This window comes from Myxococcus sp. CA040A (genome assembly GCF_013336725.1).
In the GTDB taxonomy this organism is placed as follows: domain Bacteria; phylum Myxococcota; class Myxococcia; order Myxococcales; family Myxococcaceae; genus Myxococcus; species Myxococcus llanfairpwllgwyngyllgogerychwyrndrobwllllantysiliogogogochensis.
Map to the genome: position 1 here is coordinate 748543 of NZ_JABUMR010000006.1, position 55956 is coordinate 804498.

The window sequence follows — 55956 nt, forward strand, 5'->3', positions numbered from 1 at the left end:
TGTCGCGTCGGGCCCCGCGTACCGGGCCCCGGTGATTTCATAGAGGAGCTGCGCGAGCACCGTGTCCACCGTCACCGCGCCGCCCGTGCCCGCGTGCTTGGAGATGACGGACGAGCCATCCGCGAACAGCTCCGCCAGGGGGAAGCCGGGCCGGCGGACATCCAGTTCCTTGAAGAAGGAGTAGTTGCCACCCGTCGCCTGCGTGCCGCACTCCAGGACGTGGCCGGCCACCATCGCCCCGGCGAGCTTGTCCCAGTCGTCCCGCTTCCAACCAAAGTGCGCGGCGGCCGGGCCCACCACCAGCGAGGCATCCGTCACTCGACCGGTGACGACGACGTCCGCGCCCGCGCGCAGGCTCTCGGCGATGCCCCAGCCGCCCAGGTACGCGTTCGCGGTGATGGGAGAGCCGAGGCCCAGCTCGTCCGCGCTGCCGGAGAGGTCATCCCCCTCCACGTGCGCGATGCGCGCCTTGAGGCCCAGCTTGTCGTTCAGCTCGCGCAGCGCCGTCGCGAGGCCCGACGGGTTCAACCCGCCCGCGTTCACGACGACCTTTACCTTCTTGTCCAGCGCGAGCCCCAGGCACTGCTCCATCTGCCGGAGGAACGTCTTGGCGTAGCCGGTGGACGGGTCCTTCATCCGGTCCCGGCCAAGAATCAACATCGTCAGCTCCGCCAGGTAGTCGCCCGTGAGGACGTCCAACTGGCCGCCTTCGAGCATCTCCCGGACGGCCGAGAACCGGTCTCCATAGAAGCCCGAGGCATTGCCGATACGGAGGGGGGACTCGCTCATGCGCTCTCCACGTCCAGCCTGAATGCGGGCAGTCTGGGAGCCCATGCCTAAAAAAGCAAGCACGCTTGCTTTTTTCGAGGGTGCCTTTCAAGCTGACTTCGTGAGCGACGCACCGCCGCCGGGCAGACAGGAACAGGAGCGCAGCCGCGTGACACGGCAGCGCTTGATGGAGGCCGCCATTGGCGCCCTGTCGGAGCTGGGGTGGGCGGGCTCCACGATGACGGTCATCGCCGAGCGAGCAGGCGTGTCTCGCGGCGCGTGCCAGCACCACTTCCCCACGCGAGGCGACCTGGTCGCGGCGGCGGTGGAGTACGTCGGGCACCAGCAGGTGGAGGAGCTCAGCCGGAGAGCGGCCCGCCTGCCAGCGGACGTGCGTCGGACCGAGAGCATCCTGCACATGCTGGCGGGCTTCTACACGCAGCCGCTCTTCGCCGCGGCGGCACAGCTCTGGGTGGCGGCGAGCGCGGACGCGGAGCTGCGCGCGCAGTTGTTGCCGGTGGAGGCGAAGGTGGGGCGGGAGGTACACCGGCTCACGGTGGCGCTGCTCGGCGTGGATGACCGCGAGCCGGAGACGCGCGAGCTGGTGCAGGCGACGCTGGACCTCATCCGGGGCCTGGGGCTCGCCAACCTGCTGCGGGACGACAGCGCGCGCAGGAAGAAGATTCTCCACCGCTGGGCGCTCACGCTGGAGGACGCGCTGCGTTCCCGGCGCGGGCGGAAAGCGGGAGACTGACGCCGCGAGGCGACCACGGACACCACGGGCCCTCTCGCCACGCACGGGGCCACTTCGGGAGACGACATGGGTTACCGCTCTGTATTCGCACCGGGTTGTTTCAAGGGACAGAACATCGTCGTGACGGGAGGCGGCAGCGGAATCGGTCGCTGCACCGCGCACGAGCTGGCGGCGCTCGGCGCGCACGTCGTCCTGGTGGGCCGCAAGCTGGACAAGCTGGAGAAGGTCGCCGCGGAGCTGCGCGAGGACGGCGGCGAGTGCTCGCTGGAGACGGTGGACATCCGTGACGAGGAGGGCGTGAAGGCCACGGTGGCGCGCATCGTCGCGGCGCGCGGGCGCATCCACGGCCTGGTGAACAACGCGGGCGGGCAGTTCCCGTCACCGCTCGCGGCCATCTCCAAGAAGGGCTTCGAGGCGGTGGTCGCCACCAACCTCACGGGCGGCTTTCTGATGGCGCGCGAGGTGTATCTCCAGTCGATGAGCAACCACGGCGGGTCCATCGTCAACATGCTCGCGGACGCGTGGGGCGGGATGCCGGGGATGGGGCACTCGGGCGCGGCGCGCATGGGCATGCTCAACCTGACGCAGACGGCGGCGGTGGAGTGGGCGGCGACGGGCGTGCGCGTCAACGCGGTGGCGCCGGGCTGGGTCGCGTCCAGTGGCATGGACAGCTACCAGGACGAGGGCGTCAAGGCGCTCATCCCGCTGTTGAAGAAGGAAGTGCCGTTGCAGCGACTGGCCACGGAGGCGGAGGTGAGCGGCGCCATCGTGTTCCTGCTCACGGACGTGGCGGCGTTCATCACCGGCGAGGTCATCAAGATTGACGGTGGCGCGTCGTGCAACACCAAGATTTTCCCGCTGGAGGAGACCTCCGCGTCCAAGCCGTATGAGGGCTTCCACCGCGCGGCGGCACCTCGCATCCTGGCGGGTGACGAGAAGAAGTAGCGGCGGAGACCTCGGGACTTCCCGCGGGGATGCCGAACTTCACGGGGAGGACTCACGCGTCCCCTCTCGGCGCGTCTCTTCTCCTTCTCTTGGCGTTCATGCCAGAACCCCGCGCATGAAATTCCACGTTGTCTTGATGAGTCTGGTCCTGGCGCTCTCCACCGGCTGCGCGGGCTCCCGCGCGCTGTGTCCTCGTGAAGGCGGGCGGACCTGGTCCGAAGTCCAGAGCGAGCACTTCCGCATCCAGACGAACCTGACGCCCCAGTCGGCCACCACGACGGCGCTCGAGCTGGAGAAGCTCCGCCGCGCCCTGCTGCTGGCGTGGGGAACGGACTTCAATCCCCCCGGCTCCGTGGACGTCATCCTCCTGCGCAACACCAACGAGCTGAAGGAGTTCATCCAGGGCGACTACGTGGGCTTCGTGGCGCCGACGCAGCAGGGCACGCTGCTCGTCATGTCGGGCGAGGGCTACGTGCTGGACGACGGGCCCGAGCAGGAGCTGCAGACACACGAGCTGGCGCATGAGCTGAGCCGGCACGTGCTGCTGCGCCAGTCCCGGTGGCTGGCGGAGGGGCTCGCCCAGTACCTGCAGACCACCCACGTCAAGGTCAGCACCCAGGAGGCCGTGCTCGGCCGCGCGAACAAGAACAGCCTCGCCTATGTGCGGCAGCACGGCTGGCTCGACGTCGACGACCTCTGGGCCTGGGACCAGAAGGAGTCGATGAGCGCGGCGGAGACGCAGCAGCACTACGCCTCCGCCTGGGTCTGGGTGCACTACCTCATCAACATGCACACCGAGCGCTTCGACGAGTTGCAGACGCGGCTGGCCCGCGCCGAGGACCCGCGCAGCGCCTGGGACATCGCCTTCAAGGACGCGGGGGACCTGCGCGGGGACCTGCGCACGTTTGTCTGGAGCGGGCGCTCCGCCATCCTCACCCTGCCCCTGCCCCCCGTGCCCCGAGACGTCACCGTGCGCGAGCTGGACTCCGCGGACGTCCACGCCCTGCGCGGGCGCATGCACCTGCATGGCATTGGCGCGCGGCCCCAGGAAGAGCGAATCCAGAAGGCACGCGCCGAGGTGGAGCAGGGCCTGAAGGAGGACCCTGTCAGCGTGAGCGTCGCCGTGCTCGCCGCGCAGCTCCAGCAGAACCCCCAGGAGCACCTGGCTCGCGCCCGCACCCTGGTGCAGGCACACCCCGACGATGGTCGCGCCTGGGATTTGCTGGCGGAGCACCTGGACATGAACAGCGAACGCCAGGCGCTGGAGCAGGCCCGACAGCGCGCCGCCGAGCTGCTGCCCAACGACTCACGCATCCTCGCCAGCCTCGCGGCGCACTACCAGCAGACCCAGCAGCCGGAGAAGGGCCTCCCCGTGGCCCGTCGCGCGGTGGAGCTCGCACCGGGAGACCCCTACGCGCTGACGCTCCAGGCGGCGATGTCCTTCCAACTGGACCGCTGCAAGGAGGCGCTCGGACTCCAGCGTCGCGCGCTGGACATGCTGCACGAGTCCACCCCGGACTCCTACCGCAAGCAGCTGCGCGACAGGCTCCAGCTCTTCGAAGCGAACTGCGGGACCAACACCCGCGGCGCTGCGCCCTGAGCACGACAAGCGCGGCCGTCCTTCGTATTTCACTTCCACCGCGCGGCGGCGCCTCGCATCCAAGAAGTAGCGTCTCGGACAGCGAGGAGAGAAGCGGGCCCTCTGATCAATGGCCCGCCAGGTCCTCCTGTGAGGTGGCCAGCAGAGAGTCGAGGAGTGCTGCAGACAAAACGCTCCCGACCTAGAGTAGGGCCATGGATATGCGGGACCTGCTCCGGCAGTCTTTTCCCAGCTATGGCCCTCACTGGGACGCCGCCATCGATGCGGGCGTGGACGTGTCCCTTCTGCTACAGAACCTCGAGCTCACTCCGACGGAGCGCATCGAGCAGTTACAGCGCATGACGGAGCTGTACGAAGCACTCCGCCCCAAGGATGCGAGCAGCGATGCAGCGGACTCCTGAGATTCTGACGCTGTTGCTCGATGCACAGGTTCAGTTCGTCATCATCGGAGGCGTCGCGGCGGTTGCCCACGGGTCGGCCACCTTTACCCTGGACCTCGACATCGTCGCGCCATTCACCGAGCACAACTTCACGAAGCTGTTCGATGCGTTGGCTCCGTACCATCCTCGCTATGCCCTGGCCGTTCCCAAGCGCCCTGTGACGGAGCCACCCACGGAGCTTGCGACCTACCAGAACCTCTACCTGCTGACGGACCTGGGGAGGCTCGACATCCTCTCCACGGCGCAGCCTGTTGGCACGTATGACGACGTGGCATCCAAAGCCGTGTCCATGGAGCTGTACGGGCATCCGTGCCGAATCATCGGTCTGGATGATCTCATCGCCATCAAGCAGCACGTGGGTCGCGACAAGGACCGCATGGTTGCACGTGAGTTACTAGCGCTCCGTGACCGTCAGGCAACGAAGCCGCGCTGACTCCACCACTTCACGAGAGCGTCCTGGCATTCCTCGCGATGGTGAGCGTGATGGAGAGCCACGCACTCGCACGGATTGGCTCGGTCTCGATGCCGTGGCGCTCCCCTTCCAACACCATGAAGTAGAGCACGTCCTCCGACAACTCACGTCCATGGACACCGCTGTACAGGACCGTCGTGCTCCTGGATGACCCTGGCGGATAGCGCGGGTCATCCAGCCTCCACGGCAGCAGGCAGCTCGTGCCGTGCCCCTCCGGGCCCACCCACCCACATGTGTAAACCCCTCTCGGACATGCCCACATCCAGGGTGGGCTGTTTCGACACCTCCCCCCCGTGAGTCCGTTTGCCTTCCATCCGACTCCACTTGAACTTGACCACTCGTCCAACAATCATTATTTGAACGAGCGTCCAAGAACGCGCGGGCCCCTCGGGTCTCGCGAGGAGCAGGCATGGGGCGACCCAAGACTTTCGACGAGGACGCGGTGCTGGACCGCGCCATCGAGCAATTCTGGACGACCGGCTACCACGCCGTGTCGGTCCGAGACCTCGAGACGGGAACAGGTGTCCTGAAGGGCAGCCTCTACGCGGCCTTCGGTGACAAGCGCGCGCTGTTCCTCGCCTCGCTGCGCCGCTACGCGGACCAGAGCGCCGTGCAGATTCGAGAGCTGCTGTCCCACGGCGCCGACCCTCGCGCCGGCCTGGAGCACTACCTGCGCGTGCGCGGCAAGGGCTGCACGGGGCCAGGACGGACGCGTGGCTGCCTGCTCGCCAACACCGCGGCGGAGGTCGCGCCGCATGACCCCGAGGTTCGTGCCGTGGTCGGACAATCCTTCGCCAAGCTCGCCGCCGCGCTGGTGCCCGCCATCCTGGAAGCCCAGGAGAAGGGACTCCTCAGTCGACGGCATGACGCGCGGGAGCTGGCCGCGCACCTCGTCGTGCTCGTGCAGGGGATGAGCGTGGTGGGCAAGACGGAGCCCGACTCCGCGCTCGTCCGCTCCTCCCTGCGCTTCGCCCTGTCGCTGCTGGAAAACGATTCCCCGGAGAAGTCCAGATGACCCACACCCTGTCTCGCATCCTCGTCGACCCGCGCACCGCGGACCGCTCTCTCTCCACCGGCCTGCTCGTGCTGCGGGTCCTCACCGGTGGACTCATGGCCCTGCATGGCGCGGGGAAGATGGTGACGCCCTTCACGTGGATGGGCGAAGGCGCGCCCGTGCCCGGCGTGCTCCAGTTCCTCGGCGCCGCCGCCGAGTTCTTCGGAGGCCTGGCGTGGATGGTGGGAGTCGCGACACCGCTGGCCACGCTCGGCGTCGCCGTGACGATGCTCGTGGGCATCGTCATCGCGCACATTCCCTTTGGCGACCCGTTCATCCGGCTCAGCGTGATGGGACTCACCACGGGCCCCGGTGAGCCGTTCGGCGGACTGCCCACCTGGCTCGTCCGCGCGGGAGGACGCAGCGCGGGTGGCTCCGGCTCCTCGGAGCTGGCGACGCTGTACATCGCCGTCTCCGTGCTGCTGCTCACCGCCGGGCCCGGGCGCTTCTCGCTCGATGCGCTGCTGTCCCGAAAGCTCGCGGCCCGCGCCACCGCGTGAAACACCCTGCGGGGTACGCTGCGGGCTCCGCGCGTTGGACGAATGTACAAGCGCGATGACTCACAACCGATAGGGCCCCCAAGCCCCGTGCGACCGCCGTGCGATGCACCGTTACGGTGTCTCCACCTCCAACTCCAAGGCGGACATGCGCGCACGACAATCCTGGCTGTGGCTCACGACGTTCTTCCTGGTCTCCAGCACCCTCTCTGCTTGTGGCACCGACGCCCCACCGACGCCTCCGCTTGAATCCACGCTGGAGTCCAGCGAGGCGCCGCTCCTCGGCACCGTGACATGTCTGCTTGGGACGACGACCATCTCCTTCTCACCGCCCCTCACCAACACCCCACAGGACACGTCTGTCTCAGGCGTCGGCAGCCTCACCAACTGCATCTCCCTGCTGACCAGCCCCGTGACGTCCGGCACCACGAACTTCCCCGCCGCGCTCCGACCGGGCCTCGCCTGCGATGACCTGCTCGGCATCCGAGGCGGCACGGTGAACATCGTCTGGAACACCGGAGAGACGTCTCAGCTCTCGCTCACCCAGGTCGTCATCAGCGGAGGTTCCTCCGTGAAGGAGACAGCCCAGATTGGCACGGTCGTCTCCGGCAAGTACGCGGGAGCCACCGCCGTGCGCACCCTGACCTTCGTCACCGCCGACCTGGAGAATGCCTGCGCCTCCCCTGAGGGGCTTCCTCAGTACACGGCCCTCCAGACGCTGGCGCTGACCCTCATCCCCTGACTCGCGGCAGCACACCGGCTCCGGGGGCCACACGCCTCCCCGGGGCCGTCACGCCCGATTCAGCGGAGCGCCGCTCCCGCATCCGTGCCGCCATCCGTCCACCAGGAAGGCACCGGCTGAAGCGGCTTGCCCCACGTCGTATCGCCCACGGGGATACCGGCGTCCGGGGACGCGCCCGAATCAGGCTCCGTTCCCGCATCCGGCGACAACGGCTCCTGCGCTCCGTCGAAGCGGCGTCGGAGGATGCGCCCATCCATTCCAATGGCGTACGCGGCGCCGCCATCCAACATCCGGGGCTCCGCTCCGCACGCGGAGGGGTTCGCGGAGATGCTCACGAAGAACACGTCCCCCTGTCGGAGCACGCGATAGAGGTACGACTCCTGCCGGTTCCAGCACGAGCGCCCGCGCGACTCCAACGGCAGGAGGTCCTCGGCGGCAATCGAGAGCGCGCCCAGCATCGCGCCATCCAGGACATAGGCCTGTCCCTCCGCACCCAGGGAGATGGCGTCCTGTCCCAGCGCCTCCGGGAACTGGATGGACGGGTCCTCCGGCGGATTCGCGGTGCGCGCGCCCGCATGCCGGACGCAGCTCGACAGGAGCACCAGCAGCGGAAGGAGCAGATGTTTCATGGTGTATTGCTCCTTTCGCACGGCGCGCTTCGTTTCTGGACCGAGAACGTTCGTGTATCAGCGTCCGACCAGCGCACCGAGCCCGTCTGTTCGCACTGCCAGTTCGCCCCACTGCGAGACCACTTCAACAACTGCCCGGTCAGCGGGATGTACTGGTGGAAGCCGTCGCACGAAGGCTCCGCTGCGTTCCGGGAGAAGAAGGCGACGACGGAGAGCCGCAAGCGCCCATCCTTCGTCTCGCTCTCGAAGCCATGCGCGAGCCCCTCCGAGACAATGAACCGGATGTCGTTCTCCGTCAGGCTGCTGCCATAGGGATGGTTGTGCAGGGCGTAGATGTATCGGATGGCGTCGGGCGGATAGCGGGGGTCATCCACCCAGGAGGGGAGCAGACAGCTCTTGCTCCGCTGCAACGGATCGACTCGCGACTGGTCCGTCAGCTTGCTCACGACGTATTGCTGGTCCGGCGTGTAATACATCCAGGCGCAGTACTCACTGGAGACACGCCACCGGATATCGAAGTCCTGGTGGTCCCGAGCCCCCGCGCTCGAGTGGGGCTTCGTGAGAATCTTCCGGCAGGCCGCGAGCAGGGCGCTGGAGGGCGAGCTGAACGGCCCCAGCATCGGCCCGGGCAGCTTGTCCAGGAACGGCGCCCCCGGCGCGGGACGCACGATGTCGGGGTCAGCCACTTGCGGCGACGAGCACCCGCACACCCCCAGGGCGGCGATGGCCAGCGCGACCCCTGGCCCTTGCGCGTTCACCCACATCTTCCACGGCCTCCCCAGGTGCCCACCGACGGTGCTCGGGCAATCTAGGAAGGACTACATCTATCTTCAAGACAAAGCCGACAAACCGCGAATAGACGGAAAGCACGGGAGCGTTCGCGGGTGGCCTTTTCCGGCCGGAGCGGTCTCGGGCTCCAGGGACACCTTCGCCCCCGGAGCCCGAGTCACATCACCCGACGCTCAGTCGCACTCGTGCGTGTGCGTGTGCGCGGTGGCCTTGGGGCTCCAGCCCTCGTTGCCGTCCTTCTCGAAGTAGAACTTCGCGCGCTGCCGCTGCCGCGTCCCCACCTCGTTGAGCGTGGCCGCGTCGAACAGGCGGCCGTTCACCATGGTGAAGCGCACCGAGCGGCTGTTCATCAGGTCCTCCAGCGGGTTCTTGTCCAGCACGATGAGGTCCGCGAGCTTGCCCTCCTCCAGCGAGCCCAATTCCCCATCCATGCCCAGGTAGCGCGCTCCGCCCAGGCTCCCCGCGCGCAGCGCCTGCAAGGGCTTCATCCCGCCCTGGCCGAACATCGACAGCTCCCAGTGCGCCGCCAGGCCCTCGCGCTGACCATGCGCGCCCAACTGCACGTTGACGCCCGCGTCGTTCAGCTCACGCGCCGTCCTCGCCGCGTCCACGTGGTTGAGTTCGTCATCCGGCACCATCGTCCGCCGACGGCTGCGCGAGTCCACCACCCGGCGCGGCACGAAGGACAACAGTCGCTCGTCCTGCCAGACGTTCGTCTTCTGGTACCAGTAGTTCTCGCCCCAGTTGCCGCCGTACGCCACGCCGAGCGTCGGCGTGTAGCCCGTGCCGCTCTTGCCCCAGAGCTGCTTCACGTCCGCGTAGATGCGCGCCACCGGAATCGCGTGCTCCACGCCCGTGTGCCCATCCACCACCATCGTCAGGTTGTGCTGGAGCAGCGAGCCGCCCTCCGGCACCACCAGCATGTTCAGCTCCCGCGCCGCCTGGAGCACCTTCTGCCGCTGGTCTCTCCGAGGCTGGTTGTAGCTCTTCACGCTGAAGGCCCCCATCGCCTTCATCCGCCGCAGGTGCGAGCGCGCGTCGTCCAGCGTTTCAATCGGCGTGCGGTACCCCACCCCCGCCGCGCCATACAGAATCGTGCCCGTGGAGAAGATGCGCGGAGAGATGAGCGCTCCGGCCCGGCCCAGCTCACTGGCCGCGAAGACCTCCTCCGAGGAGTTCGACGGGTCATGCAGCGTCGTCACCCCGAAGGCCAGCGACGCCGCCTGCACCCAGCTCTGCTCGGGCATCAGGCCTTCCACGCCCATGGCCCCGTGCCAGTGCACATCCACCAGCCCCGGCATCAGCGTCTTGCCCTTCACGTCCACGACCTTCGCGCCCGAGGGCACCTGCACCTTGCCCACCGGCCCCACCGCGATGATGCGGTTGCCGCGCACCACCACCACGCCCTGCTCGATGACCTCGTCACCCTTCATGGTGATGACCCGGCCACCCACCAGCGCCAGCGTGCCCTCCGGCGCGTCCGCCTTCACCTGGAAGGACAGGTCCACGCCCTTCTCCGGCACCGCGGGCAGCTTCTCCGGCGCGCCATCCACGAAGGAGAAGGACTGCTTCAGCTCCCGGGTGAAGAGCTCCGGCCCCAGCGCCCAGTGCAGGCTCTTGCTGTCGCCGGACCAGTGCAGGTACTCACCCGCGTCGCGGCTCACCTTCGCCACCGGCAGCGCCTTCGCCTCGGGCCCCACCGTCGCCGCCTTGGCGCCCTTCGGGAAGGGCGTGACGAAGGCGTTGAAGTTCTCCCGGAACGCCACCCACCGCTCATCCGGCGACACGCGCAACTCCGTCGCCTCCGCGCTCGTCACGTGCGTGCGCTCCTCGCCGCCATCCAGGCCCACGCTCTTCAGCGAGCGCACGTCCTCCTTCTCCTTGTGCTCCACATGCAGGAAGTACACGCGGTCCGAGCGCGCCCCGAAGTGCGGCTGCTCGCCATCGCGCGCCAGCCTGCGCGGCGTGCCACCCGACGCGGGCTGCACGAAGAGGCCCGTCTCCCGGCTCCACTGCCCCGGCATCAGGTAGCCATCTCCCGTGGCGCGGTACACCAGGGATTTGCCATCCGGGCTCAGTGCCGGCTCCACGTAGTAGCCCGGCTTCGACGTCACCACCTTGCCCTCGCCGCCCGTCGCGGACACCACGCGGATGGCGCCCAGCTTCTCGTCATCCCACGTCGTGTAGACGATGGAGCGCCCATCGCGAGAGAACGACGGATAGAACTCCAGGTGGTCCTCCTGCTTCGTCAGCCGCTTCGGCGCGCCGCCCGGCAGCTCCTTCACGTAGAGCTTGCCCAGCGTCTGGTACACCACGCGGTCTCCCTTCGGAGACACCTGCACCCAGCGCAGCATCTTCGTGGCGAAGCGCTCCGGCGCGACGGCCTGCGGCGAGCGCACCGCCTCGAAAATCGTCCGCGTGCCCTTCACGTGGAAGGGGATGGGCGTCAGCTTCTTCGTCGCCACCTCCAGGCGCTGCAGCTTGCCGCCCGCCCAGAAGACAATCGCCTTGTCGTCTCGCGTCCACGCCAGCGTCGGGTACACGCCGTGGATGGCCCACGTCTCCTGCATGTCCCTGTCCAGCCCGTCGTACAGCGGGCGCTCCGCTCCGGAGGCCACGTCCGTGACGTAGAGCACCGACTTCGTGCGCACGCGGCGGATGAACGCCAGCTGCTTGCCATCCCGCGACGGCGTCGGACGGATGGAGCCACCCGGCCCGGAGACGAACGGGTCAATCTCCTTCGTCTCCACATCCAACCGCTGGATGGCGTAGATCTCGCCGTTGGGGTCCTTGTTGTATTCGAACGTCTTGCCCGGCGTGACGTCCTGGCTGAAGTAGACGTAGCGGCCGTCGGGAGAGAACACCGGCTCGCCCAGGTCCTTCTGCTCGTTGGCGCGCTCGGTGAGCTGCACGCCCTCGCCGCCGGAGCGGTGATACATCCACACCTCACCCGCGCCCAGCGAGCGCCGCGAGGTGAAGTGCTTGCGAGCGATGAGGAACTGTCCGTCCGGGCTCCACGCGGGGCTGTTGAGCAGGCGGAACTTCTCCTGCGTCACCGGCTTCGCGTCCGAGCCATCCCGCTTCATCACCCAGATATTGTCGCCGCCACCCCGGTCGCTGGTGAAGGCGATGGACTTGCCGTCCGGGCTGAAGCGCGGCTGCATGTCCCACGCGACGCCGGAGGTGAGCGCGCGCGCCTCGCCGCCCGCCAGCGGCAACACGTAGATGTCACCCAGGAGGTCGAAGACGAGCTCGTCCCCGCTCGGGCTCACATCCACGTTCATCCACGTTCCCTCGGTGACGTCGATGTCCACCTGCCTCGCGGGGAAGCCGGGAGCGTCCACCTTCCAGGCGTCCTTCTCCTTGTCCTCCTTCGGGCCTGCTTCGGCGGACGGCGCGTTGGGGTCCACCTCCACGGCGCGGCCGGCTTCGCGCGCGGCATCGTCCTTCTTCTGGGGAGCAGGCAGCGGGTCCTGCCGAGCGGAGGGAGGGCTCGCCGCGGGCTGCGCGGCGAAGAGCGTGCCCGGTACCAGCAGGGCGACGCAGAGGGCGGAGGTCAGTCGTTTCACCGGAGGTCCTCGTGATGGGGGACTGCGCGAGACACGGCCGTGCGGGGCGGGGAGACTACCTGGCCCGGGGCAGACAGGCTCGACGAGCGTGAACAGGGGACCGGGCAGCCCTCTTCCTGAGCGGCCGACAAAGGCTCGACGCGAAACGTCACGCGCCATCCGGACCTGATTCTGTTATCCGCTCCCCATGTCGGACTTCACCCTTCCCGAAGACAAGGCCGAGCGGATGGAACGCGCCGCCCTGTTCTACTCGGACATCGTCCCCCACAACCACGCGCTGGGCCTGAAGCTCCTGGACATCGGCCCCGCCGAGGCCACCGTCGAGCTGCCCTACGCGGACTTCCTCGTCGGCAACCCGGAGACGGGCGTCATCGCGGGTGGCGCCGTCACGACGCTCATCGACGCGGCCTGCGGCTCCGCCGTCATCCTCAAGCTGGGTCGCATCCAGCCGCTCGTCACGTTGGATTTGCGCATCGACTACCTGCGCCCCGCACGCCCCCACGTCTCCCTCATCGCCGTGGCCGAGTGCTATCGCAGCACGCGACAGATTGCCTTCGTCCGCGCACTCGTACACCAGGGTGACAAGAGCAACCCGGTGGCCTCCGCGCAGGGCACCTTCATGCGGCTGGAGGAATGACGTGAGTGACGCCAAGTCCCCCTCCGCCCTCGCCGAGCTGGTGCACCACGTGCGCAAGACGCGCGAATACGGCCAGCTCACCGACGCCATCCCCTACACGCGCTTCATGGGCATCGGCGTGGAGAACCTGGCCGGGGAGATGCTCTGCCGGATGCGCTACACGCCCAAGCTCATCGGCAACAGCTTCATCCCCGCGCTGCACGGCGGCACGCTGGGCGCGCTCCTGGAGTCCTCCGCCATCTTCGAGCTGCTGCTCCAGACGGAGACGCCGCGCGTGCCCAAGGTCATCTCCATCACCGTGGACTTCCTGCGCTCGGGCAAGGCGCAGGACACCTTCGCGCGCGCCTTCATCACCCGCCAGGGCCGCCGCGTGGCCAACGTCCGCGTCGAGGCCTGGCAGGACGACCGCACCCGCCCCATCGCCAGCGCGCACGCCCTGTTCCTGCTCGCGGAGCCCTGAGGCTCGGGGCCCTCCCGGGGACGGAGCCCCTGTCCGCTCCCCTGGTGTTCCCTGGCCACCGGCGCTTCCCCGTCGCCACCTTGCCTCCTGGAGTTCCACTCTCGGGAGGCTGGCGATGATGCGATGGCACGGTTGGATGCTCGTGGGTTCGCTGGTGCTGGGTGGCACCGCGGGGGCGCAGGACAACCAGGACGCGAAGGCGTCGGACACACCGACGACGCAGAACAATGGCACCGGTGACAGCCAGGGCATGATTCGCATGGGCGAGGCGGACGCCATCGACCATGGAGAAGACATCCAGAAGGACCCGAGCGCCTGGCCCGGCACGGGCGGCTCCGGGCAGCCCGACGCGCAGGCCGCGAAGTGGATGCGCGAGGGCCTGCTGCCCATCCCCACCGAGGAGAAGGCCTTCCTGGAGGAGCTGCACCACGCGAACCAGATGGAAGTCCAGATGGGGAAGCTCGCGCAGAAGAACGGGAGCTCCCAGGCGGTGAAGGACTTCGGCGCCCGAATGGAGCGCGAGCACGGACAGGCCGATGAGAACCTGCTCGCGTTCGCGAAGACGAAGAAGCTCCAGTTGGGAGAGCCGAAGGCGGACTCGTCGCTCGCCAAGGCGATGCAGGGCGCGGAACACGCGACGATGGAGAAGCTCCAGGCGCTCCAGGGCCCCGCGTTCGACCGCGCGTTCCTGGCGGCCATGGTGAGCGACCATGACGTGGTCATCGCCAAGGTGATGGCCGGACAGCAGCAGTTCGTCGACAACACCGCGCTGAAGGGGATGCTCGACAACCTGCTGCCCCAGCTCCAGCAACACCGCCAGAGCGCATACCGCCTGCTGGGCCAGGAGACGCCGCGTCAGGCGCGACAGGCTCCGCGCGGCGGACGCTGACCGCACCACGGGCTCGAAGACCGCGAACGGACGACGTGTCACCGGGCCGCGCTTCCGTTCGCGGGCCACCGCCGCACCGAGGCTTCGACGGCGTGAGTCCCCTCCTCTCCCGCGCGCCGCGTCCGAGGCGAACGCAGCCGCGTTCCTTCGCTACGCCGCGCGTCGGGTGAGGGCCCTGGGCCCAGGACAGCAAGCCTCTTCCGCGCGCACGGGCACGGTGGGTGCAACTCCCGGCGCCAGCCTTGCTCCCTCCTGGCGTCCCGGAGAACCCATGACCCAAGCCTCGCGCCCCAACATCCTCCTGCTGACGGTGGACCAGCTGATGTTCCCCCGGTTCGCCTATGGCCCGGAGGGAGGCTTCCTTCCCGGCATCAAGGACATCCTCGGCTTCATCGACGAGGGCGGTGAGGACAATCCCTACCGGAAGTACTTCCCCGGCTTCACCGCGCTGCGGAAGAACGCCGCCGTCTTCCGCAACCACACCATCGCGACCTCCGCCTGCATCCCCAGCCGCGCCGCCATCTACACGGGCCAGTACGGCACGCGCACCGGCGTCACGCAGACGGATGGCCTGTTCAAGAGCGGCGACGCCTCGGCGTTCCCCTGGCTGGAGCCCGATGGGATTCCCACCATCGGCCACTGGTTCCAGAAGGCCGGCTACCACACGCACTACTTCGGCAAGTGGCACGTCAGCAATCCACCGGACCACTCGCTGAAGCAGTACGGCTTCGATGACTGGGAGCTGTCGTATCCGGAGCCGCACGGCTCCTCCGTCAACAACCTGGGCACCTTCCGTGACATCGGCTTCGCGGACCTGGCCTGCACCTTCCTGCGCAGGATGGCGCTGGGTCAGCCCTACAACCGCGCGCTCGCCCAGCAGTCCTATACGGCCCCGCTTGGCGAAGCGCCCTCCACCGAGCCGCAGCCGTGGCTCGCCGTCGCGTCCTTCACCAACCCCCACGACATCGCGACGTATCCCATCCTGCCCCGGCAGCTGGACTCCGAATCGCGCCCGCTGGGCCCGCTGCACGTGCCGACACAGACGGCGCGCTCCGTGACTCCCGTCTCGGGGAGCCTCTCCTTCTTCCTCAATCCCCAGGACTTTCCGCAGGAGAACGCGCACCTGCCTCCCAACGTGCACGACTCGCTCGTCAACAAGCCGAGCTGTCAGCGCGACTACGCGTACAAGATGGGCCTGGCGCTCGCGGCCAAGACGGGGCTCACCCTGTATCAGGCGAACGAGAACATCGACCCCGTCACCGTCACCCTCAACTCGGGCATCCCGTTCCAGCTCACGGCCGCTCCGGACGTGTCCACGCTGCGCTTCAACCAGTACTACACGTGGCTCATCCACGTGGTGGACGCGCACATCGCCCAGGTGCTGCGGACGCTGGATGAAAGCGGCCTGCGCGAGAACACCCTCGTGATGTTCCTCTCCGACCACGGCGAGTACGCCGGCTCGCACGGCTACATGATGGAGAAGTGGCACACCGCCTATCAGGAGGCGCTGCACGTGCCCCTCGTCGTCCAGTTCCCCGTGGAGAAGGACGTCGCTCCGGAGACGCGACAGATTGAAGCGCTCAGCAGCCACGTGGACGTGCTGCCCACGCTCCTGGGGCTCGCGGGCATCGAAGGCGCCGCGCTCGACGCGATTCGCACCGACCTGCGCCTCCACCGCCCGGTGCCTCCCTTCGTCGGCGCGGACCTGAGCCCGCTGGCGCGCGGAGAGACCGACACCGTGACGGAGCCCGACGGCACGCCTCGCGCCGGAGTGCTCTTCATCACCGACGACGAGATTACGGAGACGCTGCCGCACACCGGCGACCCGCACCAGGCGCATGACGATGCGCTGTTCGCCGTGTTCACGCGCTCCGTCGACGCCCTGCGCGAAGGCACCACGAAGGCGGGCAAGGTGCCGGACCTCAAGCCCGGCGCGGTGTGCCAGCCCAACCACGTCCGGTGCGTGCGCACGCCGCGCTGGAAGCTCGCTCGGACGTGGGACCCGTCGGGCGAGCACGCCGACCAGTGGGAGCTCTACGACCTCCAGAGCGACCCGCTGGAGCTGGAGAACCTGCTCGTGTTCGACGGGGCGTTCCCCACGGTCATCTCGACGCTGCCCAAGGGACTCGGCCACGCCGAGGTCGAAGCCGCGGCGCGCGCGACGCACGCCCTGCTTGGGAAGTACGAGACGCAGATGCTGTCACCGTGGCCCGCGTAGCTTCCGCGAAGGCTGTGACGATGCGGCCCGACGGTGTTCCCGTCGGGCCCGTGTCCACCGCGTCGTGGTCTTGAAGGCGTGGGTCAGGGGCTCGTGACGGACACGGTGTAAAGGCCCCGCTTCCCATCGCGGGTCCAGACCAGCAGGTGGGTGGCGCCGGAGGAGAGCGGCGTGAGCAACAACCCGTTCTCCACGGACTGGATTTCGACGAGGTCCGAGCGCCCGATGGCGACGCGACTGAGTCCGGGCAGCTCCAGCTTGCGCGCTTCCCCAAGCAGCATCGGGAAGAAGACGTTGCCGCTGGCCTTCCGCGCGGACTCCACCTCCGACAGGAAGGCCTCGCTCTCTTTCGGAGCGAACTCCGGCTGGAGCCACGCCCGCGCCCACGTGCCCGCTCCGAGGAGCACCACCAGCACGAGCGCCATGACTCCCAGCCACTTCTTGCTCACGGGCGAGGGGCCGGAGAGCGCCTGGAGCAAGGCCTCCATCGAGGGGTGGCGTGCCTCCGGTTCACTCGCGAGCCCTCGCGCCAGCGCGGCCCGCACGTGCGCCGGCAACCTGGGGCCCTTCTTGCCGCGAGCCTCGACGGAAGTCCGCTTCGACGACCTGTCGGGACGCTCGCCGTGGAGGGCTTCGTAGAGCGCGACACAGAAGCTGTACTGGTCACTTCGCGCGTCCACGGCCCTGCCCTGGCGCTGCTCGGGTGACATGTACGCGGGCGTGCCCGGCGTGGTGCCCTCTCGCGTGAGCGCGGTCTCCTCCTGGTCCGTCGCGAGCGGCAGCGTCGTCGTGGAGACCTCGGCGGCGGCGCGTGCATCGCTCTCTTCGCGCCGCCATCGACGGGCGAGACCGAAGTCCGTCACACGAGGACGTCCATCCCTGCCCACCAGCACGTTGGCCGGCTTGAAGTCGCGGTGGACCAGTCCCTGTTGATGCGCGGCAACCAGCCCCGCTCCGGCCGCGAGGAACAACTTCAGCACGTCACGCCAGGGACGTTCCCGCTCGCGCAGCCAGCCCGCGAGCGTCGTTCCTTCCACCCACTCCATCGCCAGGTAGTCCCGTCCATCCACCGAGCCCAGCTCGAAGACAGGCAGCACATTGGGATGGGACAGGCGCGCCATCGCCTGCGCCTCTCGCGACAGGCGCACCCGATTCTCACCCTCGATGCCCTCGCGGAGGGGACGCAGCAGCTTCACCGCGACCCTTCGCTCCAACCTCGGGTCCTCCGCCGCGTACACCACGCCCATGCCTCCCACGCCCAGCAGCTCGCGCAGGACATAGGGCCCCAGTCGCGTCCCTTCGAGCAGGAGTTCTCCCGCGACGCCCGGCTTCTCCCCTTCCGGGGATGGCACCCTCGAGTCCAGCCGCGTGGGCCCCTGAGACAGCCCGCCTGGATTCGGCGCGGAGGCTTCGGCCGCCACCGCGGCGACCAGCGCTCGACAGTCCTCGCAGACGTCCAGGTGCGCGGCCATCCCCGGGACATCCGCCGGAGGCAACACGCCACTCGCGAAGCCGGCGAGCGCGTTCTCATCCGGACACGCCGGGGACGCGGAAGTGGGCAGCGGGCTCATGTGCGTGCGTCGCAACTTCACCACCTCGCCCCCCGAGAAGGAAGGAGAGAGGGGCCCGGCAAGGACTCGGGCCCTCCTCCCCATGCGCCACGACACACCCTCCTCGCGGCCTACTTCTCCTTCGCGGCGCCGTCCGTCACCACGATGGAGTACTCCAGCCGCTCGCCGCTCTTCTTCCACACCAGCAGCTTCGTGGTGCCCGCCTCCCTGCCGGTGACTTCAAGCTGCCCCTTGCCCAGCGTCTTCACTTCCGCCGTATTGACGTTTCCCAGCGCCACCCGCGTCAGGTCCTTCAGGTCGAGCACTCGCTGCTCGCCCGGCTTGAGCTCGATGCGCTCTTCCGCCGCCGCGCTCGTGCCCACCAGCGCCAGCGCCATCAACGTGAATCCCACCAGTCCGTTCCGCATGAGGTGTGTCCTTCCTTGAGTGAACCGAGGCGCGTTTGCCCCGCCTTCATTCCGGTGACACCGCTCCCCGTGACGTGTTGCACGCGGACCGCGAAAAAAGTGGAGAGGGCCTCTGGACCTATCCGGGCCCGGGCTCGCCGCGCAGCAATCCCGACAGGCTCATGTCGAGCTGGCTGCGCACCGCGTGCATCAGGCTGTGCAGCTCGCCCGACGACAACTGGAGGCGCTCCGCGAGCCGCTCCCGCACGCCCACCAGCACCGTCTGCCTCGCTTGCGACATCCAGCGCGACACCGTGGACTTGTGCGCCCGGTACATGACGCCAATGGACTCCAGGCTCACCCCGTCCACGACGTGCAGCCGCAGCACGGTGCGCTCCCGGGCGGACAGGGTCGCCAGCGCTCCCGACAGGGCGTCACGGAAGTCCTGCTGATGACGTCGGCGGAGGTAGTCCAGCTCGATGTCCCGGCCGGCCTCGCCCACCCGCTCGAACATCGTCCCGTCCCCGTCCTCCTCCGCGCGCGCACGCCGGCCCTCCGCGCGCTGGAGGTTGAGCGCCATCCGCACCGCCGCCGCGCGCAGCCAGGCCGCCAGCGGACCTCCTCCCTGGTACTCGGCGATTCTCGGTTCGGCGCCGTCCTGGGCGGGGACCAGGAGTCGCTGACGCAGTTGCTGGAGCACTTCCTTCGCGTCCACGCCGCCACCCCGCACCCGGGAGATGGCACTGGCCACCTTGGGGAAGAAGTGCCGCTCCAGGGCCGCGTGGGCCGCGGGCAGTCCTCGCGCGCAGGCACAGGCCAGATAGAGGTCCGACACGGGCACGGCGGCGAGTGTGTCCGCGGGCGCCTGGCCCGGCACGAGCCGCTGGGCGACATGGCGGAGGAAGTCCTCTTCGGGAAGCACCACGTCCGGCCACGCGTGTCGTCCGGTGGACACCCACGACTCCAGCAGGGCCTCCAATCCGGGCACCTCCGCGCAGCGACGGGCGGCGGGTGGCAGGTGCTGGACGAAGAGGTGCGAGCGGCTGTGCTGCTTCGACATGCACACCTCGGAATGGGCCACCGCCGGTACACACCGGGCTTTCATTGTTACAGCGCGGGCCGCCTTTTCTACAGGCTCTCCCTTAGGTCGCGAGGCTCGATGCGCGTCTCGCCTCACCCCGGAGTCCCCGGTGGATGCTCGCTCGAAGACGGGCTTTCGCGCCATGAGCCAGTGTCTCCGGTGGACAGTGGACCGTTCGAGCGTTCACGGGCGCCGCGGCATGCCGCCTGCTTTCCCCCGCAGGGCATCCGTTCCGGAGGACAGGACGATGAGCGAGCGCGCACAGGCCCAGTTGAGAGCGTTGAAGGAAGCCGCGCAGTTGTTGTTCGTCCAGGAGCGGTACGCCGAATGCGCGGAGGTCCATTCGCGCATCCTTCGGATGGTGCCCAAGGACCCGAACGCGCGGGTGCGTCACGCGGAAATCTGTCGCCGCACGGGGGACCGGCAGGCCGCCATCGCGTCGTATCGCACGGCGGCGGAGCTGTTGCTCGCGCAGGGTTGTGAGGCGCGGGCCCGCGCGTCGCTTCGCGCGGCGCTGGAGCTGGACCCGAGGGACCCGGTGCTCCTGTCGGACTTTACTCGCATGGGACAGGCATCGCTGCCGCCCTCGACGGCGCTGGAGGATGAGCGGCTCTACAGTCACGCGGCGGGGCTCGTCACGGTGAGCGACGCCCCGGTGACGGTGGCTCCGCGCACCCCGGACGCGCGTGTGAAGACACCGCCTCCTCCGCCGCCTCCGTTCGTGCTGCGAGCGGCGGAAGAGACTCGAGTGTCGGGGCCGCTGCCCTCGGCTCCGGCCATTGCGCCGGTGAAGGTGAAGCCACCTGGGCCCGCGACTCGGGCACCCGTGCCCTCCGCACCGACGATGCCGAGTTCGTTTCCGCCGCGCGGTGCGGTCGCGCCACGACAGGTGGAGGCGCCGCGTGAAATCGCCGTGCCCGTGGTGCGCGGGACGCTCGTCGCGGCACGGGACACCACGGTTCCACTGACAGGCGTGCTCCCGACTCCCGCTCAGGCACCTCGCGCCACTACGATTGCGCCCCTGTCTCCCGCGCAGGCATCAACGACCACTATGCGCGCGGCCGTGTCTCCCACGCAGGCACCTCACGCCACCGCAAGCACGTCTCTGTCTCCCGCTCAGGCACCACGCGCCACTACGATCGCGCCCCTGTCTCCCGCGCAGACACTGCCTGCCACCGCGAGCGCACCTCGGCCTCCTGCCCAGGCACCACGCACCACTACAATCGCGCCCCTGTCTCCCGCCCAGGCACCACGCACCACTACAATCGCGCCCCTGTCTCCCGCGCAGGCACCTCACGCCACCGCGAGCGCACTCCGGTCTCCCGCCCAGGCACTGCACGCCACCGCGAGCCCGCCCTTGTCTCGCGCGACAGTGCTGCACACCACCGCGAGCGCGTCCATGTCTCCCGCCCAGGCGCTGCACACCACCGTGAGCGCGTCGGCTCCCGTGCCTCGCGAGACACCCAAGGTCGAGGTGAGCGCGAGTCTCTGGACCACCGGTGGCCCCGTGACGGTGACGCCCGTGGCAACCTATCGGCCCGAGCTTCGGTGGCTGAGCCCCAACAGCGTGGCGATGAGAGTCTCGCCTCAGTCCCACTGGGTCATCATCCGCGCCGAGGGACCGCTGTCGTTGAGTCGCGCGGAGGCCCTCCCGTTGCCCCCTCGAGACGTGGCCTCACACCCCCGCGACGAACCCCTCTCGGACAGCACTCCGCTCATCGCGCACTGACGCGGACACCGCCAACCCGCGGTCAACACTGGCGGGTTCGGCGACCTCTCCTGGCAACCGACCTGCCCTCGCGCTCGCGACTCCACGGTGCGCCGGTCCCAGCAGTGAATCCTGGCGCTGAAGCTTGCCCCTCGCGGTCCCCGCCGACCACGATGCACGTCACCGCCATGACGCCCCTCACCCTTCGCGAGACGCTCGCCTTCGTCGCTCCCGCCCTCTCCACGCGGCGCCGTGTCCTGGAAGTCGGCTGCGGTGACGGCTCCCTCGCGGGCCAGCTCGCCGCCCAGGCCCATGACGTCGTCGCCATCGACACTCGCCTGCGCGACACGCCACGCTCACCGCGCGTCCGCTTCGAGGAAACAGACCTGCTGCGCTTCACCTCCGAGCAGCCCTTCGACGCCGTCGTCGAGGTGACCGTCCTCCACCACCTCACTCCGCTCGACGCGAGTGTGGCGCGGCTGCGCGAGCTGCTCGTCCCCGGAGGTGTGCTCGTCGTGGATGACTTCGACCTGGCCGCGCCGGACGAGGCCACCGCGCGCTGGTACTACGACACCCAGGACCTGTTGGCCGTCGCCGGACGCTTTCCCGCCGAGGCCGTCCACGGCGCCCCCTCCGAACCACCCCTGGAGCGCTGGCACCACGAGCATGAGCACCACGACGAGCCACTCCACACCGGAGCCGCGATGCTCACCGCGCTCCGCGACGGAGGCTTCGAGGTCTCCCAGGTGGCTCGCGGACCCTATCTGTTCCGTTATCTGGCGAGAGGCGCCATCGAGGCCCACGACAACACCGTCTCCGGTGAGCGCGTGGCCGAGCACCTGCTCACCGTCGAGCAACGTCGTCTGGACGAGCACTCGCTCCAGCCCGTGGGCCTGCGCATCCTCGCCCATCGTCGCTGACACGCGTCTGGCGGAGCGCCTCCACGACACGGAGGCGCATCCAGCCTTCACACCAGGACTTGCGCGGCGCTCGCGGGCTACATCGGCACGGACTTCTTCGGGTCGAAGCGCTTCTTCTCGTGCGTCGCCGGAGGCTGCACGGCCTTCTCCTGCTCCGTCGTCTTCGCCGGCTCCGACTCGCGGCTCTCCAGCACCGGAGCCTCCGCCTTCTCCTCCGACACCTGCGCCTTCACCGGCGCCTCGCAGTGCTCACCCTTCCGGTTGGGATGGCAGTGCCGAATCCCATACACGTGGTGACAACCGCACGCATCGACGCGCTTCTTCGCGCAGATGGACGGATTGAACACCGGCCCCGCCAACGTATCCGCCGGCACCGCCTGCAACGCCACCGCCAGGAACATCCCACCGAGGAAACCCATCGCCCACCCCCTGCCTGGATGGATGATGGATGGGCCTGGGGCCGGAATGCGGCAAGTCCTCCGCCGATCCAATTCCCGCGCTTCGCACGCGAGCCGACTTTCGGTCGACTGTCCGCGTGTGCGATGCGGGCCTCGGGGCCACCACGAGGATGCGTTGCCGACGTCGAGACGGCAACAGCACCCGCCCTTCTTCATCGTCCCAAGGTCCGGGGCAGCCGCCACCCACGCACCGCGTCGAGCCCTGGCGCCCTCCCCCGTTCTCCGAGGGAAAACCCCGGAAATTCGCTCGCTTTCCCGCCCGCTCTCCCAGCATCCTCGGAGGCTCGGACAAACCCGGGCGCCCGGGTCAGCTTCTTTCGGACGCTCCCGTCCCTCGCGCGTGTTCACCCCTGTCCAGGGGCGTCAGGGGAGTCAAAGCCATGAGTTGGAAGCAGCGTTTGGAAAAGGCCGCCGAAGGCCATTACGTCCTGCCGAAGACCAAGACCATGAAGGTCGACGCGGACCTGTTCCTCTCCGACAAGCTCCTGTGGGGAGAAGGCCCCGACTTTCCCGGCATGGAGGACGCCGTCTTCGACCAGGTGGTCAACGCCGCGTCCTTCCCCGGCGTCACCCGCGTCGCCGTCACCCCTGACTGTCACGTGGGCTACGGCGTCCCCATCGGCACCGTGGTGGAGACCGACGGCATCCTCCTGCCCACCGCCGCCGGCTACGACATCGGCTGCGGCATGGTGCAGCTCCAGACCTCCCTCAACGCGGAGGACGTCGCGGACCCGGCGAAGCGCCGCCAGTGGATTGAGCAGGTCACCCGCCGCATCGCCGTGGGCGTGGGCGCCAGTCGCGTGCAAGCGCAGCGCAAGGTGTCCGACCGAGCCTTCGCGGAAGTCGTCCGCCACGGCGCCAAGGCCCTGGGCCGAGGCTCCGCCATCACCGAGCGCGACTTCATCCCCGTGGAAGACGACCGGGTGGACATCCCCGACCGGGCCTACGAGAAGCGCGGCCAGTTGGGCAGCCTGGGCGGTGGCAACCACTTCACCGAGATGCAGGTGGATGAAGAGGGCCGCGTCTGGGTGATGCTCCATACCGGCAGCCGGGGCTTCGGGTGGAACATCGCCAAGACATTCTTCGTCAAGGGCGCCGCCCAGTTGGGCCTGAAGAGCCGCAGCGAGGACTTCGTCTGGCTCGACGCCGACAGCCCGATGGGCCGCGAGTATTGGAACCTGCACAACATGGCGGCCAACTTCGCCGTGGCCAACCGGCTCATCATCGGTGAGGCCGTGTGCGCCGCGCTGGAGGACGTCTTCGGCGGCACCGCGAGCGTCTATTACGAAATCTCCCACAACCTCATCCAGAAGGAGGCCGGGAAGTTCGTCGCCCGCAAGGGCGCCACGCGCGCGTTCCCCGCGGGCCACCCCGCGCTCAAGCGCACCACGTGGGAGGACACCGGCCACCCCATCCTGATTCCAGGCTCCATGGAGACCGGCAGCGCCATCCTCTTCGCCGAAGAGGGCGCGTCCAAGTCCATCTACTCGGTGAACCACGGCTCCGGCCGGCGACTGTCCCGAGGCGAGGCCCGGCGCGTGCTGGACCAGGGCGCCACCGACGCGCGCATGGCGGAGTCCGGCATCATCCTCAACACCCGCCAGACGCCGCTCGACGAGTCCGGCCCCTGCTACAAGAACCTGGACGACGTGCTGGAGACGGTGGAGATGGCGGGGCTCGCCCGAGTCGCCCGGCGCCTCAAGCCCGTCGCCTGCATCAAGGGCGCGGATTGACCCACACGCGAGGGGCGCGTGGACTTCCCAGGGAGCCTGCTACAGTGCCGGCCCTCTGGAGTCCCAAGAATGACCTCGCCGTCCCCTGCCGCCCGCGTCCCCCCGTCGGGCCCCCGTGAGGCCGAGCTGGCTCGCGCCGAGAGCGAGCTGTCCGCCCAGGAGTCCCGCCTCGCGGAGCAGGTGACGCGCGCCCTCGCCGACGCCGCCGCCCTCACCTCCCGACTCGACGGCGTGCGCGCCGCGCTGGCCCGTGCCCACCAGGAACCCGACGCCGACCCGCAGGTGGGCGAGCAGGCGGCCAGGCTCCAGGCCGCTCGCGTGCCGTCCCTGGACGTGGAGGCCGCGCGCGCGAAGGCGCTGGAGGCGCGCGAGAAGGCCCTGGAGGCGCGCAAGCGGATGGGGACGGAGGTGCAGGCCGCGCTGCGCATCCAGCAGGAGCAGACCGCGCAGGTGTCACGCGCCGTGGCGGACGCGGAGGCCGCGCTGAAGCAGCAGGTGGAGGCCAGCGCCGCGCGGACCCGGGCCCGACAGGAGGCCGCCACGCGCGCGCAGCAGGAGGCCGCTCGCGTGCGTCAGGCGGAGCTGGCGCAGGCCGCCGCCACGGTGAAGTCCCAGGGACTGGCGCTGCCCTCCCCCCCGGCGCGGGGAGCGGCGAGCGCGGACGGCCAGGAGGCCCGGCGCAACGGGCGCGTGCGGATGCACACGTCCATCGACATGCGCAGCGACTCCAACTTCTTCACCGGCTTCTCGATGGACATCAGCGAGGGCGGCGTCTTCATCGCCACGGTGGACGCGGTGCCTCGCGGCACGCAGGTGGAGCTGGACTTCACGCTGCCGGGTGGCCGGCCCATGAAGGTGACGGGCGTGGTGCGCTGGGTGCGCGAGTCCAATCCCCGCATGCCGGAGCTGATGCCCGGGGTGGGCGTGCAGTTCACCGGACTGCCGCACGAGGTGGCCTCCGTCATCTCCTCGTTCGTCATCACGCGGGACCCGATGTTCTATCCAGACTGAGTCAGGCCTCACCCTTCGTCGGGTAGTCGACCCAACCTCGCGCGAGGTGTCCATGAGCGGCGGTGTCTGGATGGAAAGACAGACATCCGTCCCGGGCCTCGTGCATGGTGGCTTCAAGACTCCGCGTCCTGATAGGAGAGACCCCGGAATGAGCGCACCCCCCCGAAGCCCCAGCTCCAGTTGCGCGCGCCCGCCCCGCTGGGACTCCCGCCGCCGCGTCGAGACCGACACCGCGGAGGCGGAAACGAATGAAGTGAGCACACACATGGCATCGCCGAGCGTGGACAAGGTCAACCTTGCCCAGAAGCTGACCCTGTTCTCCGAGCACTGGTCCCCCAAAGTGGTGGGTGAGCTGAACGGACAACACGTCCGGCTGGCGAAGCTGATGGGCCCCTTCACCTGGCACCACCACGAGCACGAGGACGAGCTGTTCCTGGTCATCCACGGCCGGCTGCGCATGGAGCTGCGCGAGCGCACCGTCGAGGTGGAGCCCGGCGAGTTCATCATCATCCCCCGGGGCGTGGAGCACCGGCCCGTCGCGGAGGAGGAGGTCCATGTCCTCCTCTTCGAGCCGGCCACCACCCTCAACACCGGCAACGTCCGCGAGGAGCGCACCGCGGATACGATGGAGAAGCTCTAGCCTAGGTCGCCCCGGGCGGCGCCGGCTCCATGGCGTCGTCCTCCAGCTCCGCGCCCAGCTCCATCAATGGCAGCTCCACCGTGAAGGTGGAGCCCTCGCCCGGCGTGCTGTCCACGTGGACGGAGCCCGCGTGCGCGTCCACCAGTTGCCGGACGATGTAGAGCCCCAGTCCGAAGCCCGCGTGGCGGCCCGCGGAGGGCACCCGCTCGAAGCGGTCGAAGATGCGCCGCTGCGACTCCAGGGCGATGCCCTCGCCGAAGTCGCGCACCACCAGCCGCGCCCGCGCCAGCCCCGCGCGCTCCACCCGCACCACCACCGGATGTCCCGCGCCGAACTTCAGCGCGTTGGACACCAGGTTCGTCACCACGCGGTCCAATCGCAGCCGGTCCCACTGGCCCACCAGCCCCAGCTCCGCGTCGAAGACAAACTTGCTGCCCACCTCCGCGGCGTGCGCGGCGAAGCGCTCCACCACCTCGTGCGCCAGGTCCGCCAGGTCCACCGGCGCCACGTCCAGCACCAGCCGCCCCGAGGACAGCCGCGACAAGTCCAGCAGGTTGAGCAGCAATTGCCCCAGCCGCTGCGTCTGCTTCAGCGCCGTGCCCAGGCCGTCACGCACCTTCTCCCGCTCCACCGACTGGTCCGTGCGCAGCAGCCTGCGCAAGAGCAACTGGAGCGTATTGAGTGGATTGCCCAGGTCATGCGCCGCCACGCCGATGAGCTCCACCGCCTCGCGCGCCTCGCGCAAGAGCCGCGCGTTGTCCAGCGCCAGCGCCGCGCGCCCGGCCAGCTCCTCCATGAAGACCTGGTCCGACAGCGTCAGCCGCCGCTCCGGCAGGGACATCAGCAGCACCAGCACCCCCTGCGTCCGCTCTCCGGCGCGCAGCGGCACCGCCAGGTACGAGCGCACGCCCACCTGCTCCATCAGCCTCAAGTGCTCCGCGTCCTGCGCTCCCTGCGTCAGCATCTCCGGCGACACGTCCGGCACCCACTGGGAGCGCCCCGTGCGCACCACCTGCCAGAGGCCCTGGGGGACATCCGGCGGAGGTTGGTAGCGCCGCACCGCCTCCCACAGCGAGGGCTCCTTCTGCGCCACCACGTGCTTCACCGCCCGGGGCCGCAGCTGGCCGGACGGGGTCAGCATGTACAGCAGACAGACATCCGCCACCTCCGGCACCATCATCCGCGCCAGCTCCGCCACCATCAGGTCCGGGTCCAGGTACTGCTGGAAGACGCGGCCGGCCTCCGCGAACAGCCGCTGCGTGCGCTCGGCGCGCTGCCGCTCGGTGATGTCGCGCGTCACCGCCGCGTAGCCCCGCACCTCGCCGTCGTCGTCGAGCAGCGTGTTGATGAGGGCCTCCGCGAAGAAGTGCGTGCCGTCCTTGCGCGTGCGCCACCCCTCCGTGCGCAACCGCCCGTCCCTCCGCGCGCGCGCCAAATCTTTCTCCGGCAGCCCCAGCGCCACCTCGTCCGGGGGGTAGAAGCGGTCCACCGACTCGCCCACGACCTCCGCCGCCTGATAGCCGGTGATGCGCGTGGCGCCCGGGTTCCAGCTCGCCACCCGGCCCCGCTCGTCCAGCAGCAGCAGCGCGTAGTCCTGCACCCCCTCGACGAGCAGTTGGAAGCGCTTCGTGCTGGCCTCGGCCTCCGCCCGCAAGGGACGCAGCCGCCGCAACAACACCCACGCCAGCACCCCGGCCAGGGCCAGGCCCAGGCTCGCCGCCACCAGGGTGAGCACCAGCACCCGCTCGTCCACCCCCACCGCAGCCTGGATGCCCAGCGCGAGCCGCTCCTCCACGCTCGCGGAGAGCTGCTGGAGCGATTCATAGGCGCGCAGGCGCGTGTCCCCCACCCGCTCCTCGAAGAGGGCCTCCAGCCGAGCGCGGGGCACCTGGCTGGCATGCGCCACCACCAGCTCCCGCACGGCCTGCTCATGCTCCTGCTCCGCGCGCATCACGGACTCCAGGAGCGACGCCGAGGGCTCCGTGCCCAGCCGGGGCTTCAGCCGCTCATAGGTGGCGATGAAGCGCTCGCGCGACGCCACCATCTCCTCGGCGAAGAGCGCGTCACCCGACAGCGCATAACCCCGCTCGCTGGACACCTTGTCGCTGAAGGCCCGGCGCAGGCGCTCCACCTCGAGCAGGTCCATGGACAACTCGAGCAGGCTCGCCTTGTGGCCGGAGCGCACCGACAGCAGCGCCACCGCCGACGTCACCGCCAACGCCAGCGCCACGAGCAGGGACGCGATGAAGCCAGCGCCGACGCGCTGTGAGAACGTCCACGGCCGCCCCACGCCGCCCCCCTCCGGACATCAGCCTCCAGCCCGAACCTCACCCAGCCCACAAGGTGGCGCTGCCGGCCATGAGCCCACACCCCCGCCCATGGGACGGCTTGGCGTCGGGTGGCGGGCAGTCGGGCCCGCCGCGAGTCAGGGGAGTGCCTGGAGCGGAGGGACTACCGCGAGCCCGCGGTGGACGACGGGGCCGCCGCTTCCGGGGCGCCAGTGGGCGCGGGCTCCACGTCGCCGGACGGGGCCTTGAAGCTGCCCGTCTCCGGCTCCACGGACCACGCGGAGAACTTCTGCTGCTTCACGTCCCGCAGCTTCCCGTCCTCGTAACAGACCGAATAGACGAGGAAGAACTCCTTCTCCACCGACGGCGCGCCGTGGCGGTAGCAGTCCGCGCCCGTCGCGTCGCGCTCGCGCGTCATGGGGCGGCCCAAAAGCGCCATCACCTGGTCCGTCGTCATGCCGCCGTGCATGGACTTGAAGCCATGGGGCGTGACGACCTGGAACGTCGGGCGCTGCTCGCGCACCATCGTCCAGAACACCACCGCGAGCACCACCGGCACCAGGGCGGCCAGGAGCGCCAGCGCCCAGCGGCCTCGGGACGCCTTGCGGTCCTCCTTGTCATAGGCCGTGAAGAGGTTGCCAGCGTCCGTCGGCGCGGAGGCCAGGGAGGCATTCAAGGGGTTCTCTGTCGGGCTCACGTCGACTGACATGCCGTTCCAACAGCGCGGATGCAAGAAACTCCACGCGGGGCTTCCGGTAACGCCCGCCCGGCAACTTCCCGGGCGTGTACCGTGCGCTGGAGGGCTTCCTTTCGTGACATCGAAGTTCACAATCGGTGGGAGGCCGGCCTGCTACATCCCCCGCCGAGGTAGGAACCAGGAGTCGTGAAAGATGGCGAAGCGAGGCGCCGCCGGACGCAGCGTCACCCCCCAGAAGCCCTTGGAGCGGGATGCCCTGCCAGCGGGGGCGGAGATGGATGAGGGGCTCTTCTTCAATCGCGAGCTGTCCTGGCTGGCCTTCAACGACAGGGTGCTCCAGCTGGCGGAGTCCGCGGACGAGCCGCTGCTGGAGCGGCTCAAGTTCGTGGCCATCTACGCGCGCAACCTGGACGAATTCTTCATGATTCGCGTCGCGCGCCTGCACGAACAGGTGCGCGCCAACGTGGCGCGGCTGGTGCCGGACGGCGCGGCCCCGGGCAACACGCTCGACAAGCTGCACGAGGGCATCTTCGAGCAGAGCAAGCGCCACAGCGCCATCTTCGAGAAGCTCCTGCGGCCCGCGCTCGCGGAGAAGGGCCTGCGCATCCTCAACGCGAAGGAGCTGGACGCCGATCAGCGCGCCCAGGTGGATCAGCGCTTCCGCGAGCAAATCTTCCCCGTGCTCACCCCGCTGGCCATCGGCCTGGGCCGGCACTTCCCCTACATCTCCAACCTGTCGCTCAGCCTGGCGGTGCTGCTGAGAGACCCGGAGGCCGGCGAGGAGAGCGTGGCCCGGGTGAAGGTGCCCAAGGAGCTGCTCCCCCGCTTCCTGCCCCTGAAGAACAACGTCTTCGTGCCGCTGGAGGAGGTCATCGCCCAGCACCTGGGAGACCTGTTCCCCGGCATGGAGGTGCTCAGTTGGAGCCTGTTCCGAGTCACCCGCGACGCGGACTTCACCGTGTCCGAGGACGCGGAGGACCTGCTCAAGGCGGTGGAGACGGAGCTGCGGCAGCGGCGGTTCGGCGACGTCATCCGCCTGGAGGTGCAGGCGGGCATGAGCCCCAAGCTGCTGGAGCCGCTGGTGGAGGCGCTGGGGCTGGAGTCGCGGCAGGTGTACGAGGAGCAGGGCCTCTTGGGCCTGGGGGACGTGCAGGCCATCGCCTTCGCGCCCGGCTTCCCGGAGCTGAAGGACCCGCCGTGGGTGCCCGTCACCCAGCCCCGGCTGCGTCCAGACACGGACTCGCCCGAGGGCGTCACGGTGATGGCGGCGATGCGGCGGGGAGACCTGCTCGTCCACCACCCCTACGACTCGTTCGCCTCGTCGGTGGAGCGCTTCGTCACGGAGGCGGTGGCGGACCCGGATGTCCTGGCCATCAAGCAGACCGTCTACCGCACGTCCGACAGCTCACCGCTGGTGCCCGCGCTGATTACCGCCACGGAGAACGGCAAGCAGGCGGTGTGCATGGTGGAGCTGAAGGCCCGCTTCGACGAGCGCACCAACATCAAGTGGGCCAACGCGCTGGAAGAGGCGGGCGTGCACGTCGTGTACGGCATCCCCTCGCTGAAGACCCACGCGAAGGCCATCCTCATCGTCCGGCGCGAGGGCGAGCGGGTGCGGCACTACGTGCACATCGGCACCGGCAACTACAATCCGAAGACGGCGCGCCTCTACACGGACATGGGCCTGTTCACCACGGACCCGGACATCGGCGCGGACGTGGCGGACCTGTTCAACTACCTCACCGGTTTCGGGCGGCCCAAGAGCTTCCGCAAGCTGCTGGTGGCGCCCCTCACCATGCGCGAGGGCCTGCTGGAGCACATCAAACGCACCGTCGTCGCCCACACGCTGGAGCGCCCCTCGCGCATCCAGATGAAGATGAACGCGCTGGTGGACCCGGGCATCATCCGCGCCCTCTACGACGCGTCGCGCGCCGGCGTGAAGGTCGAGCTCAACGTGCGCGGCATCTGCTGCCTGCGCCCCGGCGTCCCCGGCATGTCGGAGAACATCCGCGTGGTCTCCACGCTGGGCCGCTTCCTGGAGCACGCGCGCGTCTACATCTTCGAGCGCGGCACGGAGCTGCGCTGCTACATCGGCTCCGCGGACCTGATGCCTCGCAACCTGGACCACCGCGTGGAAATCCTCGCGCCGGTGGAGGACACCACGCTGGCCGCGCAGGTGCGTGACTCGCTGGAGCGCAGCCTCGCGGACAACACCCACGCGTGGGAGCTGCAGGCCGACGGCGCCTGGCGCCGGCTGACGCCTCCCGCGGGCGCGGACAAGCACTGGGCCCAGGGAGAAGTCATGGAGCGCGCCACCCGCCTGGCCCAGTTCCAGGGCGGCCGTCCCCTGCCTTGAACCACGGGGCCCCGACACCCGGAGCCCCACCGACAGCCCGCTTCAGCGCGCCGACGAGGGCCGCCGCGTCGTCCACCACGAGCACTTCGCCTTGCGGCGCGGGGTGCGCAGGGGCGGACGCTGACGCGCCCTCGGCGCACACACCTGCTTGGGCGTCCTCGAACACCGCCAGACCCCACGCGCCTGGGACCAGCGCGGGGAGTGACTAGCAAAACGGATGCACCAGGTGGCCACGCGAGAACTCGCTTCCCTCAGGGATGTGGAAACAACGGACAGACCGGATAATCAGGTGCGCCTGTGCCACAACTGAAGGTCGGAATTCAAGCATTACTCACAAAATGATGCCGACGCTGTAATTTCGTAAGTCAGCCTCCGAGGTCCCTGGAGACCTCCTCACGACGATGGGCCTCCACCTCGAGGACCTCCTTCCACTGAATCCATCCGGAGCGGGCCGCGTGGCGGGCGGCCGTCGTGGTGTCGTCCACGACGAGCAGCTGGCTGCCGGCGTCGCGGATGTCGGCGGCGATGCGCTCCAGCTCGCGTGCGCGGTCGGGGTGGCCGGGCACGTTGCGGATGTAGACGCAGAGGACGCGGCCGGGGAACTCGCGGACGATGGTGCGGTAGTGCTCCGCGTCCTCCTGGCCGCTGTCGCCGATGAGGATGAAGGGCAGGTGCTCCAAGTCGCCCAGCAGGCCGCGCATCTTTTCCAGCTTGTGGCCGTGGCCGCCGCCGGGCGCGAAGCCCTGGCTGGACAGGCCCCAGTCGCGCAGCAGCAGCGGGCCGGTGGGGATGTGGTGCAGCGCGAGGAACTCGTCCAGGTGCTCGTACAGATTCCACGGGCTGCTGGAGACGTAGAAGATGGGGTTGTCACCTGTCCCCTCCGCGCCCGCCTGGAGCGCGGCATAGAAGGCGTCCACGCCCGGGAAGGGCAGGCGCACGCGGTGCTCGGTGAGGAACAGGGCCCAGGCGCGCTTGAGCGGGTCCGTCACGCCGGTGACGATGACGGTGTCGTCGATGTCGCTGATGACGCCGTAGCTCGCGCTCGCGCCGGCCACTCGCACGGGGGCCGCCACGCGGGGCACGCCCTCCGGCTCCGGCGACAGCAGCTCCAGCTCCACCATGTGCCAGCCGGAGCGCACGCCCTCCGGAGGGGTCACCCACAGCTCCAGGAAGCCCTCCTCGTCGGTGGTGCCCTCCCAGCGCTTGTCGCCCCAGCGCACCGCCACGTGGGCGCCCGCGATTTCGCGCGTCATGTAGCGCTTGTAGGAGGCCACCGCGCTGCTCCACAGCGTGTGGCGCTGCTTCTGCGGGCGGATGTGGCGGTCCTCCAGGACGCGGGCCTTGATGACGGCGCGCTCGGAGGTGCCATGGCCCCGGTAGGGGAGGATGCGCAGCGGCGGGGCGATGCCCAGCGAGCGGCGCAAGCTCCGGCTCATCGCGTCATAGTGGGCGTCGACGCGGACGGCGAGTCGGTAGAAGGCGAGTCTTGGGTCGGCCATGGCGCGGAGCGTAAGGAGTGGGGGAGCCCGACTGTAGAAGACTCCGGGGCGGCTCGCGGGGCAAAGCCGCGAGGAAGTCGCCGTGGCCGGTGGAGCCGTCGGCCCGCGTATCCCTGGTGCCGTGCCTCTTTCGACAAGGAGTCCTGCCTTGCTGCGTCGTCACTTCCGGTGGTTGCTGGCCGCTGTCTCCGTGCTCGTCGCCTCGGTGGCCGTGTCTCAAACGGCGCCGAGCATCACCTTCCAGTCCCCGTCCCAGGGCTGGAATGTCTTCGCCTCCTCCAACCCGCTGCCCTTCAGCGGCGCCGCGAGCATCATCTACGACGCCTCGCGATTGACGCAGTGCCGGGGCAACATCAACGCCAACACGCCGGGGTGGACGATTACCGGCCACTACCAGTTCAACAACGGCCCGGTGCAGAGCTTCTGGGTTGCGGGCTTCTCCTCCACGCCCAACCCGCCCGCGCCGTCGATTCCGCTCAACACGCGCGGCGACCTGGCCATCTGGTTCGAGAACACCAGCCGCTGGGGCTGCCAGGCGTGGGACTCCAACTTCGGCAACAACTACCACTTCAACGTGCAGTGACGTGAGTCGAGCGCGCGAGGCTTCACGGGCCTCGCGCGCTCCAAAGTCATGAGGGCCGGGTGACGAGCTCCGCGCGGCCGATGGGGCTCTCTCCCTTGGCGAGCAACGCGCGGGCGGCGAGCACGGACACGCAATCCTCCGTGCTGTGGATGTCGCCGTAGAAGGTGAGCAGCGTGGCCGGGTCCACCACGCGCACGCCGCGCGCCTCCACCGACGGGACGCTCCGGACGAAGACGTCGAGGATGACCTTGCCGCCCGCGTCATGCCGCGCGTAGCGGTAGAAGTGCGTGCTCGTCGCGTCGAAGCGCGTCCAGATGCGGTGGTAGCCCCGGGCGGTGAGCACCGGGACGACCTCCGGGAAGCGCGCGGGCTCCACGAAGAGGTCCACGTCCTTGTGGTCGTGGAAGAGCTTCAGCTCCTCATGCGGGGGCGCCATGAAGTGCCACGCCCAGCCGCCGGACACCGTCACCCACGGCGCCAGCGCGAGCACTTCCTCCTCGCTGACGCGCAGTCGCTCGGGGTTCCAGGGCTCGTTCGCCCGCTTCGGATTGCGTGGGTCTCCCATGGCCGTGTCCTTTCGTGCGCCGGCCGGACGCGGGCGGACAAGGGCGGCTGACACGGGTGGAGACGCGCCGGGCGCCGGGCCTCACATGCCGGCGATGCCGCCGATGCCGGGCTTGAAGCGCCAGATGAAGTAGGGGCCGTTCGCCGCGATGTGCGCCTTGGACTGGAGCATGTGGTGGGGAATGGCGCTGTCGGCCACGTAGAGCCAGCCGTCCGGCCCGTGGTTGAGCGCGTCCGCCCAGCGGATGCGCGGGGACTTCACCAGCGTCTCCAGCCGTCCATCCGGACTCATGCGCAGCACGGCCCCGTGCTCCACGTCGGTCATCAGCACGTTGCCTTGCGCGTCCGCGCTGAGCCCGTCGTTGAGCGGCTTGCGGCCCACGGCCTGGAGCCGCTGGGCGAGCGCCTCGTCATCCAGGCTGGCGTCGCGCAGGTCCTGGGTGCGCACGCGGTACATGGTGTCGTGGTTCATCGCGGCGAACCACAGCCACTCGTCGCTCGGGTCCAGGGCGATGCCGTCCACGCCGCACTTCAGCGCGGCGAGCCCGCCGAAGAACACCATCTCCTTGATGGGATTGCGGATGACGAAGTCGCGCGGGAAGACGGACTCGTGTTTCTCCAACACGCGGCGCGCCTGCTTCGCGGCCACGTCGTAGACGATGAGCGCGGGCGAGCGGCGCCAGAAGCCCACGTCCGCGATGAACACCGTGCCACCCTGGGCATCGACCCGCAGGTCCTGGAGGAAGGAGCCCGGCGGCGCGACTTGCGGCGGGAAGTCGAACTCGTGCGCGAGGTGCCCGTTGGCCAGGTCGAAGGCGAGCAGTCTCGGTACGCCGAGGCCGTGGTTGCCATGGTCGATGGTCCACAGCCAGTCGCGCCGGTCGATGGTGATGCCGAGCACCGTGTCGAAGAGCCGCTTCTGGAGCGCCTCCGCGGGGAACGGCACGGCCTTGCCGTCCACCCACTCCCACAGCTTCGCGCCCTCCGGCCGGCTCTCCGGGTGGAGCGTGTAGAACAGGCGCCCCGTCGAGGACACCGCCACGTTGCCGATGGGCTCCGCGCTGCGCACCACCTCTTCGAGCGCGCTGTCCGGCAACAGGGGCATGCCCGTCACGTCCGGGTACGGTTCGCCTCCCCCATAGCGAAGGCGCACGCCGAGGGTCGCGAGCACCAGCAACCCCACGACGGCGACGACGCCCTTGAGGACGCGGAGGACACGAGCGCCGGGTGCGGGGGAGGACACGGGGACGGACGGAAGCGGAGCGGCCATGAAGGGAACCGGAGAGGTGAGCCCACCAGACGCGGTGGAGCCTCACTCTCCCTCAATACGGAGGCCGACGACGAGTGGTTCTGCGCCCCGTCAGTCCTTGCGCCCCAACGTCCGGTCCAGGTTGTACGCGGCGCTGATGAGCGACAGGTGGGTGAGCGCCTGCGGGAAGTTGCCAAGCGACTCGCCCGACATGCCCGTCTGCTCCGCGTACAGCCCCACGTGGTTGGCATAACCCAGCATCCGCTCGAAGGTGAGCCGCGCCTCCTCCAGCAAATCCGGCCGCACCGGGTTCGCCCGCGTCATCGCCTCCACCAACCAGAAGCTGCACAGGTTGAAGGTGCCCTCGCTGCCGGCGATGCCGTCCAGCGTGGCCTCCACGTCGTAGCGGAACACCAGCCCGTCCGACGTCAGCCCGCCCTTCGATGGCGGCTGGCGCATGTGGTCCAGCGTGGAGATCATCCGCGGGTCCACCGGCGACAGGAAGAACACCAGCGGCATCAGCAGATTCGCCGCGTCCAGCGTGTCCTTCCCATACGCCTGGATGAAGGAGCCGCGCTCCTCGCTCCAACCCCGCGCCATGATGTCCTCGAAGATGGCGTCGCGCGTCGCGAGCCACCGGGGCCGGTCCGCCGGAAAACTGCGCTTGTCCGCCAGCCGGATGGCCCGGTCCACCGCCACCCAGCACATCAGCTTCGAATACACGAAGTGCCGCCGCCCTCCGCGCACCTCCCAGATGCCCTCGTCCGGCTGGTTCCAGTGCTCGCAGACCCAGTCCACCAGCCGGCGCAGGTGACGCCAGAAGTCGTAGGAGATGGGCGCCGCGTACTTGTTGAACAGGTACACCGAGTCCATCAGCTCGCCATAGATGTCGAGCTGGAGCTGGTCCGCGGCCCCGTTGCCGATGCGCACCGGCTTCGCGCCGCCATAGCCCGCCAGGTGCGGCAGCTCCACCTCGTCCGGCACCCGGCTGCCATCCAACGAGAACATCAGCGGCAGCGGCCCATCCCCCTGCTCCGCGCACCGCGCCTCCACCCACCGCATGAAGGCCGCCGCCTCCTTCTTGAAGCCGATGCGCAGGAACGCATAGACGGTGAAGGCCGCGTCCCGCAGCCAGCAGTAACGGTAGTCCCAGTTGCGGGTGCCACCGGGTGACTCGGGCAGGCTGCACGTGGGCGCCGCGACAATCGCGCCCGTCGGGGCGAACGTCATCAGCTTCAGCGCCAGCGCCGAGCGCTGCACCGTCTCCCTCCAGCGCCCCGTGTACTGACAGCCCGACAGCCAGTGGCGCCAGTACTCCACCGTGGCGCGAAAGACCTTCTCCGCCGAGTCGTGGCTGTGCACCAGCTCCTCGCACGACACCCGCATCCCCTCGCGCAGCGTGAAGACGGCGGACTCGTTCTCCCGCAGCACGAAGCTCGCCGTGACACCCCGCCCCGCGCGCCGCATGGGCACGGAGGACGCCAGGGTGAGCTGGAGCTTTTCCGACTCGAAGGCGGCCCCTCCCGCGATGAGGTGCGTCGTGTGCGTGTCCCGGGCGTAGTTGAAGGCCGGGAAGCACTCCATCTCGAACGCCATCTCTCCGCGCACCACGCGCACGCGCCGGAGCACCTCGCGCACGTCCTTCTCGTCATCCCGCCCCATGGGCATGAAGTCGATGAGCTCCCCCACGCCGTCCGGCGTGTAGAAGCGCGTCACCAGCACGTTGGTGTCCGGCCAGTAGAACTGCTTGCACATCACCCCGTCCGGCTGGGGATGGAGGCGCCAGTGGCCACCCTTCTCCGGGTCCAGCAGCGCGGCGAAGACACTGGGGCTGTCGAAGTGCGGGTAACACATCCAGTCGATGGTGCCCTCGTTGCCTATCAGCGCCACCGTGCGAAGGTCGCCAATGACGCCGTGGTCCTCGATGGGCACCGAGCCCCCCGCCACCGAATGTCTGCCTCCCTGCATACGCACCTCGCCCTCAGCTGAAGGTGATGACCTGCTTGATTCCCCTGCCCGCCTTGCCCGTCACCACGTCGAGGAAGGCCTCCGGCGGATGGCGCGAGCTGATGAGCCGCTCCAGTCCCCCCGGCCAGCGCGCACGGAAGCGAGCCAGGTCCTCCAGCGCCGCGTCGAAGTCCGTGGCCGCCGCGTTCACCGTGCCCAGCAGCACCTGGTTGCGCAGCACCACCTGCTTGAGGAACTCCGCGCCCTCGAGCGTCAGCGGCTGTTTGTCCGACGGCACCCCCGTGAAGATGAGGACGCCGTTGTTCGCCAGTGCCTCGAGCGCGTCGAACGCCGGCTTCACCACGCCGGTGGCCTCGTAGATGATGTCCGCGGGACCCACGCGGCGGACCAGCTCAGCCGGGGACACATCCTGGGTGGAGAGGTAGGGCGCGCCCACCGCCTCCGCCGCGTCCGCCTTCGGGTTCGGCTTGCGGCTGTGCGAGTACACCGTGGTGGCGAAGCCCCGCCGCAGCAGCGTCAGCACCGCGAGCTGTCCCACCGGCCCCGCGCCCAGCACCACCGCGCGCCCCGGTGCGGGCCGCCACGGCAGGCGCTCCTGGATGTGCTCCCACTGGCGCAGGCTCTTCTCGGCGATGGTCAGCGGCTCGGTGAGCACGGCGACCTCGCGCAGCTCCGTGGGCACGCGGTGCACATACGCCACGTCCTCCACGAAGTGCTCCGAGCAGAAGCCATGGGCCTCCTTGATGCCGCGCTCGGTGAAGTCCCCGGTGATGCAGAAGTCGGGATGACCGCCGCGACACGCGGGACAGGTGGCGTGAGGACACGGCCTGCGCACGCGCGGGACGACGAGGTCCCCGACTTGGAGCCCCTTCACCGCCGAGCCCACCTCCACCACCTCGCCCAGACACTCGTGGCCGAGGATGAGGAAGTCCGAGCCCGGAGGCGGCGAGCCGTAGGTGAAAGAGACGATGTCCTTGTCCGTGCCGCACACGCCCACCTCGCGGGTGCGCACCTTCACCTGCGTGGGAGACTGGAGCTGGGGCTCTGGCGCGTCGATGACGCGCACCTCTTTCTTCCCGGGAAAGACGGCGACGGCCTTCATGCGCGGCTCCTGCCCATTCGAGTGCCGAATCCTGGTTGAGGTGTTCACCGCGCGGCTGGGACACCAGGGTCAAGGGTTGGGGGGTACACAGCGCCCGGTCGCCCGCTGACCGGGGGCGGCTGTCGACGAGTGCACGAAACCGCTGCCAGCCGGAGGCGCCCGGTCTATGAGTGGTGACCGTGAGCGAGCCCCTTCCCGCTGCCCCCACCGACGACACGCCCCTCGCCAGCCGCTCCACGGCCATTGGCACCGCGGCCTTCCTCCTCCTCGCCCTGCCCTTCCTGGTGTTCGGCCTGTGGCTCCTGGACGGAAAGTCGCGGATGGACCTCCGCTGTGAGCCGGGTGGGCCCTGCACCCTCACTCGCTCCGGGTGGCTCACGCGCGAGCCTTTGGCCACGCTGCCGCTGGACGCGATTCAGGCCGTCAAGGTGGAGCGCAGCCGCAGCGCCCGCCGCGCGTCCGTGCCCATCTTCCGACCCCAGTTGGAGACGACGCAGGGCAAGCTGCCCCTCTTCGCGCAGTGGGCCACCGAGGAGGGCGAGGCCACCGCCGTGAAGGAGCAGGTGGAGCGCTACCTCGCCGCGCCGGGCGCGGGACCGCTGGAGGTGACCCGGGATGACCGGCGCGCATCCCTGCGCGTGGGCGGCGCCTTCACCGGCGTGGGCGTGGCGCTGTTCATCTTCAGCCTGTGGCTGGCGTGGCGCACGCGGACCCACCGCCGCGCCGAGCGGTCCGCTCAGGCTTCAGCGGCCTGACACGGTCACTCCGCACCCGGTCAACCCCAGACATCCAGCGCGTGTCCCGTGGGCTTGCCGCCCCAGGGGTGGATTCCTGTCCACGGCCTCCGTGCTAGCTTTGCCAGACATGGAAGCTTCGACGAACCCGAGAAGCTGGGGGGCCTGGGTGGTGGTGCTGTGCGCCTGGCTCGCGCCGGGACTGGCCACCGCGAATCCCCCTGAGGCCGAAGACCCTTCGGGGCTCTTCCGCCACCGCATCGAGCGCGCGGGGACGCTGTACGAGTCGCTGGAGTACGAGAAGGCCCTCAACTGGCTGACGCAGGCGAAGCAGGTCGCGTCCACCACCGACGAGCAGGTGGAGGTGGCGCTCTATCGCGGGCTGGTGCTCGCGGACCTGGGCCGCAGGAAGCAGGCGCTGGAGGAGTTCCGCACCGGCCTCACACTGCGGCCCCTGGCAAAGCTGCCTGTCGCGGCGGCGCCCAAGGTGGAGCGGGACTTCGAGTCGGTGCGCAAGCAGGTGCAGCTCAAGCAGGGCACCGAGTCCGCGAAGGCCGCACCCGTGGAGGCACCACCTCCCGTCGTCGAGGAGCCGAAAGCCGTCGCGCCAGTGGAGAAGCAGGCGGACGCCACGCCCGAGCCGAAGCCGCTGCCCATCCACGAGTCGAAGCCAGGCTTGCGTTCGCGCCTGGGCGCCGCGGGCTCCTCGCTGGGAAAGAATGTCGGCTCGGCGCTGGGCTCCGCGCTGGATACGGTGATGGGCCCGAAAGACAAGCCCGCGACTCCGCCACCATCCGAGCAGCCCGCCGCCGCCGCGAAAGAGGAGCCGTAAGCGCTCCGTCCCGCCGCCCGCCACGCGAGATGAATCTCTGCTCAGTCCTCCTGCAACAGATTGAGCTTGAAGACATTGGCCACGCCCGCCTTCACCTCGAAGCTGCGAGTCACCTTCTTCCCCAGGCGCGGGTTGACGGCCGTCACCGTATGGACGCCCGCGGGGACGTCGATGACGGCGAGCGGTGTTTCGCCCAGCAGCCTTTTGTCGAGATACACGACGGCATAGGGGCGGATGCGAAACTCCACCGAGCCCAGCGCGCGCTTCACCGCTGGTGACGCGGGCTCCTTGCCCTCTACATGATTGTCACTCGCGGGCGGCACCACGGGCGCGAGCAGGTCGGAGTCGTCTGTGTCGAGGGCCCCTTCGTCCTGCTCCCGCTTCACCGCGAGCTGGGCCTCCAGCTCGGCCTCGTCCGGCTTCTCCTCCACGCCCTTCGTGTCCACGGGGACCGTGGGCGGCGCGGCGGCCACGAGCGCGGGAGTCCCTGGCGCCTGCGTCGCCGCTCCCGGCTGAGCCTGGGGCACAGGGGGCGGAGTTCCTCCGAGCAGCGCGTAACCACCCCCCGCGACGAGCAGCGCCGCACCCACGAGCGCCACCGGCACGAGCCTCTTCTTCCTCGCGGCGCCCGCCTCCGACCGAGGACGCTGCTCCGTCTCCTGCTCGAACACCGCCGGAGCGGGCACGTCCGGTGTTTCGGGGTGCTGCCTTCGCGAGGGACCGGAGGGCACCGTGCGCTCGGGCGTCTCCACCCGAGCGTCCCGAAGCTCGGGCCGAGACGACATCGGCGCGGGCGTCGGAACGAGGCGCTCCTCCACCACCTGCCCGACGGCCTGGGCAATCTGATACGCGCCCACCGGCTCGCCCAGGGACAACACGAAGCGCTCCAGGTCCGCATGGAGCGCGCGACAGTCCGGGTAGCGGTCCTCGCGGTCCTTGTGCAGCGCCCGGGTGATGATGGATTGAAGGGCGCTGGGAACGTCCTTGCGATGACGGCTCACGGGCACCGGTTCGCTCGAAACGATGGCCTGCATCATCGCCAGCTCCGAGGGCCCATCGAAGGGCAGACGTCCCGTGAGCAGCTCGTACAGCACCACGCCGAGCGCATACACATCCACGCGCCGGTCCAGCGGGTCCGCCCGCACCTGCTCGGGCGGCATGTACGCGACCTTGCCCTTCACGATGCCGGTCTGCGTGCGGTGCTTCTGTCCCGCCACCTTGGCGATGCCGAAGTCCACCACCTTCACCGCGCCCTGCCGGGACACCAGGATGTTGTCCGGGCTCACGTCGCGGTGAATCAACCCGAGCGGCTGGCCCGTCGTCGGGTCCGCGAACTCATGCGCGAAGGCGAGGCCCTCCGCCGCCTGCGCCACGACCTTGGCGCAGATGCCGGGGGCCAGCGGCTGCCCTCGCGTCGCGGCCTGTCGCTGCCAGCGCCGCAGGTTGGGCCCGTCGATGAGCTCCATCGTCAGGAAGTAGCTGCCCTCGGCTTCACCGAAGTCGAAAATCTGGACGACGTTCGGGTGGTTGAGCCCCGCGACGAGCCGCGCTTCGCCGAGGAACATCTCCACGAAGGACGGGTCCTCCGCCAGATGCGGGAGGATGCGCTTGAGCACCAGCGTCTTCTCGAAGCCCCCGGGCCCGGCCGCCTTCGCCAGGAACACCTCCGCCATGCCTCCGGTCGCCAGCTTGCGGACGAGTTCGTATTTCCCCAGGTGCATTGGCGGGAGATTCCCCCAGGTCTCTCTCCAAGGGAACCCCCACACCTGCCCTCCGGTCCGGGACAGCCGGGCGGGCACCGGAAGCAAGCGCCTCCGGAGTCCCTACGTTTCAGAAGCCGAGGTCACGAAGTGCTTGTACCCACGTCCAAGCACCGGGCCTCCCTGGTTGCTGGACGAGGAAGCAGGATGGCGAGCGCTCTCGAAGCGGCTCGCCACCCCCTTCCGCCCTGCCCACATGTGCCTAGTTTGTGGCCGATGCTGCGTGCCCTCCTTGGCCGATGGCGAAGCTCGCTGCGCCTGCTCCGGCCAGCGCACGTGGAGGCCGACCACGCGAAAATCTCCGTCACCCAGCTGGGCCACCGCTACGCCAACAAGGTCGTGGCGCTCCAGGACGTGGACCTGAACGTCCGCTCGGGGGAGCTCGTCTGCCTTCTGGGGCCTTCGGGCTGCGGCAAGTCCACGCTGCTCTACGCGCTGGCGGGTCATGTGCAGCCCACCGGCGGCACGGTGTCCATTGATGGACAACGCATCCGAGGCCCGGGGCCGGACAGGCTCCTGATGTTCCAGGAGGCGGCGCTCTTCCCGTGGCTCACGGTGCGCGGAAACATCACCTTCGCCCTGGCCGCTCGAGGCGTGCCGCGCTCCCAGCGCAAGGAGCGCGCGGACCAGTACATCCGCCGCGTGCAGCTCCAGGGCTTCGAGGAGACGCTGCCGCACCAGCTCTCCGGCGGCATGAAGATGCGCGCCAGCCTGGCCCGGGCGCTCGCGGTGGACCCGACGGTGCTGCTCATGGACGAGCCCTTCGGCTCGCTGGACGCGCAGACGCGCATCCACATGCAGGAGATGCTTCAGTCCATCTGGATGCGCACCCACAAGACGATTGTGTTCGTCACGCACGACGTGCACGAGGCGCTGATGCTGGGCACCCGCGTCGTCCTGATGGCGCCGCGGCCGGGGCGCGTCGTGAGGGACTTGGAGGTCCACCTGCCCATGCCGCGCCACCCCGAGGACGCGGCGCTCACGGAGATGGTCCGCCACGTCCAGGGCCTCTTGCGCGAGGTGGAACGAAACACCCTGCCGGAAGCGACACCGCCGAGGGCGACCGCGTCCACGACGGCGTCGACCCACACGCTGCCCGCGTCGGGACTGACTCGGCCCGTGAGGTGAGCCATGAAGCGCGATGCCCCCTTGAAGAACTACGGGCAGAAGCTGGGCCTGATGCTGTTGCTGCTGGGCGCCTGGGAGGGCCTGTCCCGGCTGGGTATCTGGTCTCCGTACCTCTTCCCCGGGCCAGTGACGGTGGCCAAGAGCCTGTGGGCCATGGCGGTCGACGGGCGGCTGTTGGATGCCACGCTGCGCTCCCTGGGGCGACTGGGCCGTGCCTATCTGATGTCGGTGGCCATCGGCGTTCCGCTGGGTCTGCTGATGGCGCGGCTGGCCTTCTTCCGCAACGCGGTGAAGCCGGTGGTGATGGGGCTGCAGGCGCTGCCGTCCATCTGCTGGCTGCCGCTGGCCCTCCTGTGGTTCGGGCTGACTGACACGTCCATCCTCTTCGTCGTGGTGATGGGCAGTGTGCTGGGCATCGCCATCGCCACGGAGGACAGCGTGCAGGGCGTGGACCCGCAGCTGTTGCGAGTGGCCAGCACGCTGGGCGTTCGCGGCCTGCGCTTCCAGTTCGGCGTGTTGTTGCCGGCGGCGCTGCCGGGCATCGTCACCGGGCTCAAGCTCGGATGGAGCTTCGCGTGGCGCGCGTTGCTGGCTGGCGAGCTGTTGTTCGTCTCGGGGGGCTTGGGACAGCTGCTCACGGTGGGGCGCGAGCTGATGGATGTTCCTCAAGTGATGGCGGTGATGGTGGCCATCATCCTCATTGGTATCACCGTGGACCGTGTCCTCTTCCAGACGGTGGAGGGGCGGCTGCGGCGCCGGTGGGGGCTGGAAGGCACGCTGTGAGGAGTGGGACGTGAAGCGCCCGACGCTTGTGTTTCGACACCCGTTGCCAACCCGTCCCGCCGTCCTTCTTCTGGGTGCCTATGCGCGCGTTTCGTTCCCTGGCTGTCCTTGTTCTCGCTGGCCTCGCGGGGCTGGGGGTCGGTTGCAAGCGTGACGCGTCTGGCGGTGCCGACGCGCCCTTGCGCATGGGGTTCTTCCCCAACATCACGCATGCGCAGGCGCTGGTGGGCAACGCCGAGGGCGCCTTCGCGGCGGAGCCTGGCGTGGGGAAGCTGGAGGTGAAGCAGTTCAACGCGGGGCCCGCGGCCATGGAGGCGCTGGTGGGCGGCTCGCTGGACGTGTCGTACGTGGGCACGGGGCCCGCCATCAACACGTACCTCAAGGCGGGCAAGGACCTGCGCATCATCGCGGGCGCGGTGAATGGCGGGGCGGTGCTGGTGACGCGCACGGCGAAGTCGGCGGCGGAGCTGAAGGGGAAGAAAATCGCGACGCCCCAGCTTGGCAACACGCAGGACATCGCGCTGCGCCACTGGCTGAAGCAACAGGGCTTGAGCACGAACCTGGATGGACAGGGTGACGTGCAGATTGTGCCGCTGACGAACTCGGACATCCTGGTGCAGTACCTGCGGGGAGGAATCGAGGGCGCGTGGGTGCCGGAGCCCTGGGGCACGCGGATGCTGCTGGAGCCGGAGGGTGGTGGGCAGATTCTCGTGGATGAGAAGACGCTGTGGCCGGAGGGGCGCTTTCCCACCACGGTGATAGTGACGACGCGCAAGGTGTTGGAGACGCAGCGTCCGCGCATCGTGGCGCTGCTGCGCGCGCACGTGAAGCTGACCGAGCGGTGGCAGCAGAACCCGAAGGGCTTCACGGCGGAGGTGAACCAGGCGTTCGGGAAGCTGACGCAGAAGCCATTGCAGCCGGCGATTCTGCAGGGTGCGTTCTCACGACTGGAGCCGAGTCTGGACCCGGTGCCCACGGCGCTGAGCACCGCCGCGAAGCATGCGCAGGAGCTGGGCTTCATCCCCACCTCGGACATCAACGGGCTGGTGGATTTGAGCGCGCTGAATGAGGCGCGGGGGAGCGGGGCGAAGAACTGAGGGGCTGGCTCTGGTCCGACACGAAGGGCCGCGCGGGGCCTCAGGGGACGGGTGCGTCAGCCGGGGGATAGACGAGCACCCGAACGGAGGGGATTCGCGCGAAGGACTCCTGGATGAGGGGGAAGACCTCCGTCCACGCCAGGCCTCCGTTTCCACAGCCCAGGGCGGGAACAGCCAGTGATTGAATCCCCTGGCGTTGGACCTCCTCGACGAGGGACTCGAGGCCCGTGCGAATCCACTCCAGACGTGAAGGCTGGCGCCAGCTCCGCTTCGTCGGGAAGTTGATGATCCACCGAGGGCTTTTCAGCGCCCCCATGTCGAAGACATGGACGCGGCCCGTCTCGAGGCGACCTGCCTTCGCCTCGCGTTCGTACTCCTTGAACATCGCGGGGAAGGCCCGCTTGAACTGGAGTGCGATGCCCTTACCCATCACTCCTTCCGTGTTGACGGCGTTGATGAGCGCCTGGACGTCCGCTTGAAGGAGATTGCCTTCGGCGAGTTCAATCATGGGTGTTCCTCTTGATGGGTTTTCGCGGCGGGAGCGACACCTTCCTGTCGGGCGCACCACCTGGAGGGCCCCTTGTGGAGAACGGTGGATAGCCTTCCTGCTGGTACATCAGGCGCGTGTCATCGTTGGTGAGCCGGTCGGGATTGAAGAGCACTTGAATGTACGTGTGGTGCTCGTCCACGCCGCAGACCTTCAGGTTCACCCACACAGGGACCTTCCCATCTACCCAGAGATAACGGGCGGCCTGCTTCTCCTCTACTCCCATCAGCGCCTCTGGCCGCAGGAGCCGGCCTCCCAGGAACTTCACGCGGCCATCCTTCTCGGGCGGCCACTCCGCGGCCTTGAAGTCGAAGCGCAGGGAGGGAGGGAGCGTCTCCGTCACCAGCATCTCCCCAAGCTGACGGCACGATTCCGCGGCACGGTGCAATCGGTCCCAGAAGTCCTTGAAGTTGATGGGGCGGAACTCCTGCGCGACTGGAGTGTCCTTCTTCACGCCCGCGAATGACCCTCCTGTTCCCTGGAAGGTCACCACACCCTCCTCCAGGACAGGCTCTCCCGGTGGAGCGGTGAAGACTTCGTGCGGCGGCTTCCTGCCTCGGAACAAGACCCGGTGCCACATCCCCACGGCTTCACACAGCACGGCCTGGGCGGAACCGCGCCATTCGCGGGTGGTTCCCGGAGGAAACTTCACTCCCACCAACACTCCGCTGCGTCCCTGTGACGGGGCTTCACAGAAGAAGGTCGTCGTCCGCCGTGGCTCCGGTGTGGACACGGTCATCGACCAGAAGGGTTCCACCGTGACCGCATGCTCGTCCACGACAACTCCGGGCCACTGTTTCTCCGCACAGAGTCGAATCGCGGTCTTCAACCACACGGGCTCCGCGGGGACCTCCACCGCGTATCGATTCGCAACCAGATGACCCCGGTCCCGAAGCATGCGCAGCTGTTTCAGTCGATACCCAGAGACAATCGCGGCGCAGAGGCACCCGAGGACGAACTCCGTGAAGGCATCAGGGACAGGTTCGGCGGTGATGAGATCGATGTCGACGCCACCATCGACGAGTGGAAGCAAGTAGATGCCGACGGCGCACTCACCGTTCTCGTCGAGAACAGCGCCTTCCACACTTGCCCACTTCTGCATCTCCAGGTCTTTGGAGACCAGGATGTACCGAGGGAAAGGGTTCGGGATCCGTCCCTCTTCGAAAAGGATTCTCCAAGCCTTGCTACACACGAGCTTGGGCCACCTTCGTCTCAGTCCGCGGACGAATCGCTGAGCCACCGACTGCGCGACTTCACCACTGATGGAGAAGTCATTGTCCACGCCGCTCTCAGCCATGCACACTCCCCCACCAGGACTCCACCCCAAGCAGTAGTGCCACGCGTGCGGAGTCTCTGTCCATGCCTCCAGCCGACGCCTTCGTCTCGCTCACGGAATCAGGAGAGGCGCGGCACTCGCATGCCGCTGCGCGCCAGCGATGATAGAAGTACAACTCCTGCCATCGCAGAGGGAGCGCTGCCGAAGCCCCTTCAACGGAACGTTCATGAGGGTTCGACCCGGATGGGCCGCGACGTTCGGCGTATTCCTCCTGCCCGCCTGCGCTCTCTTCCAACGCCCTCCTCGCCCTGTTCACGCGTCCCAGGCAGAGGCAGCAAAGGTCGAGATCCCGCTCGCGTTTCCTGAAGAGGGGCGTCAGATCATCCCTGGTGCGACGCTGAGGGCCATCCAGCTCGCGATGGAGGACTACCTGCCCTGGGACTACAAACTCCCCGGAACGGCGACTCCTCTTCAGCAGTGCCTCGCTCGCCGCGAGGCCTACGATGTCGTGGCCGCGCCGGGTCCTCACGGCGTCGTGTTCGTCAGCATCGTTCCCAACCCGGAGGTCTGCGACGTCGGCGGGCCTCCGCTGCTGGATATCGGCGCCACCTACGCCATCGATGTCACGGGCTGGAGGATCCTCTCCGCACAGCAGTAGCGACTCTCAGTGCCCCAGACTGTCCACGCCGCGCAGCGGACGCATCAGCGCGGAGATGAGCCGCTCGCGTCGCACCACGAACTCAGCGGTGCCCGTCATTCCCGGACGCAGCCGCACCGACACTCCCGCCGTGGAACGTGGCTCACCGGGGACTTTTACGTCGACGCGATAGGGCGCGGCTCCCAGCGTGTCCTCCTGCCGCCGTGTCGTGTCCCCCGCGATTCGCGACAACTCACCCAACAGCACGCCGAAGTCCTGGAAGGGATACGCGTCCAGCTTGATGCGCACCGACTGCCCGTCTCGCAGGAACGCGATGCCCTCCGACGCCACCACCGTGCGCAGCACGAGCCCATCCTCCGATGGCACCACCAGCGCGAGCACACTCCCCGCCTGCACCACATCCCCTCGGTCGAACACCGTCAACCCCTGCACCGTGCCCGCTCGCGGCGCCACCACCTCCAGTCGCGCGGCCTCCAATCGCGTCTCCTCCAGTTCCCCCGTGTAGCGCTCCAACTCCACCTTCGCCGCCGACAGCGCAGCTCCATCCGAGAGCGAAGCCACGCGCGAGTCACCCTCCAGCCCACGCTGCTCCAACTCCAATCGTCCCAGACTCGCTTCCAGCTCGCGCACGGAGGCCTGCGCCGCCACCACCTGCGAGCGCGCCACCTCTGCTTGCACGGACGCGTTCTCCGCTTCCACCGAGGCGACGAATTCCTTCTCGCGCAGATGTTCAGCGTTCCGAGCATCCCGTGAACGCGCCTCTGCCTCGCGCTCCTTCGCGTGGATGAGCGCTCGCGCCGCTTCCAGTCGAGCCGCTGTCTCCAACGCCGTCGCCTTGCGCACGCGAACCTGCATCCCGAACGACTCCGTCCGCGACGCCACCAGCGCCTCCAGCATCACCACCCGCGAGCGCACTTCCACCACCTGCTGCTCCAGCAACCTCACCCGCGAGCGCACCTGCGCGTCATCCAGGCGCAACAGGACAGCGCCCTGCTCCACCTGCTGTCCCTCGCGCACCGCGATGTCCAGCACCACGCCTGAGCGCGGCGCCTGCACTCGCGCCGTCTCTCCCACGGGCGCCACCACGGCCTGGCCCCGGACCACCACATCCATCTCGACGAAGAACAGCGCACCGAAACCCAGCAGCGCCAGCCCCGCGCACACCGCATACAGCCCACGCAGCACGCGGCGCGTCCGAGGAAAGTCGAGGACCGGCAACAACTCCCGATAGGTGTCCTCAGTCACCGCCATGAGCACCCTCCGCGCCATGGAGCCTTCCCAACGAGGCGCCGAGCCCCCGCCCCATTCTCAGTCACCGCCATGAGCACCCTCCGCGCCATGGCGCTTCCAGTTCGGTGTCGCCTGCGCGAGCGCGCTGTACAGCTTGCCCTGCGCGGACATGAGCGACTCATGCGTCCCCATCTGGGAGATATGTCCCTCGTTCATCACCACGATGCGGTCCGCGTGCTGCAACGTCTGGAGCCGGTGGCTGATGATGAGCGTGGTGCGCCCCCGGACGATGTCGCGCAGCCGGTCATGAATCGCCTGCTCCGCCAGCGGGTCCAGCGCCGCCGTCGCCTCGTCGAAGATGAGGATGCGTGGGTCCGTCACCAACGCTCGAGCGATGATGACCCGCTGACGCTGTCCCCCCGACAACGTCAACCCACGCTCCCCCACCAGCGTCTGGAACCCATACGGCAGCTCCGTGACGAAGTCATACGCCCCCGCGAGCCTCGCCGCCCGCACCACCGCTTCCTCCCTCACCGGACGCCCACAGGCGATGTTGTCGAACACCGTCCCGGAGAACAGCTGCGTCTCCTGCGTCACCATCCCTATCTGCCCGCGCACCGACTCCGGCGTCACGTCCCGCAGGTTGTACCCATCAATCGAGACCGTCCCCTCGCTCGGGTCATGCAACCTCAGCAGCAGCCGCACCAGCGTGCTCTTTCCACACCCCGATGGCCCCACCAGCGCCACCACTTCCCCAGGCGCGAACTCCAGGTCCAGCCGCTCCAACGTGTTGGACTCGCGGCCAAGCCCATAGCGGAAGCTCACCCCCCGGAAGCGGATGTGCCCCTTCACCTGCGGCAGCTCCAGCACCGCCGACGCCCGCTTGTCCCCCTCCCCCGCCACGTCCTGCACCGCACCCACTCGCTCCAGATGCGCCTGCACCCGCTGGTAGTCCCGCCACTGCGTCGCCAGTCGCACCACCGGTCCACTCATCTGCCGTGCGAACAACGTCGCCGCGATGAGCGCTCCCACCGTCAGCTCCCCCCGCAACACCGCGCGCGAGCCCACCCACAACACCAACGCACTGCCCACCAGGTCCAACGTCTGAGACACACTCGCGCCAATCGCCCCGTGCATCGAGGCCTTGAAGCCATGCTGCAGCGACGGCGCCAGCAAGCGCTGCATCGTGCGCAGGAACGGCAACTCCAGCGCATGCGCCTTGAGCGACTCGAAGCCCTTGAACGAGTCCATCAGGTGCGTCTGGTACAGGTCATGCTGTGACAGGTACGCCACCGTGTGGTTCCGCACCCAGCGGCCCACCACGGCTGACACCAGCAGGTGCAACGGCATCAACCCCAGTGCGAGCACCGCCAGCGTGGGCGAGTACATCGTCAACACCCCCGCCGTACTCAACACCAGCGCCACATCGATGGTGATGGCGATGGCGTTGTCCACGATGAAGCCTCGAATCAGCCCCACCTCCATGAACCGGTTCAGGATGTCGCTCGTCGTGAAGCGCTGGAACAACCCCGACGCCCCATCCAACACCCGTCGATAGAGCGTCTCCACCACGTCACGTTCGATTCGCGTGGACACCTCCAGCACCAGATAGCTCCGCGCGAAGGCCAGCACTCCCGACAACAGCGCCGTGCCCACCAACCCCGCCAACAACACATCGAGCAGCTGCGCGTCCGCCCGCATCAACACCCGGTCGATGACCACCTGGCTTCCCAGCGGAAACGCCAACGCCAGCACCTGCAACAACAACGACAGACCCACCAGCTCCGCGATGACCCCTCGGTACGGGCGCAGCAACACGGAGAAGCGCGCCAGCGCGGACTTCTCCTGCTGCTTCGGCGGAAGCGCCGCCACCGCCGTCGCCATCCGGTCCGACGGCTTGAGCAACAACAGCACCCCACGCCAGGAGCGCAGGAACTCCTCCCTCGGAATGAAGCGCGTGGAGAACGACGGGTCACCCACGACGACACCCTTCCGGGTGACTCGCCACACCACGACGAAGTGGTGCCGGTCCTGGAGGTGCGCGATGGCCGGCAGGTCCACCGAGCGCAACAGCTCCCAGTCCGCCTGGATGCCCGTGGTGATGAACCCGAGCTGCTCACCCGTGCGCGACAAGTCCAACAGGCTGGTGCCATACCGGCTCACACCCGCGAGCTTCATCAGCGACGGGTAATCCAACTCGTGCCCGTAGTACCGCGCCACCATCCGCAGGCACGCGGCACCACAGTCCATGTGCTCCTGCTGCCGATAGAACGGCACCTGTTTCCACGGCGACGCGGCCGTGGGGCGCTCCGGCAGCTCCATCGAGGACTCCTCTTCGGGAGGTGCCTCGGGTGGAGCATTCACGTCCGTGAGGACCACGTGTGGCCAGCGATTGAACTGCGCGCTGCTCCTCGCCACACGTCGACCCAGCGCGCGTCGCACGCCTGGGAAGCGCAGCAACACCTCCGCCGCGGCGCCTCTGGGAGCGGACAGCAGGGTGCTGGTCTCCAGCGCCGTCGCCGCCGCGAAGACGGGCGCGTCCAGCAGCAGCGCATCCAACGCGAAGTCCTCGCCCGGCCCCAGGGCCCGCTCGCCATAGCGCACCGAGCCCTGCCTCAACACCCACCACTCCGCCGCCGTCGCTCCCGCCGGCATCAACACCGTGCCCTCCGGCACCGTGCCCTCCCGGAAGCACGCCGCGAGCCGCAGCACACCCTCCGGCTCCACATCGTCCCCGAACAAGTCGAGCAGCGCCCGGCGCAACGCGGGACACAGCAGCGCCGTCAGCCCGCCCGTCTCGTCCAGCGCCAACGCCTCCCGGAAGTCCGCGCCGGACACCTCCAGCACGCGCGTCCCTCCACCCGTCACGACGTCGAAGCCGTGCGTCGCTCCGTCATCCCGCGCGTGCGCGCCATACAGCTCGCCCGCCGCCACATGCGTCACCCGGAGGAAGGCCCCGTGATTGGCGCCCAGGTGCCCCATCACCAACATGCCCTCAAGGACCAGGCGCACCGTGTCGCAAGGCTGACCCCGATTCGCGACGAGCTCCTGCGACACGTACTCACGCACGCGTCCCGTCTTCACCAGGTGTCGGCGCACCTCCTCCGGCAGAATGCGCAGCACGCCGGACACGCGGCGCGCGTCCAGCGGGGAGACCTCAACGGAGTCCGCGAGCACACTCATCTCGGGTGGACTCAGTCCTCCACGGTGAAGACCGTCGGCCCTTCCTCCGGGCCATAGAAGTCGAGCAGCTCGCGGTGATAGGCCATCGTCAGCCGGCAGAAGGTGATGAGCCGTCGCCGGATGCGCGCCTGGTCCGCCGCGGTGAGAGGGCCCGCGTCCGCGAAGGGCTCGCGACCGAACTGGTCATGGTCGTCGCTGCAATCCCCCACGTCGTGGTCCCTGAACGGCCCGAACGCCTCCACCGGCAACACCGCGTGCTCCGTGAAGCGCTCCCAGAACTTCCCCACCGTGGCCAGCGCCGTCGGGTCTCCCTCGCCCACGCCGATGCAGGCGGAATACGACAGCGGGTCCGCCATCCCCAGCCAGCGCAGGTGGTTGATGAGCGCCTGCATCGCGATGAGCGGCGACGCGCGCTCCAGGTCCGCCTCCGTCAACCCCGCCGCGAGCAACCCGCGCTTCAACCACGCGTGGTGCCAGTACTCGAACGACAGGTGCTCGCTCAGGATGGTCTTCAGCCGCTCCGTCGGCTGCGACGCCACCGCCGCGCTCTGATGCGACGAGGCCGCCGCCGCGAAGTGGTAGTTCTCCAGCAGGTAGCCCACCGCCAGACGCCGCGACACCGGCCCCGTCCAGAACCGACGCAGCATCGACGACGGACCCCAGCGCTGCTGCGCGATGCCCGCCAGCGAGCGCAGGTGCTCGTAGTACGTCAGCGCATCCACCTCCAGCCCGCTCGTCTGCACCAGCACCGCGCGGTGATACAGGTCCTGCGCCACCGACGACACCAGCTCCAGCCCCAGCCGCGTCTCCTTCGCGATGTCCGCCAGGGTCCGCTTGCCATCCAACAACTGAATCACGCGCCACGCCTGGTCGGCGCTCTCGCTGTCGATGGTCATCACCTCCCAGGGCTCACCCTCCGCCGCGCCGAGCACCAGCTCGCGCCGCGCCAGTCCCTCCGGGCGCACCCAGTTCGCCAGGGCAAGTCGAGTCGCCGGCAAGAGCGGCCCCGGCTCACGGGTGGAGGGATGCCAGGCACGTCCGATGATGGGAAGGTGGCCGTTGTTGTCACTCATGGGTTTCACCGCCTGCGGATGGGTTGCTTGTGGAAGGGTGGGCGACGAGCGAGACGAGCTCCTGCTCGGCGAAGGCACTCAGCGTGTCGCGGGTGATGGACCGGGCCAGCTCCAGCGCCCAGCCCCGCTCGCTGTGCAGCGCCTCCGCCACCTGGGCCACCGTCCTCACGCCGTCACAGGCGCGCCAGACGGCGTCGGTGCCTTCGTCCAAATCGAAGTAGTAGTTGTCGAGGATGAGGTGCACCTGCCCCTCGGCTCGACGGCGCCGCACACGCAGGTGTGTGACGGGAACGAGCGTGTCCAAATCCATGGCGCTCATTCCTCAATGACATCCGTGAGCTGGTTGCAAAGCCGGATGCACGTCTCCAGATAGGCCTTCAAATCCTCCGGACGCTGACGCAGCCGCGCGCCGTCCGGGAACTGGAGCTCCCAGAAGCGCTGCTCGAACTTGCGCGCCTCTTCGTCCCCACTCGCGACGAGCTGCCCCAGGATGCGCGTGCGCCACTTGCGCCGGATGTTCGTGCTGCCCCGGTAGTGACAGAAGGCGTCGCAGGTGGAGTTGAGCAACTCCCGCGCGCGCATCAGCGCCACGTCCGGCTGCTCCATCATCCCGTAGAGGTCCTCGAGCGCGTCGTCGACCTCGCGAATCTTCACCTCCAGCAACCACCGCGACAGGCGACGGAAGTCGAAGCGCGAGCGCAGCCTGTCCAGCCGGCCGTCATGCATCAGCGCCACCCCCGTGCGCACGCGGTGCAGGAAGACGATTTCGTCCTCCGTCATCCGCCGCTCCATCATCACGTTGTCCCGCCCGCCTTCTTTCAGGTCCAACGCGGCGAGCTTCGCGGCGAGCACCTCCACCGACGCCTCGCTCCAGTACTCGAAGTCCACGCGGCGCTTGCCGAGCATGTGCACGGAGAAGAGCGCGTCCCCGGCCTTGTGCAGGCTGGTGCCCGTCGGCTCGCCTCCGCCGACGACGAACACGTCGATGTCGGAGAAGGCATTGCCCATGCCCTCCACCAGGGAGCCGGACAGGAACACGGCGGCCTCGATTGCGGGCGTCAGCGACTCCAGCGCCAGCAGATGGCCAAGGTCCACGCCAAGCAGGTTCATCAGTTCGTCACGCGAGGGCTGAGTCATGAGGGCGGCGACACCAGAAGCGAGAAGAGGAAGGAAGGCGCGAGCCGGGTTCAGTGGCCCGCGCCTCCCCTGCATGAGCCTCAACGGCTCACGCGGTCAGCCTTCACCCGGCAATCACAGCACCGGGAAGACGCGGCCCGGCCCGATGACGATGGGACCGGGCAGCGTGACGACGGGGCCGGGCAGCGTGACGACGGGACCCGGGAGGGTGGGGATGGAACCACCGACGACGCACTTCATGGTGTCGGCGGACAGCTTGATGGCAACGCTACGGGGCTTGTTCATGGTGTTGCTCCTTGAGGTGTCTGCGTTTCACTGCGTGCTGCGTGCTGCACCTGGCGCGGCCAGGACTCGGGCCGCTTGAATCGGAAGAGACGTGGGAGACACACGACACGGCGGCCATGCGAGGATGGGTCCCTGGAACCCGGAGGTCCGTCGATGCGTGCCCCTGTGCCGACACCCCTGCTGCGCGTGGGTCTCAACAAGGTCGCCCTGCTGCGCTCGTCGCGCGGCGGCGCCGTGCCTGATTTGACAGAGGCCGCGCGCACGCTCATCGAAGGCGGCTGCCGCGCGCTGATGGTCCACCAGTGGTCCGACCACCGGCACGTGAAGCCCCACGACATCACCGCGCTCGCCGCCCTGGACGCCGTGCGCGACGGCCACGCCACGCTGCATGTCGGTGGAGACCTGCGCGAGGACCTCGGCGCGCTGCTGGAGCGCACCCCCGGCGTCGGCTGCTGGGTGGTGACACCCTTCGAGGCCCAACACCTCACCACCCAGCGCGGCTGGCGCCCCGAGGACGACCAGCCCCGGCTGGCGCACTGGGCCCAGACGCTGCGAGGCCGCACGCGCATCTCCGTGTTCGTGGACCCGGAGCCAGAGGCCGTGGACCTGGTCGCTCGTGCCGGCGTCGCCGCCGTGGAACTGAACTGTCGCGACTATGTGGAGGGCTTCGGCACGCCCACGCAGGAGCGCGCGCTGGAGGTCCTGTCGCGCGCCGCGGACCGCGCACGCGAGCACGGCCTGGACGTCAATGCCGCGCATGACCTGGACCGCCGCCATCTGTCTCCGCTGATTCGCGCCGTGCGCCCCACGCTCGTCTCCGTGGGGCACGCCTTCGTGGCCGCCGCCGTCATCGCGGGCCTGCGGGCGGTGCTGCCCGGCTTCCTCCACGCGGCCTCGCAGGACTGAGGGCTTCCTCGCCGCGCGCGTCATCGCGACACCTCCGCGCCCCGGGTGCCGTGACGCTCCAGCGCCTCCGCGAGCAGCCGCACGCCCGTGGCATGCAGCACCAGCGCGATGTCCTCGGTGCGAGGATTCACCGGCGCCAGTTGGAACGGCGCGTTGGCCAAAAGCAGCAGCGGCGTGACGAAGTCCCACCGCACGCGCCAATCCGTGTCCCCTCGCGCCAGCGCCCGCGCGGGCAGCTCTTCACCCAGCCACACATCCAGCGCGGCGAAGCGCTCCAGGGCGGGACGCGCCCACAAGGCCCACTCCCACGACAGGCGCCCTTCCTCCTCGGACACCCGGGCCGCTCCGGCGCGCGCCAAATCGTAGAGGCCGCTCGTGCACGTGCGCAGCTTGGCCAGGTCCTCCAGGTAGTCGCTGTCGGAGTCCCCCGTGGCGGTCGAGCCCCTCGGGTCCAACAGCAGGAAGCGACCCGTGGCCGGCTCCAGCAGGACGTTGTCGAACTTGAAGTCGCCGTGGAACCGTCCCACCCGGGGAGGATGCAGTCGTGCGAGCAGCGCCGTGTCTCGCTCCAGCTCACGCACCAGCTCGGCCGCGCTCCGGTGAAGTCGGCCGTTGAGGTCCAGGCTCCCCGCGGCGCACAGCCGGTCGAAGCGGGCGGACAGCCCCCGGCCCGCGCTCGCGCGACGCCAGTACTTGTCCACGTAGTTGGCGTGGAAGAAGCCCTCAGGGGCGGGACGGTGGTGGTCCGCATAGAGCGTGTCGAAGGCGAAGGACACGATGCTCCGCGTGCCGCTCACGGCCTCGCCCACCGTCAGCGTGCCGTCCACCAGCACGCGCGACAGCTCCGGCCACGGACAGAAGTCCATGTCGTATTCGGCCCAGTCCGCGCCGGTGCGCACCTCCAGCACTCGAGGGAAGCGCTCCGCCGCGCGCGGAGGCAACTCGCGCAGCCACGCCACCTCACGCAGCAGCTTGTCGCGCCCATGCGTGGCGCGCTTGGTGACGCGACTGCCCGACACGCGCACGTCGCGCACCACTCCGCGCCAGTCG

General features: G+C 69.0%; 51 protein-coding genes (2 of these 51 cut by a window edge). 26 read left to right on the forward strand and 25 right to left on the reverse strand.

Annotated features, from left to right (window positions below):
• A protein-coding gene (locus HUA75_RS29195) for an acyclic terpene utilization AtuA family protein (protein ID WP_174488232.1) crosses the window boundary here: on the reverse strand, positions 1-789 show its start. 921 nt of this gene lie to the left of the window's left edge; the window shows 789 of its 1710 coding nt (coding positions 1-789); the start codon lies at positions 787-789; the stop codon falls past the left edge of the window.
• Between the two features lie 166 nt (positions 790-955).
• On the opposite strand from HUA75_RS29195, the gene HUA75_RS29200 reads away from it, so the two are divergent.
• From HUA75_RS29200 to HUA75_RS29235, 8 genes are all read left to right on the forward strand, one after another.
• On the forward strand, positions 956-1522 hold the full coding sequence (locus tag HUA75_RS29200) for a TetR/AcrR family transcriptional regulator (protein ID WP_217439456.1): 567 nt from the start codon (positions 956-958) through the stop codon (positions 1520-1522).
• Between the two features lie 66 nt (positions 1523-1588).
• Entirely contained in the window at positions 1589-2467 is an 879-nt protein-coding gene (locus tag HUA75_RS29205) for an SDR family oxidoreductase (protein ID WP_141643948.1), read from the forward strand.
• A gap of 115 nt (positions 2468-2582) precedes the next feature.
• Positions 2583-4067: a DUF1570 domain-containing protein gene (locus tag HUA75_RS29210; RefSeq protein WP_174488233.1), complete on the forward strand. Its 1485-nt coding sequence runs from the start codon at positions 2583-2585 to the stop codon at positions 4065-4067.
• A gap of 194 nt (positions 4068-4261) precedes the next feature.
• The gene (locus tag HUA75_RS29215; RefSeq protein ID WP_141643946.1) at positions 4262-4468 is read left to right on the forward strand and encodes a hypothetical protein; all 207 of its coding nucleotides are present in this window, start codon (positions 4262-4264) and stop codon (positions 4466-4468) included.
• Positions 4452-4940, forward strand: coding sequence for a hypothetical protein (locus HUA75_RS29220; protein WP_141643945.1), 489 nt, complete (start codon positions 4452-4454; stop codon positions 4938-4940). The genes HUA75_RS29215 and HUA75_RS29220 overlap by 17 nt, the downstream gene beginning before the upstream one ends.
• Positions 4941-5388: 448 nt before the next feature.
• Entirely contained in the window at positions 5389-5994 is a 606-nt protein-coding gene (locus HUA75_RS29225) for a TetR/AcrR family transcriptional regulator (RefSeq protein ID WP_174488234.1), read from the forward strand.
• Positions 5991-6533 carry a DoxX family protein gene (locus HUA75_RS29230; protein WP_141641900.1) on the forward strand — a complete coding sequence of 181 codons (543 nt, stop codon included), beginning with the start codon at positions 5991-5993 and terminating at the stop codon, positions 6531-6533. Before HUA75_RS29225 ends, HUA75_RS29230 begins: the two co-directional genes overlap by 4 nt.
• A 145-nt stretch (positions 6534-6678) precedes the next feature.
• Positions 6679-7272: a hypothetical protein gene (locus tag HUA75_RS29235; RefSeq protein WP_174456028.1), complete on the forward strand. Its 594-nt coding sequence runs from the start codon at positions 6679-6681 to the stop codon at positions 7270-7272.
• A 59-nt stretch (positions 7273-7331) separates the two neighbouring features.
• Here HUA75_RS29235 and HUA75_RS29240 read toward each other — a convergent pair whose 3' ends face one another.
• The 3 genes from HUA75_RS29240 to HUA75_RS29250 all read right to left on the reverse strand — a co-directional run bounded on the left by HUA75_RS29240 (position 7332) and on the right by HUA75_RS29250 (position 12259).
• Entirely contained in the window at positions 7332-7901 is a 570-nt protein-coding gene (locus HUA75_RS29240) for a hypothetical protein (RefSeq protein WP_174488235.1), read from the reverse strand.
• Positions 7898-8659 (reverse strand): hypothetical protein, encoded by a 762-nt coding sequence (locus HUA75_RS29245; protein WP_246137087.1) that lies wholly within the window; start codon positions 8657-8659, stop codon positions 7898-7900. The genes HUA75_RS29240 and HUA75_RS29245 overlap by 4 nt, the downstream gene beginning before the upstream one ends.
• 204 nt (positions 8660-8863) lie before the next feature.
• Positions 8864-12259 carry an amidohydrolase family protein gene (locus tag HUA75_RS29250; protein WP_174488236.1) on the reverse strand — a complete coding sequence of 1132 codons (3396 nt, stop codon included), beginning with the start codon at positions 12257-12259 and terminating at the stop codon, positions 8864-8866.
• Positions 12260-12446: 187 nt separating this feature from the next.
• Between HUA75_RS29250 and HUA75_RS29255 the strand changes: the two genes are divergently transcribed.
• The 4 genes from HUA75_RS29255 to HUA75_RS29270 all read left to right on the forward strand — a co-directional run bounded on the left by HUA75_RS29255 (position 12447) and on the right by HUA75_RS29270 (position 16463).
• Positions 12447-12896, forward strand: a complete 450-nt coding sequence (locus tag HUA75_RS29255; protein WP_141641895.1) for a PaaI family thioesterase — start codon at positions 12447-12449, stop codon at positions 12894-12896.
• 1 nt (position 12897) lies between these two features.
• Positions 12898-13356, forward strand: coding sequence for a PaaI family thioesterase (locus HUA75_RS29260; protein ID WP_141641894.1), 459 nt, complete (start codon positions 12898-12900; stop codon positions 13354-13356).
• Between the two features lie 115 nt (positions 13357-13471).
• Positions 13472-14245 (forward strand): DUF4142 domain-containing protein, encoded by a 774-nt coding sequence (locus tag HUA75_RS29265; protein ID WP_174488237.1) that lies wholly within the window; start codon positions 13472-13474, stop codon positions 14243-14245.
• A 271-nt stretch (positions 14246-14516) separates the two neighbouring features.
• Positions 14517-16463 carry a sulfatase-like hydrolase/transferase gene (locus HUA75_RS29270; RefSeq protein WP_174488238.1) on the forward strand — a complete coding sequence of 649 codons (1947 nt, stop codon included), beginning with the start codon at positions 14517-14519 and terminating at the stop codon, positions 16461-16463.
• An 83-nt stretch (positions 16464-16546) separates the two neighbouring features.
• Here the strand turns inward: HUA75_RS29270 and HUA75_RS29275 are convergent, their stop codons facing one another.
• The 3 genes from HUA75_RS29275 to HUA75_RS29285 form a co-directional block, all read right to left on the reverse strand.
• On the reverse strand, positions 16547-18034 hold the full coding sequence (locus HUA75_RS29275) for a protein kinase (protein ID WP_174488239.1): 1488 nt from the start codon (positions 18032-18034) through the stop codon (positions 16547-16549).
• A gap of 110 nt (positions 18035-18144) precedes the next feature.
• Positions 18145-18441: a pilus assembly protein N-terminal domain-containing protein gene (locus tag HUA75_RS29280; protein WP_174456033.1), complete on the reverse strand. Its 297-nt coding sequence runs from the start codon at positions 18439-18441 to the stop codon at positions 18145-18147.
• 118 nt (positions 18442-18559) lie between these two features.
• On the reverse strand, positions 18560-19480 hold the full coding sequence (locus HUA75_RS29285) for a sigma-70 family RNA polymerase sigma factor (RefSeq protein ID WP_174488240.1): 921 nt from the start codon (positions 19478-19480) through the stop codon (positions 18560-18562).
• 268 nt (positions 19481-19748) lie between these two features.
• Here HUA75_RS29285 and HUA75_RS29290 point away from each other — a divergent pair, with 268 nt between their 5' ends.
• Together HUA75_RS29290 and HUA75_RS29295 are read left to right on the forward strand one after the other, a co-directional pair.
• The gene (locus tag HUA75_RS29290) at positions 19749-21230 is read left to right on the forward strand and encodes a lipopolysaccharide assembly protein LapB (protein ID WP_174488241.1); all 1482 of its coding nucleotides are present in this window, start codon (positions 19749-19751) and stop codon (positions 21228-21230) included.
• Between the two features lie 167 nt (positions 21231-21397).
• Positions 21398-22129: a bifunctional 2-polyprenyl-6-hydroxyphenol methylase/3-demethylubiquinol 3-O-methyltransferase UbiG gene (locus tag HUA75_RS29295; RefSeq protein WP_174488242.1), complete on the forward strand. Its 732-nt coding sequence runs from the start codon at positions 21398-21400 to the stop codon at positions 22127-22129.
• 77 nt (positions 22130-22206) lie between these two features.
• On the opposite strand, the gene HUA75_RS29300 is transcribed toward HUA75_RS29295, so the two are convergent.
• Positions 22207-22548, reverse strand: a complete 342-nt coding sequence (locus HUA75_RS29300; protein ID WP_141641886.1) for a hypothetical protein — start codon at positions 22546-22548, stop codon at positions 22207-22209.
• A 419-nt stretch (positions 22549-22967) separates the two neighbouring features.
• Between HUA75_RS29300 and HUA75_RS29305 the strand changes: the two genes are divergently transcribed.
• From HUA75_RS29305 to HUA75_RS29315, 3 genes are all read left to right on the forward strand, one after another.
• Positions 22968-24320 carry an RtcB family protein gene (locus HUA75_RS29305; protein ID WP_141641885.1) on the forward strand — a complete coding sequence of 451 codons (1353 nt, stop codon included), beginning with the start codon at positions 22968-22970 and terminating at the stop codon, positions 24318-24320.
• Between the two features lie 69 nt (positions 24321-24389).
• On the forward strand, positions 24390-25331 hold the full coding sequence (locus HUA75_RS29310; protein WP_174488243.1) for a TIGR02266 family protein: 942 nt from the start codon (positions 24390-24392) through the stop codon (positions 25329-25331).
• 265 nt (positions 25332-25596) lie between these two features.
• Positions 25597-25971 (forward strand): cupin domain-containing protein, encoded by a 375-nt coding sequence (locus HUA75_RS29315; protein ID WP_246137086.1) that lies wholly within the window; start codon positions 25597-25599, stop codon positions 25969-25971.
• Position 25972: 1 nt separating this feature from the next.
• Here HUA75_RS29315 and HUA75_RS29320 read toward each other — a convergent pair whose 3' ends face one another.
• Positions 25973-28261, reverse strand: a complete 2289-nt coding sequence (locus tag HUA75_RS29320) for an ATP-binding protein (protein ID WP_174488244.1) — start codon at positions 28259-28261, stop codon at positions 25973-25975.
• A 161-nt stretch (positions 28262-28422) separates the two neighbouring features.
• On the reverse strand, positions 28423-28935 hold the full coding sequence (locus HUA75_RS29325; protein ID WP_254627807.1) for a hypothetical protein: 513 nt from the start codon (positions 28933-28935) through the stop codon (positions 28423-28425).
• A 214-nt stretch (positions 28936-29149) separates the two neighbouring features.
• Between HUA75_RS29325 and ppk1 the strand changes: the two genes are divergently transcribed.
• On the forward strand, positions 29150-31312 hold the full coding sequence (gene ppk1 / locus HUA75_RS29330; RefSeq protein WP_141641881.1) for a polyphosphate kinase 1: 2163 nt from the start codon (positions 29150-29152) through the stop codon (positions 31310-31312).
• A 365-nt stretch (positions 31313-31677) separates the two neighbouring features.
• Here the strand turns inward: ppk1 and HUA75_RS29335 are convergent, their stop codons facing one another.
• The gene (locus HUA75_RS29335) at positions 31678-32811 is read right to left on the reverse strand and encodes an App1 family protein (protein WP_174488245.1); all 1134 of its coding nucleotides are present in this window, start codon (positions 32809-32811) and stop codon (positions 31678-31680) included.
• Between the two features lie 148 nt (positions 32812-32959).
• On the opposite strand from HUA75_RS29335, the gene HUA75_RS29340 reads away from it, so the two are divergent.
• Positions 32960-33394 carry a DUF6209 family protein gene (locus HUA75_RS29340; protein WP_174488246.1) on the forward strand — a complete coding sequence of 145 codons (435 nt, stop codon included), beginning with the start codon at positions 32960-32962 and terminating at the stop codon, positions 33392-33394.
• Between the two features lie 46 nt (positions 33395-33440).
• Here the strand turns inward: HUA75_RS29340 and HUA75_RS29345 are convergent, their stop codons facing one another.
• The 4 genes from HUA75_RS29345 to HUA75_RS29360 all read right to left on the reverse strand — a co-directional run bounded on the left by HUA75_RS29345 (position 33441) and on the right by HUA75_RS29360 (position 38277).
• Positions 33441-33959, reverse strand: coding sequence for a hypothetical protein (locus tag HUA75_RS29345; RefSeq protein ID WP_174488247.1), 519 nt, complete (start codon positions 33957-33959; stop codon positions 33441-33443).
• Between the two features lie 81 nt (positions 33960-34040).
• Positions 34041-35228: an L-dopachrome tautomerase-related protein gene (locus HUA75_RS29350; protein ID WP_174488248.1), complete on the reverse strand. Its 1188-nt coding sequence runs from the start codon at positions 35226-35228 to the stop codon at positions 34041-34043.
• 90 nt (positions 35229-35318) lie between these two features.
• A complete protein-coding gene (locus HUA75_RS29355) occupies positions 35319-37175 on the reverse strand; it encodes a glycoside hydrolase family 15 protein (protein ID WP_141641876.1) in 1857 nt (618 codons plus the stop codon).
• 13 nt (positions 37176-37188) lie between these two features.
• A complete protein-coding gene (locus HUA75_RS29360; RefSeq protein ID WP_141641875.1) occupies positions 37189-38277 on the reverse strand; it encodes a glucose 1-dehydrogenase in 1089 nt (362 codons plus the stop codon).
• Between the two features lie 179 nt (positions 38278-38456).
• Between HUA75_RS29360 and HUA75_RS29365 the strand changes: the two genes are divergently transcribed.
• Both HUA75_RS29365 and HUA75_RS29370 read left to right on the forward strand, forming a co-directional pair.
• Positions 38457-39032: a hypothetical protein gene (locus tag HUA75_RS29365; protein WP_174488249.1), complete on the forward strand. Its 576-nt coding sequence runs from the start codon at positions 38457-38459 to the stop codon at positions 39030-39032.
• Between the two features lie 109 nt (positions 39033-39141).
• On the forward strand, positions 39142-39843 hold the full coding sequence (locus HUA75_RS29370) for a tetratricopeptide repeat protein (protein ID WP_174488250.1): 702 nt from the start codon (positions 39142-39144) through the stop codon (positions 39841-39843).
• A gap of 41 nt (positions 39844-39884) precedes the next feature.
• Here HUA75_RS29370 and HUA75_RS29375 read toward each other — a convergent pair whose 3' ends face one another.
• Positions 39885-41564 (reverse strand): serine/threonine-protein kinase, encoded by a 1680-nt coding sequence (locus tag HUA75_RS29375; protein WP_174488251.1) that lies wholly within the window; start codon positions 41562-41564, stop codon positions 39885-39887.
• Positions 41565-41819: 255 nt separating this feature from the next.
• On the opposite strand from HUA75_RS29375, the gene HUA75_RS29380 reads away from it, so the two are divergent.
• The 3 genes from HUA75_RS29380 to HUA75_RS29390 all read left to right on the forward strand — a co-directional run bounded on the left by HUA75_RS29380 (position 41820) and on the right by HUA75_RS29390 (position 44611).
• Positions 41820-42731 carry an ABC transporter ATP-binding protein gene (locus HUA75_RS29380; protein WP_254627808.1) on the forward strand — a complete coding sequence of 304 codons (912 nt, stop codon included), beginning with the start codon at positions 41820-41822 and terminating at the stop codon, positions 42729-42731.
• Positions 42732-42734: 3 nt separating this feature from the next.
• Positions 42735-43514: an ABC transporter permease gene (locus HUA75_RS29385; RefSeq protein ID WP_371746218.1), complete on the forward strand. Its 780-nt coding sequence runs from the start codon at positions 42735-42737 to the stop codon at positions 43512-43514.
• Positions 43515-43594: 80 nt separating this feature from the next.
• The gene (locus HUA75_RS29390; protein WP_141641871.1) at positions 43595-44611 is read left to right on the forward strand and encodes an ABC transporter substrate-binding protein; all 1017 of its coding nucleotides are present in this window, start codon (positions 43595-43597) and stop codon (positions 44609-44611) included.
• 40 nt (positions 44612-44651) lie between these two features.
• Here the strand turns inward: HUA75_RS29390 and HUA75_RS29395 are convergent, their stop codons facing one another.
• Both HUA75_RS29395 and HUA75_RS29400 read right to left on the reverse strand, forming a co-directional pair.
• On the reverse strand, positions 44652-45119 hold the full coding sequence (locus HUA75_RS29395) for a macro domain-containing protein (protein WP_174488252.1): 468 nt from the start codon (positions 45117-45119) through the stop codon (positions 44652-44654).
• Positions 45112-46242 (reverse strand): hypothetical protein, encoded by a 1131-nt coding sequence (locus tag HUA75_RS29400; protein WP_174488253.1) that lies wholly within the window; start codon positions 46240-46242, stop codon positions 45112-45114. The genes HUA75_RS29395 and HUA75_RS29400 overlap by 8 nt, the downstream gene beginning before the upstream one ends.
• A 418-nt stretch (positions 46243-46660) precedes the next feature.
• Between HUA75_RS29400 and HUA75_RS29405 the strand changes: the two genes are divergently transcribed.
• Entirely contained in the window at positions 46661-47092 is a 432-nt protein-coding gene (locus HUA75_RS29405) for a hypothetical protein (protein WP_174488254.1), read from the forward strand.
• A gap of 6 nt (positions 47093-47098) precedes the next feature.
• On the opposite strand, the gene HUA75_RS47780 is transcribed toward HUA75_RS29405, so the two are convergent.
• The 6 genes from HUA75_RS47780 to HUA75_RS29435 all read right to left on the reverse strand — a co-directional run bounded on the left by HUA75_RS47780 (position 47099) and on the right by HUA75_RS29435 (position 54000).
• Positions 47099-48343: an HlyD family efflux transporter periplasmic adaptor subunit gene (locus HUA75_RS47780; RefSeq protein ID WP_174488255.1), complete on the reverse strand. Its 1245-nt coding sequence runs from the start codon at positions 48341-48343 to the stop codon at positions 47099-47101.
• 57 nt (positions 48344-48400) lie between these two features.
• Positions 48401-51505 carry an ABC transporter transmembrane domain-containing protein gene (locus HUA75_RS29415; RefSeq protein WP_174488256.1) on the reverse strand — a complete coding sequence of 1035 codons (3105 nt, stop codon included), beginning with the start codon at positions 51503-51505 and terminating at the stop codon, positions 48401-48403.
• Between the two features lie 11 nt (positions 51506-51516).
• The gene (locus tag HUA75_RS29420; protein WP_141641865.1) at positions 51517-52578 is read right to left on the reverse strand and encodes a hypothetical protein; all 1062 of its coding nucleotides are present in this window, start codon (positions 52576-52578) and stop codon (positions 51517-51519) included.
• Positions 52571-52888, reverse strand: coding sequence for a hypothetical protein (locus HUA75_RS29425; RefSeq protein ID WP_174456055.1), 318 nt, complete (start codon positions 52886-52888; stop codon positions 52571-52573). The genes HUA75_RS29420 and HUA75_RS29425 overlap by 8 nt, the downstream gene beginning before the upstream one ends.
• A gap of 5 nt (positions 52889-52893) precedes the next feature.
• Positions 52894-53715, reverse strand: coding sequence for a hypothetical protein (locus HUA75_RS29430; RefSeq protein WP_141641863.1), 822 nt, complete (start codon positions 53713-53715; stop codon positions 52894-52896).
• A 114-nt stretch (positions 53716-53829) separates the two neighbouring features.
• Positions 53830-54000 (reverse strand): hypothetical protein, encoded by a 171-nt coding sequence (locus HUA75_RS29435; RefSeq protein ID WP_174488257.1) that lies wholly within the window; start codon positions 53998-54000, stop codon positions 53830-53832.
• A gap of 153 nt (positions 54001-54153) precedes the next feature.
• Between HUA75_RS29435 and HUA75_RS29440 the strand changes: the two genes are divergently transcribed.
• A complete protein-coding gene (locus HUA75_RS29440) occupies positions 54154-54906 on the forward strand; it encodes a pyridoxine 5'-phosphate synthase (RefSeq protein ID WP_174488258.1) in 753 nt (250 codons plus the stop codon).
• Between the two features lie 20 nt (positions 54907-54926).
• Here HUA75_RS29440 and HUA75_RS29445 read toward each other — a convergent pair whose 3' ends face one another.
• On the reverse strand, positions 54927-55956 hold the 3' portion of the coding sequence (locus tag HUA75_RS29445; protein WP_174488259.1) for a phosphotransferase. The gene runs 23 nt beyond the window's last position; only the last 1030 of its 1053 coding nucleotides appear in the window; the start codon falls outside the window, past its right edge; it ends in the stop codon at positions 54927-54929.

Excerpts from the sequence above, each read along its gene's own strand:
- HUA75_RS29200 (WP_217439456.1), top strand. The coding sequence starts at position 956 with ATGGAGGCCGCCATTGGCGCCCTGTCGGAGCTGGGGTGGGCGGGCTCC.
- HUA75_RS29205 (WP_141643948.1), top strand. The coding sequence starts at position 1,589 with ATGGGTTACCGCTCTGTATTCGCACCGGGTTGTTTCAAGGGACAGAAC.
- HUA75_RS29210 (WP_174488233.1), top strand. The coding sequence starts at position 2,583 with ATGAAATTCCACGTTGTCTTGATGAGTCTGGTCCTGGCGCTCTCCACC.
- HUA75_RS29215 (WP_141643946.1), top strand. The coding sequence starts at position 4,262 with ATGGATATGCGGGACCTGCTCCGGCAGTCTTTTCCCAGCTATGGCCCT.
- HUA75_RS29220 (WP_141643945.1), top strand. The coding sequence starts at position 4,452 with ATGCAGCGGACTCCTGAGATTCTGACGCTGTTGCTCGATGCACAGGTT.
- HUA75_RS29225 (WP_174488234.1), top strand. The coding sequence starts at position 5,389 with ATGGGGCGACCCAAGACTTTCGACGAGGACGCGGTGCTGGACCGCGCC.
- HUA75_RS29230 (WP_141641900.1), top strand. The coding sequence starts at position 5,991 with ATGACCCACACCCTGTCTCGCATCCTCGTCGACCCGCGCACCGCGGAC.
- HUA75_RS29235 (WP_174456028.1), top strand. The coding sequence starts at position 6,679 with ATGCGCGCACGACAATCCTGGCTGTGGCTCACGACGTTCTTCCTGGTC.
- HUA75_RS29240 (WP_174488235.1), bottom strand. The coding sequence starts at position 7,901 with ATGAAACATCTGCTCCTTCCGCTGCTGGTGCTCCTGTCGAGCTGCGTC.
- HUA75_RS29255 (WP_141641895.1), top strand. The coding sequence starts at position 12,447 with ATGTCGGACTTCACCCTTCCCGAAGACAAGGCCGAGCGGATGGAACGC.
- HUA75_RS29265 (WP_174488237.1), top strand. The coding sequence starts at position 13,472 with ATGATGCGATGGCACGGTTGGATGCTCGTGGGTTCGCTGGTGCTGGGT.
- HUA75_RS29270 (WP_174488238.1), top strand. The coding sequence starts at position 14,517 with ATGACCCAAGCCTCGCGCCCCAACATCCTCCTGCTGACGGTGGACCAG.
- HUA75_RS29275 (WP_174488239.1), bottom strand. The coding sequence starts at position 18,034 with ATGAGCCCGCTGCCCACTTCCGCGTCCCCGGCGTGTCCGGATGAGAAC.
- HUA75_RS29280 (WP_174456033.1), bottom strand. The coding sequence starts at position 18,441 with ATGCGGAACGGACTGGTGGGATTCACGTTGATGGCGCTGGCGCTGGTG.
- HUA75_RS29285 (WP_174488240.1), bottom strand. The coding sequence starts at position 19,480 with ATGTCGAAGCAGCACAGCCGCTCGCACCTCTTCGTCCAGCACCTGCCA.
- HUA75_RS29290 (WP_174488241.1), top strand. The coding sequence starts at position 19,749 with ATGAGCGAGCGCGCACAGGCCCAGTTGAGAGCGTTGAAGGAAGCCGCG.
- HUA75_RS29295 (WP_174488242.1), top strand. The coding sequence starts at position 21,398 with ATGACGCCCCTCACCCTTCGCGAGACGCTCGCCTTCGTCGCTCCCGCC.
- HUA75_RS29300 (WP_141641886.1), bottom strand. The coding sequence starts at position 22,548 with ATGGGTTTCCTCGGTGGGATGTTCCTGGCGGTGGCGTTGCAGGCGGTG.
- HUA75_RS29305 (WP_141641885.1), top strand. The coding sequence starts at position 22,968 with ATGAGTTGGAAGCAGCGTTTGGAAAAGGCCGCCGAAGGCCATTACGTC.
- HUA75_RS29310 (WP_174488243.1), top strand. The coding sequence starts at position 24,390 with ATGACCTCGCCGTCCCCTGCCGCCCGCGTCCCCCCGTCGGGCCCCCGT.
- HUA75_RS29315 (WP_246137086.1), top strand. The coding sequence starts at position 25,597 with ATGGCATCGCCGAGCGTGGACAAGGTCAACCTTGCCCAGAAGCTGACC.
- ppk1 (WP_141641881.1), top strand. The coding sequence starts at position 29,150 with ATGGCGAAGCGAGGCGCCGCCGGACGCAGCGTCACCCCCCAGAAGCCC.
- HUA75_RS29335 (WP_174488245.1), bottom strand. The coding sequence starts at position 32,811 with ATGGCCGACCCAAGACTCGCCTTCTACCGACTCGCCGTCCGCGTCGAC.
- HUA75_RS29345 (WP_174488247.1), bottom strand. The coding sequence starts at position 33,959 with ATGGGAGACCCACGCAATCCGAAGCGGGCGAACGAGCCCTGGAACCCC.
- HUA75_RS29350 (WP_174488248.1), bottom strand. The coding sequence starts at position 35,228 with ATGGCCGCTCCGCTTCCGTCCGTCCCCGTGTCCTCCCCCGCACCCGGC.
- HUA75_RS29355 (WP_141641876.1), bottom strand. The coding sequence starts at position 37,175 with ATGCAGGGAGGCAGACATTCGGTGGCGGGGGGCTCGGTGCCCATCGAG.
- HUA75_RS29360 (WP_141641875.1), bottom strand. The coding sequence starts at position 38,277 with ATGAAGGCCGTCGCCGTCTTTCCCGGGAAGAAAGAGGTGCGCGTCATC.
- HUA75_RS29370 (WP_174488250.1), top strand. The coding sequence starts at position 39,142 with ATGGAAGCTTCGACGAACCCGAGAAGCTGGGGGGCCTGGGTGGTGGTG.
- HUA75_RS29375 (WP_174488251.1), bottom strand. The coding sequence starts at position 41,564 with ATGCACCTGGGGAAATACGAACTCGTCCGCAAGCTGGCGACCGGAGGC.
- HUA75_RS29380 (WP_254627808.1), top strand. The coding sequence starts at position 41,820 with ATGCTGCGTGCCCTCCTTGGCCGATGGCGAAGCTCGCTGCGCCTGCTC.
- HUA75_RS29385 (WP_371746218.1), top strand. The coding sequence starts at position 42,735 with ATGAAGCGCGATGCCCCCTTGAAGAACTACGGGCAGAAGCTGGGCCTG.
- HUA75_RS29390 (WP_141641871.1), top strand. The coding sequence starts at position 43,595 with ATGCGCGCGTTTCGTTCCCTGGCTGTCCTTGTTCTCGCTGGCCTCGCG.
- HUA75_RS29395 (WP_174488252.1), bottom strand. The coding sequence starts at position 45,119 with ATGATTGAACTCGCCGAAGGCAATCTCCTTCAAGCGGACGTCCAGGCG.
- HUA75_RS29405 (WP_174488254.1), top strand. The coding sequence starts at position 46,661 with ATGAGGGTTCGACCCGGATGGGCCGCGACGTTCGGCGTATTCCTCCTG.
- HUA75_RS47780 (WP_174488255.1), bottom strand. The coding sequence starts at position 48,343 with ATGGCGGTGACTGAGGACACCTATCGGGAGTTGTTGCCGGTCCTCGAC.
- HUA75_RS29415 (WP_174488256.1), bottom strand. The coding sequence starts at position 51,505 with ATGAGTGTGCTCGCGGACTCCGTTGAGGTCTCCCCGCTGGACGCGCGC.
- HUA75_RS29420 (WP_141641865.1), bottom strand. The coding sequence starts at position 52,578 with ATGAGTGACAACAACGGCCACCTTCCCATCATCGGACGTGCCTGGCAT.
- HUA75_RS29425 (WP_174456055.1), bottom strand. The coding sequence starts at position 52,888 with ATGGATTTGGACACGCTCGTTCCCGTCACACACCTGCGTGTGCGGCGC.
- HUA75_RS29430 (WP_141641863.1), bottom strand. The coding sequence starts at position 53,715 with ATGACTCAGCCCTCGCGTGACGAACTGATGAACCTGCTTGGCGTGGAC.
- HUA75_RS29435 (WP_174488257.1), bottom strand. The coding sequence starts at position 54,000 with ATGAACAAGCCCCGTAGCGTTGCCATCAAGCTGTCCGCCGACACCATG.
- HUA75_RS29440 (WP_174488258.1), top strand. The coding sequence starts at position 54,154 with ATGCGTGCCCCTGTGCCGACACCCCTGCTGCGCGTGGGTCTCAACAAG.